The sequence below is a fragment of the Modicisalibacter sp. 'Wilcox' genome, assembly GCF_010993675.1.
GTDB classification, from domain to species: Bacteria; Pseudomonadota; Gammaproteobacteria; order Pseudomonadales; family Halomonadaceae; genus Modicisalibacter; species Modicisalibacter tunisiensis.
In genome coordinates, this window is the sequence record NZ_WNXF01000013.1 from 1 (window position 1) to 56709 (window position 56709).

The 56709-nt window shown below is 68.2% G+C and carries 53 protein-coding genes (1 of these 53 only partly in view); 36 read left to right on the forward strand and 17 right to left on the reverse strand.

Going from position 1 to position 56709, the window contains the following annotated elements; translation table 11 throughout:
* The 4 genes from ftsY to rpoH form a co-directional block, all read left to right on the forward strand.
* On the forward strand, window positions 1-1062 hold a 1062-nt coding region (gene ftsY / locus G7A98_RS12270; protein WP_163649969.1), incomplete at its 5' end, for a signal recognition particle-docking protein FtsY.
* A 4-nt stretch (window positions 1063-1066) separates the two neighbouring features.
* Complete coding sequence (ftsE, locus tag G7A98_RS12275; protein ID WP_163649970.1) at window positions 1067-1750, forward strand: cell division ATP-binding protein FtsE; 684 nt, start codon at window positions 1067-1069, stop codon at window positions 1748-1750.
* Window positions 1747-2733, forward strand: a complete 987-nt coding sequence (gene ftsX / locus G7A98_RS12280) for a permease-like cell division protein FtsX (protein WP_163649971.1) — start codon at window positions 1747-1749, stop codon at window positions 2731-2733. The genes ftsE and ftsX overlap by 4 nt, the downstream gene beginning before the upstream one ends.
* A 168-nt stretch (window positions 2734-2901) precedes the next feature.
* Window positions 2902-3768, forward strand: a complete 867-nt coding sequence (gene rpoH / locus G7A98_RS12285) for an RNA polymerase sigma factor RpoH (protein WP_163649972.1) — start codon at window positions 2902-2904, stop codon at window positions 3766-3768.
* Between the two features lie 77 nt (window positions 3769-3845).
* Here rpoH and slmA read toward each other — a convergent pair whose 3' ends face one another.
* The 6 genes from slmA to G7A98_RS12315 all read right to left on the reverse strand — a co-directional run bounded on the left by slmA (window position 3846) and on the right by G7A98_RS12315 (window position 10546).
* A complete protein-coding gene (gene slmA, locus G7A98_RS12290; RefSeq protein ID WP_163649973.1) occupies window positions 3846-4463 on the reverse strand; it encodes a nucleoid occlusion factor SlmA in 618 nt (205 codons plus the stop codon).
* Window positions 4464-4531: 68 nt separating this feature from the next.
* Window positions 4532-5494 (reverse strand): acetylglutamate kinase, encoded by a 963-nt coding sequence (gene argB, locus G7A98_RS12295; RefSeq protein WP_240464744.1) that lies wholly within the window; start codon window positions 5492-5494, stop codon window positions 4532-4534.
* 61 nt (window positions 5495-5555) lie between these two features.
* Window positions 5556-6938 carry a phosphomannomutase/phosphoglucomutase gene (locus tag G7A98_RS12300; RefSeq protein ID WP_163649974.1) on the reverse strand — a complete coding sequence of 461 codons (1383 nt, stop codon included), beginning with the start codon at window positions 6936-6938 and terminating at the stop codon, window positions 5556-5558.
* Window positions 6939-7218: 280 nt separating this feature from the next.
* Entirely contained in the window at window positions 7219-7707 is a 489-nt protein-coding gene (gene dut, locus G7A98_RS12305) for a dUTP diphosphatase (RefSeq protein WP_163649975.1), read from the reverse strand.
* Window positions 7704-9032 (reverse strand): bifunctional phosphopantothenoylcysteine decarboxylase/phosphopantothenate--cysteine ligase CoaBC, encoded by a 1329-nt coding sequence (coaBC, locus tag G7A98_RS12310; protein WP_163649976.1) that lies wholly within the window; start codon window positions 9030-9032, stop codon window positions 7704-7706. The genes dut and coaBC overlap by 4 nt, the downstream gene beginning before the upstream one ends.
* Before the next feature lie 68 nt (window positions 9033-9100).
* Window positions 9101-10546 (reverse strand): mannitol dehydrogenase family protein, encoded by a 1446-nt coding sequence (locus tag G7A98_RS12315; RefSeq protein WP_163649977.1) that lies wholly within the window; start codon window positions 10544-10546, stop codon window positions 9101-9103.
* A gap of 212 nt (window positions 10547-10758) precedes the next feature.
* Here G7A98_RS12315 and radC point away from each other — a divergent pair, with 212 nt between their 5' ends.
* The 9 genes from radC to G7A98_RS12360 all read left to right on the forward strand — a co-directional run bounded on the left by radC (window position 10759) and on the right by G7A98_RS12360 (window position 18598).
* On the forward strand, window positions 10759-11433 hold the full coding sequence (radC, locus tag G7A98_RS12320) for a DNA repair protein RadC (RefSeq protein ID WP_163649978.1): 675 nt from the start codon (window positions 10759-10761) through the stop codon (window positions 11431-11433).
* A gap of 192 nt (window positions 11434-11625) precedes the next feature.
* Window positions 11626-11862 carry a 50S ribosomal protein L28 gene (gene rpmB, locus G7A98_RS12325; protein WP_163649979.1) on the forward strand — a complete coding sequence of 79 codons (237 nt, stop codon included), beginning with the start codon at window positions 11626-11628 and terminating at the stop codon, window positions 11860-11862.
* A gap of 15 nt (window positions 11863-11877) precedes the next feature.
* On the forward strand, window positions 11878-12033 hold the full coding sequence (gene rpmG, locus G7A98_RS12330) for a 50S ribosomal protein L33 (protein WP_016417370.1): 156 nt from the start codon (window positions 11878-11880) through the stop codon (window positions 12031-12033).
* 168 nt (window positions 12034-12201) lie between these two features.
* Window positions 12202-13017 carry a bifunctional DNA-formamidopyrimidine glycosylase/DNA-(apurinic or apyrimidinic site) lyase gene (gene mutM, locus G7A98_RS12335; RefSeq protein ID WP_163649980.1) on the forward strand — a complete coding sequence of 272 codons (816 nt, stop codon included), beginning with the start codon at window positions 12202-12204 and terminating at the stop codon, window positions 13015-13017.
* Between the two features lie 114 nt (window positions 13018-13131).
* Window positions 13132-14322 (forward strand): class I SAM-dependent rRNA methyltransferase, encoded by a 1191-nt coding sequence (locus tag G7A98_RS12340; RefSeq protein ID WP_163649981.1) that lies wholly within the window; start codon window positions 13132-13134, stop codon window positions 14320-14322.
* 23 nt (window positions 14323-14345) lie between these two features.
* A complete protein-coding gene (locus G7A98_RS12345; protein WP_163649982.1) occupies window positions 14346-14786 on the forward strand; it encodes a thioesterase family protein in 441 nt (146 codons plus the stop codon).
* A 181-nt stretch (window positions 14787-14967) separates the two neighbouring features.
* Window positions 14968-16086 (forward strand): alanine dehydrogenase, encoded by a 1119-nt coding sequence (gene ald / locus G7A98_RS12350; protein ID WP_163649983.1) that lies wholly within the window; start codon window positions 14968-14970, stop codon window positions 16084-16086.
* A gap of 111 nt (window positions 16087-16197) precedes the next feature.
* Window positions 16198-17223: a tryptophan--tRNA ligase gene (locus tag G7A98_RS12355; protein WP_163649984.1), complete on the forward strand. Its 1026-nt coding sequence runs from the start codon at window positions 16198-16200 to the stop codon at window positions 17221-17223.
* Between the two features lie 190 nt (window positions 17224-17413).
* Window positions 17414-18598, forward strand: a complete 1185-nt coding sequence (locus G7A98_RS12360) for a YeeE/YedE family protein (RefSeq protein ID WP_163649985.1) — start codon at window positions 17414-17416, stop codon at window positions 18596-18598.
* On the opposite strand, the gene G7A98_RS12365 is transcribed toward G7A98_RS12360, so the two are convergent.
* Window positions 18587-19768, reverse strand: a complete 1182-nt coding sequence (locus G7A98_RS12365; RefSeq protein WP_163649986.1) for a putative sulfate/molybdate transporter — start codon at window positions 19766-19768, stop codon at window positions 18587-18589. The two genes, G7A98_RS12360 and G7A98_RS12365, sit on opposite strands and share 12 nt — an antisense overlap.
* Window positions 19769-19986: 218 nt before the next feature.
* Between G7A98_RS12365 and G7A98_RS12370 the strand changes: the two genes are divergently transcribed.
* Window positions 19987-21666 carry an NAD-dependent malic enzyme gene (locus G7A98_RS12370; RefSeq protein ID WP_163649987.1) on the forward strand — a complete coding sequence of 560 codons (1680 nt, stop codon included), beginning with the start codon at window positions 19987-19989 and terminating at the stop codon, window positions 21664-21666.
* Between the two features lie 104 nt (window positions 21667-21770).
* Here G7A98_RS12370 and acnA read toward each other — a convergent pair whose 3' ends face one another.
* The gene (gene acnA / locus G7A98_RS12375) at window positions 21771-24524 is read right to left on the reverse strand and encodes an aconitate hydratase AcnA (RefSeq protein ID WP_163649988.1); all 2754 of its coding nucleotides are present in this window, start codon (window positions 24522-24524) and stop codon (window positions 21771-21773) included.
* 349 nt (window positions 24525-24873) lie between these two features.
* Here acnA and G7A98_RS12380 point away from each other — a divergent pair, with 349 nt between their 5' ends.
* The 3 genes from G7A98_RS12380 to trxB all read left to right on the forward strand — a co-directional run bounded on the left by G7A98_RS12380 (window position 24874) and on the right by trxB (window position 26965).
* The gene (locus tag G7A98_RS12380) at window positions 24874-25083 is read left to right on the forward strand and encodes a CPXCG motif-containing cysteine-rich protein (protein WP_163649989.1); all 210 of its coding nucleotides are present in this window, start codon (window positions 24874-24876) and stop codon (window positions 25081-25083) included.
* Between the two features lie 128 nt (window positions 25084-25211).
* Complete coding sequence (locus G7A98_RS12385) at window positions 25212-25814, forward strand: peroxiredoxin (protein ID WP_163649990.1); 603 nt, start codon at window positions 25212-25214, stop codon at window positions 25812-25814.
* A gap of 197 nt (window positions 25815-26011) precedes the next feature.
* Window positions 26012-26965 carry a thioredoxin-disulfide reductase gene (gene trxB / locus G7A98_RS12390; RefSeq protein ID WP_163649991.1) on the forward strand — a complete coding sequence of 318 codons (954 nt, stop codon included), beginning with the start codon at window positions 26012-26014 and terminating at the stop codon, window positions 26963-26965.
* 148 nt (window positions 26966-27113) lie between these two features.
* Here trxB and G7A98_RS12395 read toward each other — a convergent pair whose 3' ends face one another.
* Window positions 27114-27359 (reverse strand): SlyX family protein, encoded by a 246-nt coding sequence (locus G7A98_RS12395; protein ID WP_224416803.1) that lies wholly within the window; start codon window positions 27357-27359, stop codon window positions 27114-27116.
* A 117-nt stretch (window positions 27360-27476) separates the two neighbouring features.
* Here G7A98_RS12395 and G7A98_RS16820 point away from each other — a divergent pair, with 117 nt between their 5' ends.
* On the forward strand, window positions 27477-27941 hold the full coding sequence (locus G7A98_RS16820; RefSeq protein ID WP_163649993.1) for a cold-shock protein: 465 nt from the start codon (window positions 27477-27479) through the stop codon (window positions 27939-27941).
* Window positions 27942-27999: 58 nt separating this feature from the next.
* Here G7A98_RS16820 and G7A98_RS12405 read toward each other — a convergent pair whose 3' ends face one another.
* The 8 genes from G7A98_RS12405 to map all read right to left on the reverse strand — a co-directional run bounded on the left by G7A98_RS12405 (window position 28000) and on the right by map (window position 36872).
* On the reverse strand, window positions 28000-28953 hold the full coding sequence (locus tag G7A98_RS12405) for a cation diffusion facilitator family transporter (protein ID WP_163649994.1): 954 nt from the start codon (window positions 28951-28953) through the stop codon (window positions 28000-28002).
* 61 nt (window positions 28954-29014) lie between these two features.
* On the reverse strand, window positions 29015-29401 hold the full coding sequence (locus G7A98_RS12410) for a hypothetical protein (protein ID WP_163649995.1): 387 nt from the start codon (window positions 29399-29401) through the stop codon (window positions 29015-29017).
* A 7-nt stretch (window positions 29402-29408) separates the two neighbouring features.
* The gene (dapE, locus tag G7A98_RS12415) at window positions 29409-30566 is read right to left on the reverse strand and encodes a succinyl-diaminopimelate desuccinylase (protein WP_163649996.1); all 1158 of its coding nucleotides are present in this window, start codon (window positions 30564-30566) and stop codon (window positions 29409-29411) included.
* Between the two features lie 53 nt (window positions 30567-30619).
* Entirely contained in the window at window positions 30620-31645 is a 1026-nt protein-coding gene (gene dapD / locus G7A98_RS12420; protein WP_163649997.1) for a 2,3,4,5-tetrahydropyridine-2,6-dicarboxylate N-succinyltransferase, read from the reverse strand.
* 34 nt (window positions 31646-31679) lie between these two features.
* Window positions 31680-32027: an arsenate reductase gene (locus tag G7A98_RS12425; RefSeq protein WP_163649998.1), complete on the reverse strand. Its 348-nt coding sequence runs from the start codon at window positions 32025-32027 to the stop codon at window positions 31680-31682.
* A 16-nt stretch (window positions 32028-32043) separates the two neighbouring features.
* A complete protein-coding gene (dapC, locus tag G7A98_RS12430) occupies window positions 32044-33243 on the reverse strand; it encodes a succinyldiaminopimelate transaminase (protein ID WP_163649999.1) in 1200 nt (399 codons plus the stop codon).
* Window positions 33244-33360: 117 nt separating this feature from the next.
* The gene (locus G7A98_RS12435; protein WP_163650000.1) at window positions 33361-36036 is read right to left on the reverse strand and encodes a [protein-PII] uridylyltransferase; all 2676 of its coding nucleotides are present in this window, start codon (window positions 36034-36036) and stop codon (window positions 33361-33363) included.
* Between the two features lie 44 nt (window positions 36037-36080).
* Complete coding sequence (map, locus tag G7A98_RS12440) at window positions 36081-36872, reverse strand: type I methionyl aminopeptidase (RefSeq protein WP_163650001.1); 792 nt, start codon at window positions 36870-36872, stop codon at window positions 36081-36083.
* Between the two features lie 260 nt (window positions 36873-37132).
* Here map and rpsB point away from each other — a divergent pair, with 260 nt between their 5' ends.
* From rpsB to tilS, 18 genes are all read left to right on the forward strand, one after another.
* Entirely contained in the window at window positions 37133-37864 is a 732-nt protein-coding gene (rpsB, locus tag G7A98_RS12445) for a 30S ribosomal protein S2 (protein WP_163650002.1), read from the forward strand.
* 176 nt (window positions 37865-38040) lie between these two features.
* Window positions 38041-38910 (forward strand): translation elongation factor Ts, encoded by an 870-nt coding sequence (gene tsf, locus G7A98_RS12450; RefSeq protein ID WP_163650003.1) that lies wholly within the window; start codon window positions 38041-38043, stop codon window positions 38908-38910.
* Between the two features lie 111 nt (window positions 38911-39021).
* A complete protein-coding gene (pyrH, locus tag G7A98_RS12455; protein WP_163650004.1) occupies window positions 39022-39783 on the forward strand; it encodes a UMP kinase in 762 nt (253 codons plus the stop codon).
* A 4-nt stretch (window positions 39784-39787) separates the two neighbouring features.
* A complete protein-coding gene (gene frr, locus G7A98_RS12460; protein WP_163650005.1) occupies window positions 39788-40345 on the forward strand; it encodes a ribosome recycling factor in 558 nt (185 codons plus the stop codon).
* Window positions 40346-40400: 55 nt separating this feature from the next.
* A complete protein-coding gene (gene uppS / locus G7A98_RS12465; RefSeq protein ID WP_163650006.1) occupies window positions 40401-41144 on the forward strand; it encodes a polyprenyl diphosphate synthase in 744 nt (247 codons plus the stop codon).
* Window positions 41137-41934 (forward strand): phosphatidate cytidylyltransferase, encoded by a 798-nt coding sequence (locus G7A98_RS12470; RefSeq protein ID WP_163650007.1) that lies wholly within the window; start codon window positions 41137-41139, stop codon window positions 41932-41934. The genes uppS and G7A98_RS12470 overlap by 8 nt, the downstream gene beginning before the upstream one ends.
* A gap of 10 nt (window positions 41935-41944) precedes the next feature.
* The gene (ispC, locus tag G7A98_RS12475; RefSeq protein ID WP_163650008.1) at window positions 41945-43150 is read left to right on the forward strand and encodes a 1-deoxy-D-xylulose-5-phosphate reductoisomerase; all 1206 of its coding nucleotides are present in this window, start codon (window positions 41945-41947) and stop codon (window positions 43148-43150) included.
* Window positions 43151-43165: 15 nt separating this feature from the next.
* Window positions 43166-44521: an RIP metalloprotease RseP gene (rseP, locus tag G7A98_RS12480; protein ID WP_163650009.1), complete on the forward strand. Its 1356-nt coding sequence runs from the start codon at window positions 43166-43168 to the stop codon at window positions 44519-44521.
* A gap of 108 nt (window positions 44522-44629) precedes the next feature.
* Window positions 44630-46963, forward strand: coding sequence for an outer membrane protein assembly factor BamA (gene bamA, locus G7A98_RS12485; RefSeq protein WP_205596266.1), 2334 nt, complete (start codon window positions 44630-44632; stop codon window positions 46961-46963).
* Window positions 46964-46991: 28 nt separating this feature from the next.
* Entirely contained in the window at window positions 46992-47489 is a 498-nt protein-coding gene (locus tag G7A98_RS12490; protein ID WP_163650010.1) for an OmpH family outer membrane protein, read from the forward strand.
* Between the two features lie 35 nt (window positions 47490-47524).
* Window positions 47525-48562, forward strand: coding sequence for a UDP-3-O-(3-hydroxymyristoyl)glucosamine N-acyltransferase (gene lpxD / locus G7A98_RS12495; RefSeq protein WP_163650011.1), 1038 nt, complete (start codon window positions 47525-47527; stop codon window positions 48560-48562).
* 125 nt (window positions 48563-48687) lie between these two features.
* Window positions 48688-49131 (forward strand): 3-hydroxyacyl-ACP dehydratase FabZ, encoded by a 444-nt coding sequence (fabZ, locus tag G7A98_RS12500; RefSeq protein ID WP_163650012.1) that lies wholly within the window; start codon window positions 48688-48690, stop codon window positions 49129-49131.
* On the forward strand, window positions 49128-49898 hold the full coding sequence (gene lpxA / locus G7A98_RS12505) for an acyl-ACP--UDP-N-acetylglucosamine O-acyltransferase (protein WP_163650013.1): 771 nt from the start codon (window positions 49128-49130) through the stop codon (window positions 49896-49898). The genes fabZ and lpxA overlap by 4 nt, the downstream gene beginning before the upstream one ends.
* 4 nt (window positions 49899-49902) lie before the next feature.
* Window positions 49903-51084: a lipid-A-disaccharide synthase gene (lpxB, locus tag G7A98_RS12510; protein ID WP_163650014.1), complete on the forward strand. Its 1182-nt coding sequence runs from the start codon at window positions 49903-49905 to the stop codon at window positions 51082-51084.
* Window positions 51081-51722, forward strand: a complete 642-nt coding sequence (rnhB, locus tag G7A98_RS12515; protein WP_163650015.1) for a ribonuclease HII — start codon at window positions 51081-51083, stop codon at window positions 51720-51722. Before lpxB ends, rnhB begins: the two co-directional genes overlap by 4 nt.
* A 41-nt stretch (window positions 51723-51763) precedes the next feature.
* The gene (gene dnaE / locus G7A98_RS12520; RefSeq protein WP_163650016.1) at window positions 51764-55267 is read left to right on the forward strand and encodes a DNA polymerase III subunit alpha; all 3504 of its coding nucleotides are present in this window, start codon (window positions 51764-51766) and stop codon (window positions 55265-55267) included.
* A 219-nt stretch (window positions 55268-55486) separates the two neighbouring features.
* On the forward strand, window positions 55487-56440 hold the full coding sequence (gene accA, locus G7A98_RS12525) for an acetyl-CoA carboxylase carboxyl transferase subunit alpha (RefSeq protein ID WP_163650017.1): 954 nt from the start codon (window positions 55487-55489) through the stop codon (window positions 56438-56440).
* Window positions 56441-56447: 7 nt separating this feature from the next.
* A protein-coding gene (gene tilS, locus G7A98_RS12530; protein ID WP_240464746.1) for a tRNA lysidine(34) synthetase TilS crosses the window boundary here: on the forward strand, window positions 56448-56709 show its beginning. The gene runs 1013 nt beyond the window's last position; the window shows 262 of its 1275 coding nt (coding positions 1-262); it begins with the start codon at window positions 56448-56450; its stop codon lies beyond the right edge, outside the window.

The window sequence follows — 56709 nt, forward strand, 5'->3', positions numbered from 1 at the left end:
CCCGAGCCCGAGCCCGAGCCCGAGCCCGAGCCCGAGCCCGAGCCCGAGCCCGAGCCCGAGCCCGAGCCCGAGCCGCGGGCGGACAGTGCCACCGCCGGCCGCGAGAAGCCGCGCGGCGAGAAGCGGGGCTGGCTGGCGCGCATCCGCGCCGGGCTCGGCAAGACCCGCGCCAACCTGACCGAGGGGCTGGCCGATCTGTTCCTGGGCAAGAAGCAGATCGACGACGATCTGATGGAGGAGATCGAGACCCAGCTGCTGATGGCGGACGTGGGCATCGAGGCCACCACCGAGATCATCGACAACCTGACCGAGCGCGTCTCGCGCAAGGAGCTCAATGATCCCCAGGCGCTGTATCGCGCCCTGCAGGAAGAGCTCGGCGCGCTGCTGGCGCCGGTGACCACGCCGCTGACCCTGCCGCCCAGGGGCGAGGGGCCGTTCGTCATCCTGATGGTCGGCGTCAACGGCGTGGGCAAGACCACCACCATCGGCAAGCTGACCCAGCGCTTCCAGAACGAGGGGCGCAGCGTGATGCTCGCCGCCGGCGATACCTTCCGCGCCGCGGCGGTGGAGCAGCTCAAGGTCTGGGGCGAGCGCAATTCGGTACCGGTGGTCGCCCAGCACACCGGCGCCGACAGCGCCTCGGTGATCTACGATGCGCTGGCCGCCGCCCGGGCGCGTGGCGTCGACGTGCTGATCGCCGATACCGCCGGTCGCCTGCACAACAAGAGCCACCTGATGGAGGAGCTCAAGAAGGTGCAGCGGGTGATGGCCAAACTCGACGCCGAGGCGCCGCACGAGGTGATGCTGGTGCTGGATGCCGGCACCGGCCAGAACGCCCTGGCCCAGGCCCAGACCTTCAACGAGGCGATCCCGGTCACCGGCATCACCCTGACCAAGCTTGACGGCACCGCCAAGGGCGGCATCATCTTCGCGCTGGCCAAGCAGCTGGCCACGCCGATCCGCTTCATCGGCGTCGGCGAGTCGCTCGACGATCTGCGGCCCTTCGCCGCCGACGACTTCGTGACGGCCCTGTTCGATCGCGACGCGCCGGCGGATTCGTGAACGCATGATCGCCTTCGAGCACGTCGGCAAGCGTTACGGCGGGCGCTACGAGGCGCTCGCCGACATCAACTTCCGCATCGCCCGCGGCGAAATGCTGTTCCTGACCGGTCACTCCGGGGCCGGCAAGAGCTCGCTGCTGCGGCTGATCATGCGCCTCGAGCGGCCGTCGCGGGGGCGGCTGCTGGTGGCCGGGCACGACATCGACCGCCTGCACGCCAGCCAGATCCCCTACTACCGGCGCCAGATCGGCGTGGTCTTCCAGGATCACCAGCTGCTGTTCGATCGCGATGTCTTTGCCAATGTCGCCCTGCCGCTGGCGATCCAGGGGGTCGAGCCGCACGAGTCGGCCCGGCGGGTCCGGGCGGCGCTCGACAAGGTGGGCCTGCTGCACCGCGAGCGGGCCCTGCCCATCGAACTCTCCACGGGCGAGCAGCAGCGCGTGGGCATCGCCCGGGCGGTGGTCAACAAGCCGCCGCTGCTGCTCGCCGACGAGCCCACCGGCAATCTCGATCCCCAGCTGTCCGCCGATATCATGCGCCTGTTCGAGGAATTCAATCGCATCGGCACCACGGTGCTGGTGGCCAGTCACGACCTGGCGCTGATCGCGCGGTTGCGGCATCGCGTGCTGCGCCTGCGGGAAGGGCGCCTGGTCAGCGATGAGCAGGTCGGCGACGGGGAGGGCGCATGAAGAAGGCATCGGGGTCTCGTCAGTCGCCGCCGCGGCGCGGGGCGCGCAGCCGGCGAGCGGGTATCGACAGTCGCGCTCGTGCCTGGCTGCGCCATCATCGGGCCGTGGGTCTCGACAGCGCCCGGCGTCTGCTGCGCCGTCCGCTGAGCAGCCTGCTGACCATGCTCGCCATCGGCATCGCCCTGGTGCTGCCGGCCGGGCTGTGGCTGGCGCTGTCCGGGGCCGACGACATCGGCCGGCGGCTGCAGGACAGCGCCACCTTGACCGTCTACCTGTCGCCCGCGGTCAGCGAGAGCCGGTCCATGACGATCGCCGACACCCTGAGACGCCACCCCGACGTGGCGAGCGCCCGGCTGATCACCGCCGCCGAGGGAGCGGCCGAGTTCCAGCAGGCGCTGGGGCTCGAGGATGCCCTGGCCGAGCTCGATGACAACCCGCTGCCGGCCAGCGTGGTGATCGCGCCGGTCGACACGTCCCCCGCGGCGGTGCGCGATCTCGGCGATCAGCTCGAACGCGTCGACGGGGTCGACGAGGTGCGCGTCGACCTGGCCTGGCTGGAACGCCTGCGGCGGCTGGCGGCGTTCGGCCGGCGGCTGACGCTGGCCCTGGGCGGGCTGTTCGGGCTCGGCGCCCTGCTGGTGGTGGGCAACACCATTCGTCTATCGGTGGAGAGCCGCCGCCGGGAGATCGAGGTGGTGACGCTGATCGGTGCCACCCATGCCTTCGTGCGGCGGCCCTTCCTCTACAGCGGTGCCTGGTACGGCCTGGGGGGCGGGGTGGTCGCCTGGCTGCTGCTGGCGCTGGGCGGGCGCTGGCTGGCGGCACCGCTGCACGAGCTGGCCGAGAGCTACGGGGCGCATTTCGGCATGCCGGCGCTGGGCTGGCAGGGCTCGGCAATGCTGCTGCTTTCGAGTACACTGGTGGGCTGGCTGGGCGGCTGGATCGCCGTGCATCGTCATCTTGCCGACGCGCGCCCACGCTAGACTCGGATCAAGAAACACCCTGTACAGGCGCCTCGGCGGCTTGCACGAAAGTTGAACTTCTTTCTACGCTGAGGGTCCGAGGTCAGGGAATCAAGGTTGGATAACGAAGAGTTACCGGATCGACGCATGCGGCACCGATCCTTCAAGGGCAACATGGAGACATCTTGCATGAGCACCAGTCTTCAGCCTATTGGCCAGCTTTCACCCGGCCATGACCTGAACGGCTACATTCAGGCAGTCAACAGCATTTCGGTCCTGACCGCCGACGAGGAGCGCGAACTCGCCTTCCGCCTACATGACGAGAACGATCTCGAGGCGGCACGTCGACTGGTCATGTCCCATCTGCGCTTCGTCGTGCACATCGCCCGCAGCTATTCCGGCTACGGTCTGCCGCAGGCCGACCTGATCCAGGAAGGCAACGTGGGGCTGATGAAGGCCGTCAAGCGCTTCGACCCCAACCAGGGCGTACGGCTGGTGTCGTTTGCCGTGCACTGGATCAAGGCCGAGATTCACGAGTTCGTGCTGCGCAACTGGCGCATCGTCAAGGTGGCGACCACCAAGGCGCAGCGCAAGCTGTTCTTCAACCTGCGCAGCGCCAAGAAGCGCCTGGCCTGGCTGAACAGCGACGAGGTCGATGCCATCGCCAAGGACCTCGACGTCAAGCCCGAGGTGGTGCGCGAGATGGAAGGCCGTCTGTCCGCGTTCGACGCCGGCTTCGATGCCTCGCCCAGCGAGGAGGAAGAGCAGGGCTATCAGGCGCCGGCCCACTACCTCGACGACGCCAGCTACGACCCGGCGACCCAGCTCGAGGACAGCGACTGGGAGGCCGATTCGACACGTCGTCTGCAGGGCGCGCTGGCCGGGCTCGACGAGCGCTCCCGCGACATCCTCCAGCGCCGCTGGCTGGCCGAGAACAAGGCGACGCTGCACGAGCTGGCGGATGTCTACGGCGTGTCGGCGGAGCGTATCCGCCAGCTGGAGAAGAACGCCATGAAGAAGATTCGCCAGCAGCTGGGCGAGAGAATGGTGGCCTGATTCCCTGCGCGCCCCTCGCGCATGTTGCCCTGAACTGAATGACACGACGCCCGGCTCGATGCCGGGCGTCGTCGTCTTCAGCAGGCCTGGGTCTGGGCGACCCCGCTCAGCAGTTCGCGGGACAGGTGGGCCCACTGGGTGTCCCACTGCTCGGTGGGGCGGCGCCGGAAGTCGCTGCGCACGTACTGGCCGATACGCCCTTCGGCATAGGCCAGCAGCAGGTTGGCGGCGGCCGGAACCGGCAGCGAGGGGCGCAGCCCCTCGCGCAGTTCGGCTTCGCGCAGCACCTGCTTGAGCTGGGTTTCCAGGCGCTCGAACAGCTGACCCATGCGCACCCGCAGCCGGGCGGTCTCGCCGGTCAGGGCGTCGCCGTTGAGCAGTCGACACAGCCCCGGGTTCTTCTCGGCGAACCCCAGCAACAGCATCAGGATATGCTGACAGCGAGGCAGGGCCTCCTGGGTCTCGTCGAGGATCAGCCGGATGCGCTCGAACAGGGTCGACTCGATGAACTCGATCAGCCCCTCGAACATCCGCGCCTTGCTGGGGAAATGGCGGTACAGCGCGGCTTCGCTGACGCCGACCTGACGGGCCAGCGAGGCCGTGGTGATGCGCTTGCCGCTGTCCTCCTCGAGCATCAGCGCCAGCGCCTGGAGGATCTGCTCGCGGCGGTTCTGCTTGGTGGTTACCTGCGTCATGAGGATTCTTCTAATATTTTATGATGTCCCCAATCGTACTGTCGGGCCTGCCTGGTAGCAAACCGCGCTCATTCTATTTCGGCAGGCGAGACCGTCCTGTCGCCGGCCGGAGTCAGGCCGGGTCCTGGGGGGGCCGGCTGATTCGAGATCAGCGTGCCGACCCCGGCGTTGGTGAAGATCTCCAGCAGGGTCGCGTGCGGCACGCGGCCGTCGATGATGTGCGAGCTGGCCACGCCGCCCTTCACCGCCTCCAGGGCGCAGCGGATCTTGGGCAGCATGCCGCCGTGGATGGTGCCGTCGGCGATCAGGGCGTCGACCTGCTCGGTGGTGAGCCCGGTGAGCACCTCGCCTCCGGCGTCCATCAGGCCGGCGACGTTGGTCAGCAGCATCAGCTTCTCGGCCTGGAGCGCCTCGGCGACCTTGCCGGCCACCAGGTCGGCGTTGATGTTGTAGCTGCGGCCCGCGGCGTCGACGCCGATCGGCGCGATGACCGGGATGAAGTCGCGGGCGGCGAGCATCTCGATCAGGTCCGTGGACACGTGCTCGACCTCGCCGACGTGGCCGATGTCGATGATTTCCGAGGCGGCCATCTCGGGTGTCTTGTGCTCGACCTTGAGCTGGCGGGCGCGGATCTGGGCGCCGTCCTTGCCGGTCAGGCCGATGGCCTTGCCGCCGCACTGGTTGATCAGGTTGACGATGCTCTTGTTGACCAGCCCGCCGAGCACCATCTCCACCACGTCCATGGTCTCGGCATCGGTGACCCGCATGCCGTTGACGAAGCGTGACTCGATCCGGAGCTTGGCGAGCAGCTCGCCGATCTGCGGGCCGCCGCCGTGGACCACCACCGGATTGATGCCGACCTCCTTCATCAGCACCATGTCGCGGGCGAAGGAGTCGATCAGGGTGTCCTCGGTCATGGCGTTGCCGCCGTACTTGACGACCACGGTCTTGCCGGAGAAGCGCTGGATGTAGGGCAGCGCCTCGGAGAGCACCTCGACGACGAGGCGGGGATCGCGGGGTTGTTCGCTCATGGGCGATCGGTCTCCTCAGGATGGAACGCCGCCGGCGCGAGTGCCGGCGGCGGGGGTGGGGTCAGAACGGCAGTTCGGCGTCCGGGGCGACCTGCTTCAGGGCATCGCGGAAGCGCGCCTGGACGCGCTCGAGCGCCTCCTGGCTCTTGCCCTCGAAGCGCAGCACCAGCACCGGCGTGGTGTTGGAGGCACGGCACAGGCCCCAGCCGTCGGGATAGTCGACGCGGATGCCGTCGAGGGTGGTCTTGACGCCCTCGTCGCCGAAGTCGCCCTCGCGGGCCAGCTTGTCGACGATCGCGAACTTGTTGTCGTCGGTGACCTTGACGTTGAGTTCCGGGGTGCCGAGATCCTGCGGGAAGTGGGCGAAGAAGGCGTCGGCGTCGTCGGCCTGCCTGGAGAGGATCTCCAGCAGCCGTGCGGCGCCGTAGAGGCCATCGTCGAAGCCGTACCAGCGCTCCTTGAAGAAGATGTGGCCGCTCATCTCGCCGGCGAGCTGCGCGCCGGTCTCCTTCATGCGCGCCTTGATCAGCGAGTGACCGGTGCGCCACATCTCCGGCTCGCCGCCGGCGTCATCGATCACCTTGGCGAGATTGCCGGTGCACTTGACGTCGAAGATGACACGGGCGCCGGGGTTGCGGGTGAGCATGTCCTCGGCGAAGGCCATCATCAGCCGGTCGGGATAGATCACTTCCCCCTTGGGGGTGACCACGCCGAGGCGGTCGCCGTCGCCGTCGAAGGCCAGGCCGATGTCGGCGCCGGTTTCCTTGACCGTGCGGATCAGGTCCTCGAGGTTCTCGAGCTTGCCCGGGTCCGGATGGTGGTTGGGGAAGTCGCCGTCGATCTCGTCGAATAGCGTCACGGTCTCGGCGCCGAGCCGCGCGACCAGCTGGGGCCCCAGTTCGCCGGCCACGCCGTTGCCGCAGTCGACCACCGCCTTGATCGGGCCGCCCAGCTTGACGTCGCTGAGGATGCGCTCGAGATAGGCGTCGCGCACGTCATGTTCACTGACCTTGCCCTCGCCGTGGGTCAGGTTATCGTCGACGATGCGCTGGTACAGGGCGGTGATGGCGTCACCGGAGAGCGTCTCGCCGCCCAGCACGATCTTGAAGCCGTTGTACTCGGGCGGGTTGTGGCTGCCGGTGACCATCACCCCGGAGGTGCTGCCCTCGAGGGTATGCGTGGCGAAATAGAGCACCGGCGTGGGCACCATGCCGATGTCGATGACATCGCGGCCGGCGGCGGTCAGTCCCTTGATCAGTGCGGCCTGCAGGCGCGGCCCCGAGTGGCGGCCGTCGCGGGCGACGATGACGGTCCGCTCGCCGCGTTCGGCGGCCTCGCTGCCGATGGCCCGGCCGATCAGCTCGACATTGGCCTCGGTCAGGGTGTCATCGACGGTGCCGCGGATGTCGTAGGCCCGGAAGATGGATGGGGTGATATCGCTCATGGGTCCCTCCTTGGTCATGGGATGCAAAACGAACGGGGCGGGTGGTCATCCGCCGGTTGTCGGCCGCCGTCGGCGGCCCGTGCTGCTTTCTCAGGCTCGTCCGAAAAGCCGGCAGGCGCGGTCAGTTTTCGGTCGAGCCTGAGTGCTGCCTGAAAAGCCGACGAGCGAAGTCAGGACAAGGCAAAAATCGGTGAAAGAGCGGAGCTTACGGGGTGTAAATGAGCATCTTGAACCGATTTTCAACGTCGTATTGCCGAGCGTAGTCCTTTTCAGGCAGTGCTTAGTGGCGGCCGGAGTGGCCGAAGCCCCCTTCTCCGCGCTGGCTGGCGGCGAAGTCGTCGACGACCTCGATGTCGGCCTGCACCACCGGTACCAGCACGAACTGGGCCAGGCGTTCGCCGGGCTCGAGCACGAAGGGCTCGCGGCCGCGGTTCCAGACCGAGATCATCAGCTCGCCCTGGTAGTCGGAATCGATCAGCCCGACCAGGTTGCCCAGCACGATGCCGTGCCTGTGGCCCAGGCCCGAGCGGGGCAGGATCATGCCGGCGAGCCCGGGGTCGGCGATGTGCACGGCCAGGCCGGTGCGCACCAGCTCGCAGTCGCCCGGCGCCAACTCGAGCGGCGCGTCGAGCAGGGCGCGCAGGTCCATGCCGGCGCTGCCGGTGGTGGCGTAGTGCGGCAGCGGGTAGGCGTGGACGCGCTCGTCGAGCACCTTCACGGCCAGCGGCGGTCGGGTGGCTTGCGGGGTCGGGGAAAGGGTGTCGTTCATCGGCAGTCCTGTCGGGACACGGAAGCGTTCGTGGAAGCGCGCTCGCGAAAGCGCGCGATGACCTGGTCGATCACGGCCTCGGCCAGCGCGCTCTTGGACTGGGCCGGCAGCTCGCGGCGTCCCTCGCCGCCGAGGCCATCCCGCCACAGTACCAGCGCGGCGTTGTCGTCGGCGCCGAAACCCAGCCCGGGGCGCGAGACATCATTGGCGACGATCATGTCGAGGTTCTTGCGGGCGAGCTTGTCGCGGGCATAGGCCTCGAGATCGCGGGTCTCGGCCGCAAAGCCCACCACGAAGGGGCGCGGGGTCTCGGCGGCGATCGTGGCGATGATGTCGGGATTCTTGACCAGCTCCAGGGTCAGGGTGTCGGTCTCGTCGGTCTTCTTGATCTTGTGCTCGGCGGGGCGGGCGACACGGTAGTCGGCGACCGCCGCGCAGCCGATGAAGACGTCGCTGTCGGCGACGGCCTCGCGGACGGCGGCGAGCATCTCGTCGGCCGAGGTGACGTCGACGCGCTCGACCCCGGCGGGCGTCCCCAGCGCCACCGGGCCGCTGATCAGGCGCACCCGGGCGCCGCGGGCGGCGGCGGCGGCGGCCAGCGCATAGCCCATCTTGCCCGAACTGTGGTTCGAGAGATAGCGCACCGGGTCGAGCGCCTCGCGGGTCGGGCCGGCGGTCAGGGTCAGGGTCAGGCCCGCGGCATCGCCGGTGACCGGCTCGTGAGTCGCGGCAGGCGGCGCGGCTTCGGGCGCCCTGTCGGACGCGGCATTGGGTGCCATGAGAAGCTGCTCGACGATCGCCTCGGGCTCGAGCATGCGCCCGGCGCCGATGTCGCCGCAGGCCTGGTCGCCGCTGTCGGGACCCAGCAGGCGCCAGCCGTGGCCCTCGAGGCGGCGGGTATTGTCGCGGGTCGCCGGGTGTGCCCACATCGCCTGGTTCATCGCCGGAGCCAGCACGCACTCGGCGGTGGTGGCCAGGCACAGGGTGGTCAGGAGGTCATCGGCGTGGCCGTGGGCCAGGCGGGCCATCAGGTCGGCGGTGGCCGGGGCGATCAGCACCAGCTCGGCCCAGCGGGCCAGCTCGATGTGGCCCATGCCGGCTTCCGCCTCGGGGTCGAGCAGCGAGGTGCGCACGGCCTCGCCGGTCAGCGCCTGGAGGGTCAGCGGCGTGATGAAGGCCTGCGCGCCCTCGGTCATCACCACGCGCACCTCGGCGCCCGCCTTCTTGAGCAGGCGGGCGAGCATGGCGCTCTTGTAGGCGGCGATGCCGCCGCTGATGCCCAGCAGGATGCGCTTTCCGGCCAGGGGCGGCCCGAAACCCGACATGACGGTTCACCTTCGAGAATGAAAGGGCAACTTTACCATTTCGCGGGGCGCGGTGCGTAATGCCGGCGTCAGCCCGCCCGGCGGATCGCGGCTTCCACGCCGCTCTCGTTCAGTGCGCGGTAGGCATCGAGCACCGCCCCGGAAAAGCGGGCGTCCCCGGCCAGTTCGCGCGGGACGATGGCATCGAGGGCGAGAAAGGCCGCGATCAGTCCGGCCGGCTCCTGATGGGCCTCGTGCAGGGCGGCGAAGGTCTCGGCCATGGGGTCGTCCACCGGGTGGCTCTCGCCCGCCAGGTTGCTGCCGGCAGTGTAGCGAATCCAGGCCGCCACGCCGAGCGCCGTGCAGACGAGGTCGCCGCCGGCGTCGAGCCGTGTGCGGGCGCCGGCGAGCCAGCGCTGGGGCAGCTTCTGCGAGCCGTCCATGGCGATCTGCTGCAGGCGGTGGCGCAGGCTGTCGTTGGCGAAGCGCGCGAGCAGGCTCGTGGCGTAGGCGTCGAGGTCGGTGCCCGTGGGCATGGTCAGTGTCGGCGCGGCTTCGTTGCCCATGTAGCGGCACAGCAGCGTGACGAATTCCGGGCGGCCGACGGCTTCTTCGACCGTCTCGATGCCTGCCAGCGCGCCGAGATAGGCGAGCAGCGAGTGGCTGCCGTTGAGCAGACGCAGCTTCATGGCTTCGAAGGGCGCGACGTCGGCGACCATCTGCACGCCCTCGTGCTCCCAGTCGGGGCGGCCCTGGGGGAAGTCATCCTCGACCACCCACTGGCTGAAGGCCTCGCAGACCACCGCCGCCGGGTCGTCGATGCCCAGCGCCGCGAGGCCCGTGACGTCGTCGTCGGTCATCGCCGGGACGATGCGGTCGACCATGCTGCAGGGAAAGGCGACGTGCTCGGCGATCCACCCGGCAAGGTGCGCGTCGCGGTGGCACGCCAGCTCGATCACCGCGCGGCGAACGCGTTTGCCGTTGTCCGGCATGTTGTCGCAGCTGAGTACCGTGAAGGGCGGCGTGCCGGCGGCACGGCGGCGGGCCAGCGCCTCGACGAGCATCCCCGGGGCGCTGTGCGGTGTGGCGGGGTCGGCGATGTCGTGGGCGATCGACGGGGCGTCGATGAGCAGGCGACCATCGGCGGGATTCAGATGATAGCCCTTCTCGGTGACGGTCAGGGTGACGATGCGCACCCCGGGCTCGCTCATGCGCGCCAGCAGCGCCTCGCGGTCGGCGCCGTCGGGGCCGGCGTAGAGCGTCTCGCGGATCGCGCCGATCTCGCGCAGCGTGACATGCTCGCGGTCGGTGTATTCGACGACATGGTAGCGCCGGCCGCGCTCGCGCAGGCACTCGACGAGGCGGTGGTTGGAGCGGATGTTGGCGCTGACGATGCCCCAGTCGCCGCCGCCGTGGCGCGCCAGGTTGCGCTCCAGATAGACGGCCTGGTGGGCGCGGTGGAAGGCACCCAGGCCGAGGTGGACAATGCCCGGCCTGGCGTCTGCATACTGGCTGCCCACCCTGTGAAGTGCCATCTCCTGACTCCTTGTCGCGTTGGTCGCCGCGTATCCCATGCCAGGCGATGGCCGTGGGCGGCCTCAGTATAGTCGGCCCGGGCGCCGGAGCAGGCCTGTCGAGCCGCAAAGCCGATACCGTCACCGCGGCGAGGCTGCCACTCCATGCGAAATTGCTGATATTGTGTGCGCGGATGCCGTGAAGAGACCCGAAGCGGGAGTGGGGGGAGCCGATGGGAATTCGTGACTGGCCGGAGGGCGAGCGCCCTCGCGAGAAGCTGCTGAGCCTGGGGTCGGAGGCGCTCAGCGATGCGGAACTGCTGGCCATCTTTCTGCGGGTGGGGGTGAAGGGACGCTCGGCGGTGGATCTGGCACGGGATCTGCTCGGCGCCTTCGGCGGGCTGCGGCCGCTGCTGGAAGCCGATCGTGCGCGCTTCTGCGCCGAGCACGGCCTGGGCGAGGCCAAGTACGTCCAGCTGCAGGCGGTGCTCGAGCTGTCGCGCCGGCATCTGGCCAGCCAGCTCGAGCGTGGCGGGGCGCTGACCTCGCCGTCGCTGGTGCGGGCCTATCTCGCCTCGCGATTGCGTCATCTCGGTCACGAGGAGTTCGCCGCGCTGTTCCTGGATACCCAGCATCGGGTGATCCGCTTCGAGTCGCTGTTCCGCGGCACGCTGGACAGCGCCTCGGTCTATCCCCGCGAGGTCGCCAGACGCGCCCTGGCGCTGGGCGCCGGGGCGATCATCTTCGCCCACAATCATCCCTCGGGCGTGGCCGAGCCCAGCGACGCCGACCGGCGCATCACCGATCGGCTCAAGGAAGCGCTGGCGCTGTTCGAGATCCGCGTGCTCGACCATTTCGTGGTCGGCGACGGCGAGGTGGTGTCGTTCGCCGAGCGCGGCTGGCTGTAACCCTCGCGGCGAGGGGGGCCGTCAGGCATTTTCGTCGCCATTTCCGGTTGCCGGGAGACGGGGGGTCTGGTATAAAGTACGCCCTTTGACTTCCTTGGGTTAATTAAGGGGCGGAAGGCGGTTACCTGCCATTCTCTCTTCCCGGTTTGCCCGACAGGTTTTGAACAACTCGCCCAGCGGTTGGAGGCTCTCATGTCCAAAGTATGTCAGGTTACCGGCAAGCGTCCGGTGACTGGTAACAACGTATCCCACTCCCAGCGCAAGACGCGTCGTCGTTTCGTGCCGAACCTGCACACCCATCGCTTCTGGGTGGAAGCCGAGAAGCGCTTCGTCAAGCTGCGTGTTTCCTCCAAGGGCATGCGCATCATCGACAAGAAGGGCATCGAGGCGGTGCTGACCGATATTCGCAAGCGCGGCGAGCGCATCTAAGGGGAGACGAGACTCATGCGTGACAAGATCAAGTTGGTGTCCAGCGCCGGTACCGGCCACTTCTACACCACCGACAAGAACAAGCGGAACACCCCGGACAAGCTCGAGTTCAAGAAGTACGATCCGGTGGTCCGCAAGCACGTGATGTACAAGGAAGCCAAGATCAAGTAAGCGTAGCCGTCGAACGCGCCACCGGCTGCGGTGACGCGATCCGGAACGTGAAGCTGTGCTTCCGCCGCAGGCGTGCCGCCTGCCTCAAAAGACCCGGCCTCGCCGGGTCTTTTCGTCTCTGCACCCCATGAGGCTTGCCCACGCCTCGGTTCGTGATGGAGTCGCTCCATGCCCGAGTTGCCCGAAGTCGAGACCACCCGCCGCGGCATCGCGCCGTATCTCGAGGGGCGCGAGATCCGCGAGGTGATCGTGCGCGAGCGCCGCCTGCGCACGCCAGTGCCGGCGGATCTGGAGGACGCGCTCGTCGGCCGCCGGATCGGCGAGCCGGGCCGGCGCGCCAAGTATCTGACGATTCCCGTGGGCACCCGCACCCTGCTGTGGCATCTGGGCATGTCGGGCAGCCTGCGCATCGCCCGGCTGGGCGATGCGCCGAAGAAGCACGATCATGTCGACCTGGTGGTCGACGATGGCGCCATCCTGCGCTATCACGACCCGCGGCGCTTCGGGTTCGTCGACTGGCTGCGCGGCGATGTGGGCGACGACCCGCGCCTGACGCGGCTGGGCCCGGAGCCGCTGTCGCCGGACTTCGACGGCGAGCGCCTGCATCGGCTGTCCCGCGGGCGGCGTCTGGCGGTCAAGCCGTTTCTGATGGACAACGCCGTGGTGGTGGGCGTGGGCAACATCTATGCCGCCGAGGCGCTGTTCCTCGCCGGCATCGACCCGCGTCGCTCGGCGGGGCGCATCGCGCGGGAGCGCTACGATCGGCTGGCCGAGGCCGTCCGCGAGGTGCTCGCCGCGGCCATCACCCAGGGCGGCACCACGCTGCGGGACTTCGTCAGCGGCGTGGGCGAGCCCGGCTACTTCGCCCAGCGCCTCAATGTCTACGGGCGCGCGGGCGAACCCTGCCGCCGCTGTGGCGGTGAGCTGCGCGGCGTCACCCTGGGCCAGCGGGCGAGCGTGTTCTGTCCGCGCTGCCAGACCTGATCCCCCGCCTCGTCGCTCCCTTTCGAGACGCTGCACCACGTGTCCGGGCTTTTCCCCGGGGCGCGCGAGCGCGTTAAAATGCCCGCATTCCCGATAATCTGAACCGGAGTTACCGTGACCGAACGCCTGCGCCTGAAGAAGAACGCCGATCGCCGCCTCAAGGCCGGTCATCTCTGGCTCTATTCCAACGAGATCGATATCCAGGCCACGCCGCTCAAGACGGTGGAGCCGGGCAGCCAGGCGATCATCGAGGCCGCCAATGGCAAGCCGCTGGGCATCGCCTACGTCAATCCGCATTCGCTGATCTGCGCCCGCGTGGTGTCCCGCGACGTCAACGTGAGGCTCGACCGCTCGCTGCTGGTGCACCGCTTCAATCAGGCGCTGGCGCTGCGCGAGCGGCTGTTCGACAAGCCGTTCTATCGCCTGGTGCACGGCGAGGGCGACCTGCTGCCGGGGCTGGTGGTCGACCGTTTCGGCGACGTGCTGGTGGTCCAGCTCAACACCCTGGGCATGGAGCGGCTGGCCGAGGAGGTGATCGCGGCGCTGGACAAGGTGCTCGCGCCGCGGGCGATCGTGTTCAAGAACGACACCTCGGGGCGTCGCCAGGAGCAGCTCGAGAGCGAGGTCTCGGTGGTCCACGGCGAGCTGCCCGATGCGGTGCTGCTCGAGGAGAACGGCGTGCGCTTCGTCGCGCCGGTGCTCGACGGCCAGAAGACCGGCTGGTTCTATGACCACCGTGCCAACCGCGCCTGGCTCAACGCCCTGGTGGAGGGCAAGCGGGTGCTGGACCTGTTCAGCTACATCGGTGGCTGGGGCGTCCAGGCGGCGGCGCACGGCGCCAGCGAGGTACTGTGCGTGGACCGTTCCGCCGAGGCCCTGGAACGCGTGGCCGAGAACGCCACGCTCAACGGGGTCGACGACCGGGTGGCGGTGGGCGAGGCCGACGCCTTCGAGGCCCTGGCCGCGCTCAAGGCCGACGGCGAACAGTTCGACGTGGTGGTCCTCGATCCGCCGGCCTTCATCAAGCGGCGCAAGGACATCGCCAACGGCGAGCGCGCCTACGCCCGTCTCAACCGCGAGGCGATGCGCCTGCTGGGGCGCGACGGCCTGCTGCTCTCGGCCTCCTGCTCGATGCACCTGACCACCGAACGGCTGGTGGAATGCGTGCGCGGCGCGGTGCGCCACCAGGACCGCCACGGCCAGATCCTCTATCAGGGCGGTCAGGGGCCGGATCATCCGGTGCACCCGTCGATTCCCGAGACGGCCTATCTCAAGGCGCTGGGCGTGCGCGTGTTCCGCGACTAGCCGAGGTGGCCGGGAGGCAAGGCATGGACTGGGATCTGTCGACCCCCTTCACGATCACGATCGTCGTCGACGCGGCGGCGATCGACCATTACGGTCACGTCAACAATGCCGAATACCTGCGCTGGGTCGAGCAGGCCAGCTGGGCGCACTCCCGCTCGCTGGGCCTGAGCCTCGATGACTATCGGGCGCTGGATCGGGGCATGGTGGTGCATCGCCACGAGCTGGACTACCTGGCACCGGCCTTCGCCGGTGACGACCTGCGCCTGGCGACCTGGATCGTGGCCTGCGACGGCCGCCTGACGCTGACGCGTCGCTTCCAGCTGATCCGCCCGAGCGACGGGGCGACGCTGCTGCGGGCGCGCACCCGCTTCGCCTGCGTGGCGCTGTCCAGCGGTCGCCCCCGTCGCCTGCCGGAGGCCTTTCGCGACCTCTATGGCGGCGCCCTGGTAACGGAGCCTGCCTAGGTCGCGAAAGTTTTTCGTGTGATGGGCTCCTGCCGCGGTTTTTTCTGGCGGCAAAGGCTCGTCCGGGCGAAGTTTTTGTTTTGCGCCGGCTGTCTATCGTGATCCCCCGGAGCTGCTGTACTAATGGCGTGTGAATCCACGGGCTCGCCCCTGTCCAACACGTCCATCGCAGGAGGGTGTCATGAAGATTGCCGTTCCCAAGGAAATCAAGAACCACGAGTATCGCGTCGCGCTGACCCCGACCGGAGTGCGCGAGCTGGTCGAGCGCGGCCATCAGGTCATCGTGCAGACCGGGGCCGGCGATGGCTCCGGTTTCGCCGACAGCGCCTTCGAGGCGGCCGGGGCGAGCCTGGAGTCCGACGTCGAGGCGCTGTGGAGCGCCGCCGAGCTGATCCTCAAGGTCAAGGAGCCGCAGCGCGAGGAAGTCGCGCGTCTCTCGTCGGGCCAGACCCTGTTCACCTACCTGCACCTGGCGGCCGAGGAGTCGCTGACCAAGGGGCTGATGGCCTCCGGGGCGACCTGTATCGCCTACGAGACCATCACCGATGCCCAGGGCGGCCTGCCGCTGCTGGCACCGATGAGCCGGGTCGCCGGTCGCATGGCGGTGCAGGCCGGGGCGCACAGCCTCGAGAAGGCGCAGGGCGGTTCCGGCGTGCTGCTGCCGGGGGTGCCCGGCGTGGCGCCGGCCAAGGTCACGGTGATCGGCGGCGGCGTGGTCGGCGAGAACGCCGCACGCATGGCGCTGGGGCTGGGCGCTGAGGTGACCGTGCTCGACCGGTCGCTGCCGCGCCTGGAGGTGCTCGATCATCGCTACCAGGGACGGCTGCGCACCGTCTATTCCACCGCGGATTCCCTGGAAGAGGCGATTCGCGAATCCGACCTGATCATTGGCGCGGTGCTGGTACCGGGCGCCGCCGCGCCCAAGCTGATCACCCGTGCGCAGCTGGCCGACATGAAGCCGGGCAGCGTGCTGGTCGACGTCGCCATCGATCAGGGCGGCTGCTTCGAGACCAGCAAGGCGACCACCCATGCCGAGCCCACCTACGTGGTCGACGGCGTGGTGCACTACTGCGTGGCCAACATGCCCGGCGCCGTGGCGCGCACCTCCACCCAGGCGCTGACCAACGCCACCCTGCCGTTCATCATCGCCCTGGCGGACAAGGGCTGGAAGCAGGCACTGGCCGATGACCCGCACTTCCTGCCCGGCCTCAACGTCCACGACGGCAAGATCACCTACCGTGCCGTGGCCCAGGCCTTCGGCCTCGACAGCGTCGACCCGGCCAGCCTGGTCGCGAGCTGACGGGCCGGGGTCTTCCCGCCGCACGCCCGGCGTTACCGCCGGGCGTCGGTCGCCTTGGCCGGGGGGGCGCGTTACCATAGCGGGCATTTCCGACAGCAGAGTCCGCTTTCCATGAGTACAGCCGCCAAGACGACCCGCGTGCTCACCGGCATCACCACGACCGGCACGCCCCACCTCGGCAACTACGTCGGCGCGATCAAGCCGGCGATCGCCGAGAGCCAGAACCCCGACGTCCAGTCCTTCTACTTCCTCGCCGACCTGCATGCCCTGATCAAGTGCCAGGACCCCGGGCGCGTCGAGCAGTCGCGTCTGGAGATCGCCGCCACCTGGCTGGCGCTGGGGCTGGATACCGACAACGCCATCTTCTATCGCCAGTCGGATATCCCGGAAATCCCCGAGCTGACCTGGATGCTGTCCTGCGTCTGCGCCAAGGGGCTGATGAACCGCGCGCATGCCTACAAGGCGGCGGTCGCCGAGAACGAGGCGGCCGGCAGCCCGGACCTCGATCGCGGCATCACCATGGGGCTGTTCGGCTACCCGGTGCTGATGGCCGCCGACATCCTGATGTTCAACGCCAACAAGGTGCCGGTGGGGCGCGACCAGATCCAGCACATCGAGATGGCCCGCGACATGGCCGGGCGCTTCAATCACCTCTACAAGAGCCAGTACTTCACGTTGCCCGAGGCCGTGGTCGACGAGAAGGTCGAGGTGCTCGGCGGGCTCGACGGGCGCAAGATGTCCAAGAGCTACAACAACACCATCCCGCTGTTCGTCTCCGAGAAGAAGCTGCTCAAGCTGGTGCGCAAGATCAAGACCAACTCCCTGGAGCCGGGCGAGCCCAAGGACCCGGATACCTGCACCCTGTTCCAGATCTACTCGGCCTTCGCCAGCGCCGAGGAAAGCGCGGCGATGCGCCGGCGCTACGCCGAGGGCATCGGCTGGGGCGAGGCCAAGAACGAGCTGTTCGAGTACCTCAACGCCCACCTGCGCGAGCCCCGCGAGCGCTATCAGGCGCTGATGGAGGACCCGGGGCATATCGAGGCCGTGCTGCGCAAGGGCGCCGAGCGGGCGCGCGAGGAAGCCGCGCCGCTGATGGACAGGCTGCGTCACGCCGTCGGGCTGGGACGCTTCATCTAGTTCATCGCGTAGTTAGTCGTGAATGGCCGGTGCTGAACCGGCTTCGGCACGGGGCGCCTTCGGGCGCCCCGTGTCGTTGCATTCGCTTATAATTATAAAGGATGGTCGCGATCTCCTTTATGCATTTCACAACTTTCGAGCCTGACGATAGCCTGTTAACAGTTCACATTGCCATGTCATGGAGGCTCGAATGTCGCAAGCGATGACAGTCACTCGTCCACCGCTGTCGGCCTGGCTGGCCGGCGTGCTGCTGCTGGCCGGCATCGTCGGCCTGGGGGCGGCCTACGGCGCCCGGCTGGCCGCCCTGCTGGTGGTCGGCGGCGCCTTCGGGGTGGCGCTCTACCATGCCGCCTTCGGCTTCACCGGCGCCTGGCGAGTCTTCATCACCGAGCGGCGCGGCCGCGGCCTGCGGGCGCAGATGCTGATGCTGGCGCTGGCCGTGGTGCTGTTCTTCCCCGCGCTGGGGGCGGGCACGCTGTTCGGCAATCCGGTCAGCGGGTTCGTGGCGCCGATCGGCACTTCCGTGCTGGTGGGGGCCTTCCTGTTCGGTCTGGGCATGCAGCTGGGCAGTGGCTGCGCGTCCGGCACGCTGTACACGGTGGGTGGCGGCAACGCCCGCATGCTGATCACCCTGGCGTTCTTCGTCGTCGGCTCGTTGATCGGCACCGCGCACTTCAGCTGGTGGCAGAGCCTGCCGGCCTTTCAGCCGGTCTCGCTGGTCGACACCCTGGGCGCCGGCGGCGGCATCGCGGTCAGCCTGGTGCTGTTCGCGCTGATCGCCGGCATCACGGTGGTGCTGGAGAAGCGGCGTCACGGCCGGCTCGAGACGCCACCGCAACCCGAGGCGCGACCGGGCTCCCGCTGGCTGCGCGGCCCCTGGCCGCTGCTGGGTGGCGGCGTGGCGCTGGCGCTGCTGAACTTCATCACCCTGGCGCTGGCCGGGCGCCCCTGGGGGGTGACCTCGGCGTTCGCGCTGTGGGGCGCCAAGGGCTATCAGGCGCTGGGCGGCGACGTCGGCCAGTGGGGCTACTGGCAGGCCCCGGGCCATGCCGAGGCGCTGGCCGGCAGTGTCTGGAGCCATGTCACCTCGGTCATGGACATCGGCATCATCCTCGGCGCCATGGTCGCCGCCTCGCTGGCGGGGCGCTTCGCGCCGAACTTCCGGATTCCGCGGCGCTCGGCGCTGGCGGCGGTGCTCGGCGGTCTGCTGCTGGGCTACGGGGCCCGGCTGGCCTTCGGCTGCAACATCGGCGCCTATTTCGGCGGCATCGTCTCCGGCAGCCTGCACGGCTGGCTGTGGCTGGTGGCCGCCTTCGCCGGCAACATGCTGGGCGTCAGACTGCGGCCGTGGTTCTTCGCCCCGTCATCGCGCTGAGGCGTCGCGGGCACGACGATACCTGGCCCATCCGACCCGCCCCCATTCGGCGGCGGCACCGGCGACCAGCCCCCAGAAGGGGCTCAGTGCGACCGTCACCGCGGCGGTCGCGGCGATCACCGGCCAGCAGTCGGGCCGGCTGTCGAACAGCCGCCGGGTGACACCCAGCTGCCAGGCGGCCACCAGCAGCAGGGCGCCCAGCCCGGCGGCGGGAATGGCGGCCAGCAGGGCCAGGCTCCACGGCATCGGCAGGCAGGCCATGATGAGCATGGCCAGGCCCATCAGCAGCGGTGCCGTGCCGGTGCGTGCGCCGAAGCGGTAGTGCGCCGCCAGCCCGCCCGCGCCATGGCACATCGGCAGGGCACCGAACGGCGCGAGCACCAGGTTGGCGAGGCCGGTGGAGATCGACAGGCGTGCGGGCGTGACATGGGCCGCGCGTTCACCGAAGTAGTCGCCGGCCACCAGGGCGGTCAGCACGATGGCATTGGTCACCGTCAACGCCAGCTGGGGCAGCACCAGGGTCGTCAGGGAATGCTCGATGGTGCCGATGTCCGGCCAGGCGGCCAGCGCCAGCAGGGAATGAGAGTCGGGCGCGGCGATCGCGCCCCCGTCCCCCCGCAGCAGGCCCAGCCCCGCCGCGACCAGCAGGGTGACCAGCACCGAGGGGCAGCGGGGCAGCCGCATCGTCACCAGCAGCACCGCCAGCGTCACGCCGCCCAGCCAGGGTGCCTCGCCCATGAGTGCCAGGCTGGCCTGAGCCAGCATCACGCCCAGTCCCAGCTGCAGCCCGGCGAGCACGGACTGCGGTATCGGGCGGCTCAGGCGATTGATCCAGCCCGTCAGCCCGAGCCCCAGCATCACTCCCCCGATCATCACGCCGCTCAGGGCCACCGCCTGGGGCGTCATGCCCGTGGCCAGCAGCATCGCCGCCACGGCCTTCATGGGCTGTACGGGGATCGGCAGTCGGTAGCAGCAGGCGGTGGCGAGATAGAACGCCGCGAAGCCGAACAGCACCGGCCCGGGGGGCAGGACGCCCAGGGCCAGGATGCCCAGCGTCAGCGGCAGCAGGGTGCCCAGATCCCCCAGGGCGCCGTTGATCTCCTGCCCGTTGATGGCGAATCCGGCGGTCGGCGCTCCGGGGCTCCGACGACGCCTGGGAAGGGCTGGCATGCCGTGTCGTGTCCTGTAATCGCGAGCGTCAAGTGGAGCAAAGCCCTCCCTTCCGGTCAATACGCTTGCTGTCGAAACGCAGGAAAGCACCGCGCTTTCGAGGCGGCCGAGCGGGTGGCTGTGTTATTGTATCCCGTAACATTCCGTGTTCGCCGTGCCGTTTGCCCAACGGCATCCCAGCCCGCGCGAACGTCGTCACACCAACCTCGAGTCGAGAGATGAGCGAGAACGCCAAGCGCCCCCTGTATACCCCCTATGCCGGTCCGTCGCTGCTGGAAATGCCGCTGCTCAACAAGGGCAGTGCCTTCACCCTGAAGGAGCGCATCGACTTCAACCTGATCGGGCTGCTGCCCCAGAACGTCGAGACCATCGAGGAGCAGGCGGAGCGCGCCTATCGCCAGTACCGTCTGTGCAAGACCGATCTGGACAAGCACATCTATCTACGCTCGATCCAGGACGACAACGAGACGCTGTTCTTCCGCCTGCTGGAAGAACACCTCGAGGAGATGATGCCGATCATCTACACGCCGACGGTGGGCGAGGCGTGCGAGGAATTCTCCAACATCTATCGCAATCACCGCGGGATCTTCGTCGCCTATCCCGACCGGGAGCACATGGACGATATCCTGCGCAGTGCCACCAAGGATCGGGTCAAGGTGATCGTGGTCACCGACGGCGAGCGGATCCTGGGGCTCGGCGACCAGGGCATCGGCGGCATGGGCATCCCCATCGGCAAGCTCTCGCTGTACACCGCCTGCGGCGGCATCAGCCCGGCCTACACGCTGCCGATCATGCTCGACGTGGGCACCAACAACCAGCAGCTGCTCGACGACCCGATGTACATGGGCTGGCGCCACAAGCGCATCGGCGACGAGGAGTATGCCGAGTTCATCGACATGTTCGTGCAGGCGGTCAAGCGTCGCTGGCCCAACGCCCTGGTGCAGTTCGAGGACTTCGCCCAGACCAACGCCATGCCGCTGCTCGAGCGTTACCGCGACGAGCTGTGCTGCTTCAACGACGACATCCAGGGCACCGCCGCGGTCTGCGTGGGCACGCTGCTGGCCGCCTGCAAGTCACGCGATGTCGGGCTCGGCGACCAGCGGGTGGCCTTCGTCGGCGCCGGGTCCGCCGGCTGCGGCATCGCCGAGCAGATCATCGTCGCCATGCAGGCCGAGGGGCTCAGCGAGGCCGAGGCGCGCCGGCGGGTCTACATGGTGGACCGTCATGGCCTGCTGACCACCGACATGGACGGGCTGTACGACTTCCAGCAGCGCCTGGCCCACGACCCGCAGGATCTCGAGGGCTGGTCGGACAGCCAGCTGATGGACGTCATCACCCAGGCCCGCCCGACGATCCTGATCGGCGTCTCCGGGCAGAAGGGGCTGTTCAGCGAGGCGGTGATCCGTGCGCTGCACGAGAACTGCCCCAACCCGGTGGTGATGCCGCTGTCCAACCCCACCTCGCGGGTCGAGGCAACCCCCCAGGACATCGCCGACTGGACCGATGGTCAGGCCCTGGTGGCCACCGGCAGCCCCTTCCCGCCGGCCAAGGTCGGCGATCGCGAGATCGCCATCGCCCAGTGCAACAATGCCTACATCTTCCCCGGCGTGGGGCTGGGCGTGGTCGCCGCCAATGCCTCGCGAGTCACCGACGGCATGCTGATGGCGGCCTCCAACGCCCTGGCCAACGGCGCGCCAATCGTCAGGAAGGGCGAGGGCGCGCTGCTGCCTTCCCTCAGGGACATCCGCGAGCTCAGCAAGTCGATCGCCTTCGATGTCGCCAAGCAGGCCCAGGAGGAGGGCGTGGCGCTGTCGTCCAGCGACGAGGTGCTGTGGGAGGCGATCGAGCGCCACTTCTGGTATCCGCGCTATCGCCGCTATCGGCGCCGCGCTTTCTGAGCCGCTCTCCACTCGAAGCTTGCCTGCAAGAAAACGCCCTGCCAGCAAGGCAGGGCGTTTTCATTGGTGCCGAGTGACGGCCGGGGGCGTGCCCCGGCACGGCGTCACTTGAGCATGTTGCGCAGCACGAAGTGCAGGATGCCGCCGTGGCGGTAGTATTCCAGCTCGTTGACGGTGTCGATGCGGCACTTGGCGTCGAGGGTCTTCTCGCCCTTGTCGGTACCGATGGTCACCTTGACGGTGCCGCCCGGCTCGAGATCCTTGAGCCCCTCGATGGAGAAGGTCTCGTCGCCGGTCAGCCCCAGCGACTGGCGGCCCTCGCCCTCGGGGAACTGCAGCGGCAGCACGCCCATGCCGATCAGGTTGGAGCGGTGGATGCGCTCGTAGGATTCGGCGATCACCGCGCGCACGCCCAGCAGCCGCGTGCCCTTGGCCGCCCAGTCGCGTGACGAGCCGGTGCCGTACTCCTTGCCGGCGACCACCACCAGCGGCGTATCGTCCTCGACATACTTCATCGCCGCGTCGTAGATCGACAGCTGCTCGCCGGAGGGCACATGCCGGGTGTAGCCGCCCTCGACGTCGTCGAGCATCTCGTTTCTGATGCGCACGTTGGCGAAGGTGCCGCGCATCATCACCTCGTGATTGCCGCGCCGCGAGCCGTAGGAGTTGAAGTCCTTCACCGCCACGCCGTGTTCCTGCAGGTAGCGCCCGGCGGGGCTGTCCGGCTTGATCGCGCCGGCCGGCGAGATGTGGTCGGTGGTCACCGAGTCACCGAGCATCGCCAGCACGCGCGCCCCCTTGACGTCCTCGACCGGCTCGGGCTCCTTGCCCATGCCCTCGAAGAACGGCGGGTGCTGGATGTAGGTGGAATCCTTCGACCACTCGTAGACCTTGCTTTCCGGCACCTTGATCGAGCGCCAGGTCTCGTCGCCGTCGAAGACCTCGGCGTACTCCTTGCGGAACATGTCGGTCTTGACCTGCTCCACGGCGGCGGCGATCTCGGCCTGGCTGGGCCAGATATCCTTGAGATAGACCGGCTGGCCGTCCTTGCCGGTGCCCAGCGGCTCCCTGGAGAGATCGACACGCACGTTGCCGGCCAGGGCGTAGGCCACCACCAGGGGCGGCGAGGCCAGCCAGTTGGTGCGGACCAGCGGATGCACGCGGCCCTCGAAGTTGCGGTTGCCGGAGAGCACCGAGGCCACGGTCAGGTCGCCGGCGTCCACCGCCTTCTCGATCGGCTCGGGCAGCGGGCCGGAGTTGCCGATGCAGGTGGTGCAGCCGTAGCCGACCAGATTGAAACCCAGTTCGTTCAGGTCGTCCTGCACGCCGCCGGCGGCGAGGTAGTCGGTCACCACCTTGGAACCCGGTGCCAGCGAGGTCTTGACCCACGGCTTGGTGACGAGCCCCTTCTCCACCGCCTTGCGGGCCAGCAGGCCGGCGGCCAGCATCACGCTGGGGTTGGAGGTGTTGGTGCAGGAGGTGATGGCGGCGATCACCACGGCCCCCGGGTTGAGCTTGAAGGACTCGCCATCGAGCTCGACGTCCTGGCTGTCGGTGTGCTCGTAGTGGCGATGACGATCATGCAGCTCGACGTCGTCCACCGCATGGCCGCCCTCGGAGTTCCACTTGGCCTGCTCCTCGGCCGGGGCGTCGGGGGCGTCGCCGTTCATCAGCTTCTCGAAGGTGGCCTTCATGTCGGTCAGCGCCACCCGGTCCTGCGGGCGCTTGGGCCCGGCCAGGCTGGCGACGACATCGCCCATGTCGAGCTCCAGGGTGTCCGAGTAGATCGGCTCGTGCCCCGGCTCGCGCCACAGGCCCTGCTCCCTGGCGTAGGCCTCGACCAGCGCGATCTGGGCGTCGTCACGACCGGAGAGGCGCAGGTAGTCCAGCGTCTGCTCGTCGATCGGGAAGAAGCCGCAGGTGGCACCGTACTCGGGGGCCATGTTGGCGATGGTGGCGCGATCCGCCACCGGCATGTCCTTGAGACCGTCGCCGTAGAATTCGACGAACTTGCCGACCACGCCCTTCTGACGCAGCATCTGGGTCACCGTCAGCACCAGGTCGGTGGCGGTGATGCCTTCGCGCAGCTTGCCGGTGATCTTGAAGCCGATCACCTCGGGAATCAGCATCGACACCGGCTGACCGAGCATGGCAGCTTCCGCCTCGATGCCGCCGACGCCCCAGCCGAGCACGCCCAGGCCGTTGATCATGGTGGTGTGGGAATCGGTGCCCACCAGGGTGTCGGGGTAGGCGAAGGTCTTGCCGTCCTGCTCCTTGGTCCAGACCGCCTTGCCCAGGTACTCCAGGTTGACCTGGTGGCAGATGCCGGTGCCCGGCGGCACCACGCGGAAGTTGTCGAAGGCCTGCTGGCCCCAGCGCAGGAACTCGTAGCGTTCGCGGTTGCGCTCCATCTCGATGGCGACATTGTCCTTGAACGCCGAGGCGTCGCCGAAGTGGTCGACCATCACCGAGTGGTCGATGACCAGGTCGACCGGCGACAGCGGGTTGATGCGCGCCGGATCGTCGCCGAGCCGGGCCACGGCATCACGCATCGAGGCCAGGTCCACCACGCCGGGGACGCCGGTGAAGTCCTGCATCAGCACGCGTGCCGGTCGATAGCCAATCTCGCGGTTCGAGCGGCCTGCCTTTTGCCAGTCCACCAGCGCCTGCATGTCCTCGCGCGAGACTGCCTCGTCGTCGGCGAAGCGCAGCTGATTCTCGAGCAGCACCTTGAGGGTGAAGGGCAGCCGATCGATATTGCCCAGTGCCTCGGCAGCCCTGGGCAGGCTGTAGTAGTGGTAGGTCGAGCCCCCGGCCTCGAGAGTGCTCAGGGTGGTCGGCGTTTCGTCAGCGCTCATGGACTCCTCCTCATGCCTTGCTTGGGCGTCGACTCGGGCGGCGGAACTGCCGGCTTCAACGGCCTGCCGGTGGTGCCGGTCACCGTCTCCCGAGTGGTCAGGTTCCTGATTGACTAGGGCTACGATACTACGCCCAGGGGCGGGATTGTCGACACTTGGCCCGCATTACCTTTATCCATCACATGGCAATGATAGGTCGAGAATTCAAGCGGGCCCAATCGGCGATGGGTGTTCGGCGCCGGCTCGACTATCCTGAACAGGACCGTCAATTCGCCCCTTGAAAGCTGGCGCCGATGCCCCCAAATCCTGATCTCAGACATGGCATCGACGCGCAGGGTGGGAGCCGATCATGAATGAAGAAATGCTCACCTCGCATGCGACCCACTGCCCCTATTGCGGGGCTGCCTTCGACCTGCTGGTCGATGCCAGCCAGGGCAGTCACGTGACCTGGGAGGATTGTCCGCGCTGCTGTGCCCCGATGCAGGTCGGCGTGGAGGTTTCTTGCGTGCTCGGCGACATCGAACGAGTGACGGTGGCGCGCGACGACGACATCGTGTAGGGCACGGCCGATAGGCATGCCCTATATCGATCATTGGGGTTATCAAATTGGCAGATCGCGGGGGCGATCGTAACCTCGTCCTCGTCATCATTCACAAGCGACCACACTCAACTCTCAAGGAGCGTTACATGAGCGTACTGGTTGGACGTCAGGCACCGGATTTCGAAGCGGCCGCCGTTCTGGGCGATGGCACCATCGTCGACAACTTCAAGCTGTCCGACAGCAACGGCAAGCTGCGCGTGCTGTTCTTCTGGCCGCTGGACTTCACCTTCGTCTGCCCCTCCGAGATCATCGCCCACGACAACCGTCTGGCGCAGTTCAAGGAGCTGGGTGTGGAGGTCATCGGCGCTTCCATCGACTCCCAGTTCACCCACTACGCCTGGCGCAAGACCTCGCCGGACAACGGTGGCATCGGTGAAGTCGGCTTCCCGGTCGTGGCGGACGTCAAGCACGAGATCGTCCAGGCCTACGGCATCGAGCATCCGGAAGCGGGTGTCGCCCTGCGCGCCTCCTTCCTGATCGACGAGGACGGCGTGGTCCAGCACCAGACCGTCAACAACCTGCCGCTGGGCCGCAACGTCGACGAGATGCTGCGCATGGTCAAGGCGCTCAAGCATCACCAGACGCACGGCGAAGTCTGCCCGGCCGGCTGGGACGAAGGCCAGGAAGGCATGAAGGACACCGCCGAGGGTGTCGCCAAGTACCTCGGCGAGCACTCCAAGGAACTGTAACGGTTTCCGGGTGTCATGGGGCGGCCTGCGGGCCGCCCCTTGTCGTCTACGGGAGGTTGTACCCGCGGGCGGCTGTGACCTGGCCTTGGCAGCAACCGGGCCGAGCCCAGCTCACAGCCAACCCGGCCACTTCATCAGGCAATGTCAACGGAGGGCGCCGTCCCGGGACGGTGCCCGCTGCGCGAGAGGATTCTTTCATGAGTGAAGCGCGTCATCAGCGACTGATCATTCTGGGCTCCGGTCCGGCGGGCTACACGGCGGCGGTCTACGCGGCCCGGGCCAACCTCAGCCCGCTGTTGATCACCGGTATGCAGGCCGGCGGCCAGCTGACCACCACCACCGATGTCGACAACTGGCCCGGCGACGATACCGGCGTGCAGGGCCCCGAGCTGATGGAGCGCATGAAGCGTCACGCCGAGCGCTTCAACACCGAGGTCCTCTTCGACCACATCGACGAGGTGGAGCTGGGCCGCCGGCCCTTCACCCTCAAGGGCAGCAACGGCCTCTACACCTGCGATGCCCTGATCATCGCCACCGGCGCCAGCGCCCGCTACCTGGGCCTGCCCTCCGAGCAGCAGTTCATGGGGCAGGGGGTGTCGGCCTGCGCGACCTGCGACGGCTTCTTCTACCGCAATCAGGAGGTCGTGGTGGTCGGCGGGGGCAACACCGCCGTCGAGGAGGCACTGTACCTGTCCAACATCGCCTCGCGGGTGACCCTGGTGCACCGCCGCGACAGCCTGCGCGCCGAGAAGATCCTGCAGGACAAGTTCTTCGAGAAGGTCGACAACGGCAACATCGCCGTCGAGTGGAACCAGACCGTCGACGAGGTGCTCGGCGACGGCTCCGGCGTCACCGGCGTGCGGCTGCGCTCCATGCTGGATGACAGTACCCGCGAGCTGGCGGCCCCGGGCGTGTTCATCGCCATCGGCCACACGCCCAATACCGGTCTGTTCGCGGGCCAGCTGGAGATGAGCGGCGGCTACATCACGGTGCGCTCCGGGCTCGACGGCAACGCCACCGCCACCAGCGTGCCGGGCGTGTTCGCCGCCGGCGACGTCATGGATCACGTCTATCGCCAGGCCATCACTTCCGCCGGCAGCGGCTGCATGGCCGCGCTCGACGCCGAGCGCTACCTCGACGGCCTGGAGTGAACGCCGGCCGGGCTTCGGTCTGACAGCCCTTCGGTCGACTCGGGGAGCGCCGCCTGGCGCTCCCCGTTCTTTTTGCGACTTCCCGTCTTGGCCCCCCTTGCCGGGTCTCCCCGCCGTCCAGCGGTGCGTCTGCCGTCTGGCGGCGGCCTCAGTAGTGGGGCGGGCGCTCGTCCGGCGCCCCGAGATCCGGAGCCAGGCTTTCCAGGGCCTGGTGCTGATCGCGCAGGCGCTGCTGCATCAGCGCGTTGATGCGCTCGAGCTGGCTCAGGCGCTGTTCCCGGCGCACGGCGGCGCGATCCAGCGTGTCCAGCCAGTGTTCCTGATAGGCCAGCCGGCTCTCCAGGGCCTCGATTCGCGCCTCCAGGCGGCTGATAAGCGGGTCGTTTTCGATCATGCTAGAATCGCTGCGCTGTGTGTTGCCGTTCATCGCGACACCTTGATTTTTCCTGACATCGCCCGTCGCCTCGGCGACCGGGCCGTTATTGGTTGACAACAAGAGAACCCGAGGTCCATGAATCGAAAGGTATTACTGCGTTGCAGTATCATCAGTCTCCTGCTGGCCGCTCCCGCCCCGCTGCTGATCGCCCTTTTTGCCTCGCTGGCCGACGGCGCCTTGACCGGCGAACTGGAAAAGGCCCTGGAGCTCGATGGTATCGAGCGTATCTACGTGGCCAGCGCCGTGGCGATCTTCGTGATTCTACTGGTGGCGACACTGGCCGTTAACATTCTCACCCCACAGCTGGCCAACCTGGCGGACATCGAGAGCGATGATCGCGAGACCGGGGAGGTCAAGTGGTTCAACGTCAACAAGGGCTACGGCTTCATCACTCGCGAGAACGGCGAGGATGTGTTCGTGCACTTTCGCGCCATCCGCGGCAAGGGGCACCGTACCCTGGCCGAGGGGCAGAAGGTGCGCTATCACGTGGTCCAGAACGAGCGCGGGCTGCAGGCCGACGACGTCACCGTCATCACCTGAAGCCGGTCCGCCGCTTCCCGAAACGCCATCGCCCCGGCCCTTGCCGGGGCGATGGCGTTCAGGCCGGGGCGCTGGCCGGCTCCTCGCCGTGATCCGGGCGTTCGTCCACGTCGGCGCGGGCCTCGGCCTCGACGAACACCCGCTTGACCGTGGGCACCTCGGCCTTGATGTCCCGGTCCAGCGTGGCGATGGCGCGCTCGATGCGCTCGGCGGGCGTGCCGCGCCGGAAACGGATGCTGAGCGTGGCGAGGACGAAGTCCGGCCCCATGTGCATGGTCAGCACCTCGTTGACCGATTCCACGGCATCGGTGTTGCCGGCCAGGTGGCGAATGGCATCGACCACACCGCGATTGGCACTTTCACCGATCAGCAACCCCTTGGTCTCGACCGCCAGCCAGATCGCCGTGCCGCCGAGGATCAGGCCGATAATCACCGAGGCGATGCCATCGAAGATTGGGTTGTGGGTCCACTCGCTCAGCCAGATGCCGCCGAGCGCCACCAGGAGACCGAGCAGGGCGGCGGAGTCCTCGAACACCACCATGAACATGGTCGGGTCCTTGCCACGGCGCACCGCCTGCACATAGCCCCACTTGCCCTTGGTCTTGCGAAAGGCGTTCAGTGCGAAGGCCCAGGACGCCCCCTCGAAGAGAATCCCCAGTCCCAGCACGATGTAGTTGATCAGCGGCGACTGCATCGGCTCGGGGTGAAGGATGTGGTTGATGCCCTCGTAGATCGAGACGCCGGCGCCCACGGCGAAGATCAGCAGCGCGACCACGAAGCTCCAGAAATAGACCTCCTTGCCGTGGCCGAAGGGAAACTGCGCGCTGGGTGGTCGACTGGCGCGCTTCAGGCCCAGCAGCAGCAGGCCCTGGTTGCCGGTGTCGACCACCGAGTGAATGCCTTCGGAGAGCATCGCCGAGCTTCCGGTGAAAGCGGCGGCGACGAACTTGGTGATCGCGATCAGCAGGTTGCCGCCCATGGCGGCATAGATGACCGGCTTGGATTCCGCCATGGCATCGCATCCTTGTCGTCATGGGGAGAGTGGAGAACGGGCAATGTGCCCGCAGCATGGCCTATTGTCCCGAGTCCGGCCAGTCGATGGGGCCCTCGTGGCCGCTCGGGCAGACCTGCCAGAAGCGGTCGGGGTCGTCGCCGGGCTGCCAGCCGCCCAGCGAGCAGCGCACCTCGCAGCCCAGCCGCTGCACGGCCTCCCGGGCGAGATCGATGTCCCGCGGCCAGGGCGTGGCGGCGCTGTCGAGCCACAGGCTGGCGAAGCCGTCGGCCACGCCCTCGACCAGCAGCACCGGGACCGTCTCGCCCGCGCAGTAGCCGCGGCCGCGCCACTTGCGCTTGCCGGCCGGCTGCAGCGGGGCGGCGTCGAGGCGCTCGCCCAGCCAGGCATTGAGGGCCTCGAGGTCGGCACCCGCCAGATAGATTTCGATATCGGGATAGCGTTCCATGGCAGCCTCAGGTGAACAGCCGGACGAGGATCGTCTCGTAGACCCGGCTCAGTGTATCGAGATCCGCCGCGCGCACGCGCTCGTTCACCTTGTGGATGGTGGCGTTGAGCGGGCCGAGTTCCACCACCTGGCAGCCGAGGGTGGCGATGAAGCGCCCGTCCGAGGTGCCGCCGGCGGTGGACAGGGTCGGTGTCAGGCCGGTCACCGACTCGACCCCGGCCACGGTGGCCTCGATGAGCGGGCCGTGGTCGGTGAGGAAGGGCTCGCCGTTGAGCGTCCAGTCGAGGCGGTAGTCGAGCCCGTGGGCGTCGAGGATCGCCTCGGTGCGCTGACGCAGTGTCTCGTGGCTGAGCTCGGTGGAGTAGCGGAAGTTGAACACCACCTCCAGCTCGCCGGGAATCACGTTGGTGGCGCCGGTGCCCGAGCGGATGTTGGAGATCTGGAAGCTGGTCGCCGGGAAGAAGGCATTGCCGTCGTCCCAGTGCTCGCGGCACAGGGCATCGAGCGCCGGGGCCGCCTCGTGGATGGGGTTGCGCGCCATGTGGGGGTAGGCCACGTGCCCCTGCACGCCGTGCACGTGCAGCACGCCGCCCAGCGAGCCCCGCCGGCCGTTCTTGATGGTGTCGCCCAGGCGCTCGCTCGACGAGGGCTCGCCGACGATGCAGTAGTCGAGTCGCTCGTGGGCCTCGCGCAGGTGCTCGACCACCGCGCGGGTGCCGTCGACCGCGGGCCCTTCCTCGTCGGCGGTGATCAGGAAGGCGAGCTGGCCGGGATGATCCGGATGCACCGCGACGAAGCGCTCCACGGCGGTGACCATCGCCGCCAGGCTGCCCTTCATGTCGGCGGCGCCGCGCCCGCACAGCTCGCCGGCGGCATTGATGCACGGCTCGAAGGGCGGGGCGTCCCACTGCGCCGCGGGACCGCTGGGCACCACGTCGGTGTGGCCGGCGAAGGCCAGCACCGGGCCATGATGGCCGCGCACCGCCCAGAAGTTCTCGACCTCGCCGAACGGCAGGCGCTGGACGCGAAAGCCCAGACGCTCGAGGCGCTCGATCATCAGGTCCTGACAGCCGGCGTCGTCGGGGGTGACCGACGGGCGGCGCATCAGTGCCATGGCCAGGTCGAGCGTCGGCGACAGCGACGCGGGGGAGTCGGACGAAGACATGCGGATTCCTGGTAGTCGGCCGGTGGGGCGCCCGCGTGGCGGGCGCCGTCAGCTCAGTTGTGGGCGTGCAGCGCTTCGTTCAGCGCGACGGCACTCTTGTTGGTCAGGCACTCGATGCGCCCGTTGAGCGAGTTGCGACGCAGCAGCAGGTCGTTCTGGTTGGCCAGCTCGCGGGCCGCCACGGTACGCACTTCCTGGCCCTGGTCGTCGAGCACCACGACCTTGGCGCCGGCGGTGAGGTAGAGGCCGGCCTCGACGGTGCAGCGATCCCCCAGCGGGATGCCGATCCCGGCATTGGCGCCGATCAGGCAGCCCTCGCCGACCTTGATCACGATGTTGCCGCCGCCGGAGAGGGTGCCCATGGTCGAGCAGCCGCCGCCCAGGTCCGAGCCCTTGCCGATCATCACCCCGGCGGAGATGCGGCCCTCGACCATGCCCGGGCCTTCGGTGCCGGCGTTGAAGTTGACGAAGCCCTCGTGCATGACCGTGGTGCCCTCGCCGAGGTGGGCGCCGAGGCGCACGCGGGCGGTGTCGCCGATGCGCACGCCCCGGGGCACCACGTAGTCGGTCATCTTGGGGAACTTGTCGACGCAGTCCACCGACAGCACGCGGCCTTCGAGACGGGCCTGGAGACGACGCTCCGGCAGCTCCTCGACGTCGATCGGGCCTTCGCTGGTCCAGGCGGTGTTGCGCAGCAGGCCGAACATGCCGGTGAGGTCGACGCCGTGGGGCTTGACCAGGCGGTGCGAGAGCAGGTGCAGCTTGAGATAGACCTCCGGGACGCTCTGCGGCGGCTGGTCCACCTCCAGGAAGGTGGCGACCAGCGGGCGCCGGCTGGCGGCGAGGCTGGCGGCCAGCTCGGCCTGGTCGGCATGGCCGGCGGCCTTGAGCGCCTCGGCCAGTGCCGCGCAGTGCTCGGGCAGGAAGCTCACTGCGGCGTTGCCGGCCGGGGCGTCGAGCGCCTGGCGGGCGGCCTCGACCAGCGCGGCGTCGGGCTTGAGCAGCGGCGCCGGATAGTAGACGTCCAGCCAGTCGCCTTGGGTGTTCTGATGGCCGATTCCGAGGGCGAAACTCAGCATGTGCAGTCTCCTGAAACGTGGGTGTAGAACAGGTTCAAGTCAGATCGGCGTAGTCGTCGCGTGCTCGGCCGACGATCAGCGTCTCGCCGGTGTCGAGCAGCGGGCGCTTGAGCAGGGTCGGCTGCGCCAGGATCAGGGTGCGGGCGTGGGCGTCGTCGCTGCGTGCGGCCTGGCGGTCGGTGTCATCGAGCCCGCGCCAGGTGGTGCTGCGGGTGTTGAGCAGCGCCTCCAGACCGGCCAGCGCGATGAAGCGGTCCAGTGTGGCGGCGTCGAGCCCATCCTCGCGCAGGTCATGGTAGCCATGGGCGATGCCGCGGGCGTCGAGCGCCTTGCGGGCCTTGCGGCAGGTGTCGCAGCTCTTGATGCCGTAGAGCGTCATCATCGGGCGTGGTGTCCTCTCACTGGCGGCGTTCGATGAAGGCACGCAGGCGCCGGGCGGCCTCGGCCGTGGCGTCGGCCTCGGCGACCAGCGCCAGGCGCAGGCGCCCGGCGCCGGGGTTGCCGCTCACGCCGTCGCGGGACATGTAGCGGCCGGGCAGCACGCTGACGTGTTCCTCGGCGAACAGCTCGCGGGTGAAGGCCTCGTCGTCGCCGCCCGGGACCGCCGGCCACAGGTAGAAGCTCGCCTGTGGCGCGGGGAAGTCCAGCACCGGCGCGAGGATCTCGGTGACGGCAGCGAACGTCTCGCGGTAGGCATCGCGGTTGGCGCGCACGTGGCTCTCGTCGTTCCAGGCGACGATCGAGGCCTTCTGCACCTGCAGCGGCATGGCGCAGCCGTGATAGGTGCGGTAGCGCTTGAAGGGCGCGATCAGCTCGGCGTCGCCGGCGACGAAGCCGGAGCGCAGCCCCGGCAGGTTGGAACGCTTGGACAGCGAATGGAAGACGATGCAGCGCCGGTAGTCGTCGCGGCCCAGCGTCCGGCAGGCCTCGAGCAGCCCCGGCGGTGGTGCGGTCTCGTCCAGGTAGAGCTCCGAGTAGCACTCGTCGGAGGCGATCAGGAAGTCGTGTTCATCGGCCAGCGCGATCAGCCGCTGGAAGTCGGCCAGCGGCGTCACCGCGCCGGTGGGGTTGCCCGGTGAGCAGACGAAGACCAGCTGCACCTCGCGCCAGACCTCGGCCGGCACGGCGTCGAGTTCGGGACGAAAGTCATTGGCGGCGGTGCAGTCGAGATACAGCGGCTCGCCGCCGGCCAGCAGGGTGGCGCCCTCGTAGATCTGGTAGAAGGGGTTGGGCATCGCCACCTTCGCCGGGCGCGAGCGATCGAGGGCGGCCTGGACGAAGGCGAAGATCGCCTCGCGAGTGCCGTTGACCGGCAGCACGTGGCGCTCGGGGTCGAGGCTGCCCGGCGCGAGGCCGAAGCGCCGCGTCGCCCAGCCGGCGAGGGTCTCGCGCAGCTCGGGCAGCCCGGCGGTGGCCGGGTAGCGGGCGACGTCGCCCTCGTGGCGGCGCAGCGCCTCGAGCACCGCCGCGGGCGGCGCGTGCTGGGGTTCGCCGATGGTCAGCGGAATGGGCGACCGATCGGGAGGCGTCACGCCGGCTTTCAGCGCGGCGAGCTTCTCGAAGGGGTAGGGCTTGAGCGCGTCGAGATTGGGGTTCATGGGGTGCCAGCGGCCCGTCGAGCGGGCGAATGTCGTTATGAGTGCCGTGCGGCGCGAAGCCACCGATTATAGGGAAGCCGGGAGACCCCCTCAAATGCTTGGGATTGGCCCGACGCGTCACACGTCGAGGGTCTCGCACAGCCGGCGGCGCAGCTCGGCCTGACGCTCGGGATCGGTGAGCGGCTCGCCGTTCTTGTCGGTGATGAAGAACACGTCCTCGACGCGCTCGCCGAGGGTGGCGATCTTGGCCGCCGACAGCGCGATGTGCTGCTCCATGAAGATCCGCCCCACGCGGGCCAGCAGCCCCGGGCGGTCGGGGGCGATCAGTTCCAGCATGGTCCGGGCGTTGGCGCCGTCGGGCTCGATCAGCACCTGGGTGGGCACACGGAAGTGCTTGAGCTGGCGCGGCGTGTGGCGGTTGACGATCTGCGGGTAGTCGTCCGGGTCGTCGAGTTCCTCGATCAGGTGCTCGCGGATGCGCTCGAGACGGGCGGGCTCACGGATCGGCTCGTTGTTGTCGTCGAGCACGATGAAGGTGTTGAGCGTGCGGTTGTTGCTCGAGGTGGCGATGCGCGCGTCGTGGATCGACAGGTCGAGCTGGTCGAGCGCCGCGGCGGTGGCGGCGAACAGGTCGTCCACCGAGGGGGTGTGGATGAATACCTTGGTGCCGCCCTCGCTGGTGCCCTCGGCCGGCGCGCTGACCAGCACCATGGGCAGCTCGGAGCCGCCGTGGGCGAGGATGCCCTGGGTGTGCCAGGCGATCTCGCTGGGGGCGTACTGCACGAAGTAGTCGTCGCCGAGGGTGTCCCAGAGCGCCTCGACGCGGTCCGCGTCGACGCCCAGGGTGCGCAGCAGGGCCAGGGCCTCGGTGCGCGTCTCGCGGATCCAGTCGTCGCGGTCGATGGGGTTTTCCAGGCCGCGCCGCAGGGCGCGCTTGGTCTCGCTGTGCAGCTGACGCAGCAGGGCGGCGCGCCAACCGTTCCACAGCGAGGGGTTGGTGGCGGTGATGTCGGCGACGGTAAGCACGTAGAGGTAGTCGAGGTGCACCTCGTCGCGCATCTGGCCGGCGAACTCGCGGATCACGTCCGGGTCGGAGATGTCGCGCTTCTGCGCGGTCTTCGACATCAGCAGGTGGTGTTCGACCAGCCAGGCGACCAGGCGGGTGTCGCGGGGCGACAGGCCGTGGCGCTCGGCGAAGTCGGTGACCAGGCCGGCGCCGATGTGCGAATGATCGCCGCCCTGGCCCTTGCCGATGTCGTGGAAGAGCCCGGCGATCCACAGCAGTTCCAGCTTGGGCAGCTGGTGGACCAGGGTGGCCGCGACCGGAAAGTCCTGGCGGCCCTCGGGCTCGCGGAAGCGCTGGATGAAGGTCAGCAGGCGCAGGGTGTGGGCGTCCACCGTGTAGAGGTGGAAGAGGTCGTGCTGCATCAGCCCTACCGCTTGGCCGAACTCGGGCAGGTACTTGCCGAGAATGCCGTAGCGGTTCATGCGCCGCAGCTGGCGGGCCACGTTACCGCCGCTGCGCAGCAGCTCCATGAACAGGCTCTGGTGGCGCAGGTCGTCGCGGAAGCCCTCGTCGATCAGGTGACGGTGATCGCGGATCAGGCGGATGGTCGTGGCGCGCACGCCCTCGATCTCGGGATGCTGGGCCATCAGCAGGAACAGCTCGAGCAGCGCCCCGGGGCGGCGCAGGAAGACGCGGGGATGGCGCGCCTGGATATAGCCGCCCTTGACCTCGAAGCGGGCATTGAGCGGCCGGGTCTCGAGCACCTCGTCGGCGCGCAGGATCATCTCGTCGAAATGCTGCAGCAGCATGTCGTTGAGACCGGCCAGGGCGGTGACGTGACGGTAGTAGCGCTTCATGAACTGCTCGACGCCCAGCCGCCCCGGCGAGTCGTGGTAGCCGAACAGCTCGGCGATGGCCCGCTGGTGGTCGAACAGCAGGCGGTCCTCGGCGCGCCCGGTAAGCATGTGCAACGCGTAGCGAACCTGCCACAGGAAGGCCTGGCCCTGGCTGAGGATGCGCAGCTCGGCATCGTTCATGAAGCCCTGGGCGACCACCTCCTCGTAGCGCAGCGGGCCGAAGTAGCGCTTGGCAACCCAGCCGATCATCTGGATGTCGCGGAGCCCGCCGGGCGAGCTCTTGAGGTTGGGCTCGAGCTGGTATTCGGAGTTGTTGTGCTTGTAGTGACGGGCGATCTGCTCCTGCCACTTGGCCTCGAAGAACTGATCCGGCGGCCACATGTGCGCGCTCGACAGGCGTTCGCCCATTGCCGTGCGCAGCCGCTCGGGGCCGGCCAGGGTGCGCGTCTCGAGCAGGTTGGTGATCACCGTGACATCGTTGCGGGCCTCGCGTTCGCAGTCAGCCAGCGAGCGCACGCTGTGCCCGATCTCCAGGCCGATGTCCCAGAGGAAGGTGATGAAGGCGGTCAGCGGTTCACGGTAGGGGGTGTCGTCGTCGCGCTCGAGCAGCAGCAGCAGGTCGATGTCGGAGTGTGGATGCAGCTCGCCGCGGCCGTAGCCGCCCACCGCCAGCAGGGCCACGCCGTCGTCGGGCCAGGCGTGGCGCTCCCAGGCGATGGCCAGCAGCCGGTCCAGGCACCAGGCGCGCCCGTGGACCAGATCGCGGATGTCGGCGCCGGCCCGGAAGCGGGCGTCCAGGCGCTCCTGGATCTCGCGCAGCGCCTGCTTGTAGACCGGAATCGGCGAGCGGCTGGTGTCGAGCGCGGCGCAGAACGCCGTGGCGTCGAACAGCGTCTCGTCCGGAACGAAGCGGTAGTGGTGCAGCAGCATGCGCGATGGCTCTCCGAAGCTGGCGGCGCGGCGCGTGTGGCGGGTCAGCCCTGAAGGAAGGAGAGGTCTTCCTCGGGGCGGGCGGTCAGCACCTCGACGCCGGTGGCGGTGACCGCCAGGGTATGCTCCCACTGCGCGGAGAGGCTCTTGTCGCGGGTCACCGCCGTCCAGCCGTCGCGCAGCACCTTGGTGCGGTAGCCGCCGGCGTTGATCATCGGCTCGATGGTGAAGCACATGCCCTCGGCCAGCGCGATGTCGGCCTCGGGGGCATAGCCGTCGTAGTGCAGCACCTGCGGTTCCTCGTGGAAGACATCGCCGATGCCGTGGCCGCAGAAGTCGCGGACCACCGAGTAGCCATTGGCCTCGGCATGCTGCTGGATGACGCGACCGATCTCGGAGAGCCGGGTACCGGGGCGCACCAGTGCCATGGCCTTGTAAAGGCATTCCTGGGTGACGCGGCACAGCCGCTCGCCCTGGATGCTCTCGCCGATCACGTACATCTTGCTGGAATCGCCGTGGTAGCCGTCGGCGGTCTTGACGGTGATGTCGACATTCATGATGTCGCCCTTCTTGAGGGTCTTGCCGTCGTCGGGGATGCCGTGGCACACCACATGGTTGATCGAGGTGCAGATCGACTTGGGAAAGCCGTGGTAGTTGAGCGGGGCGGGCACCGAGCCCAGCTCGTTGACGATGAAGTCGTGGCACAGGCGGTCGAGCTCGCCGGTGCTGACGCCGGCACGCACGTGCTGGTCGAGCAGCGCGAAGACGGCGACGGCCTGCCGGCCGGCCTCGCGCATCTTGATGATTTCGTCGGGAGTCTTGATGGGAGCGTTCATGGGGTCTCGAATCGGGAGCGTGGGAAGCCCGCGCGGCGCGGGGCATCGGCTTCATTCTGGCATCATTCTATGGTATAAAGCCGCGCGCTTGACTGCAATCCGCCCGCCGGCGGGCGGCGGCAAGCGGCAAGTCCATCAACTGCCTGAAAACACACATGTACCGTCACATGGTCCCGGGTGCCGAGGTCGACGCCGATGCGTGCCGCGGTCGGATCCATGGGGTACATGGAGGCCTAACCCGATTCATCAGGAGACATCCCATGGCGCAAGTCAACATGCGCGACCTGCTCAAGGCGGGCGCCCACTTCGGCCACCAGACCAAGTACTGGAACCCGAAGATGAGCAAGTTCATCTTCGGTGCGCGCAACAAGATCCACATCATCAACCTCGAGCACACCCTGCCGGCGCTGAACGATGCCATCGGCGTGGTCGAGAAGATGGCGGCCGCCAACAACAAGATCCTGTTCGTCGGCACCAAGCGTGCCGCCAGCAAGATCATCAAGGAAGAGGCCACCCGCGCCGGTCAGCCGTTCGTCAACCACCGCTGGCTCGGCGGCATGCTGACCAACTACAAGACCATCCGGGTCTCGATCAAGCGCCTGCGCGAGCTCGAGTCGATGCGCGAGGACGGCACCTTCGAGAAGCTGACCAAGAAGGAAGTCCTGATGGCCACCCGCGAGCAGGACAAGCTCGAGCGGTCCATCGGCGGCATCAAGGACATGGGCGGCCTGCCGGATGCGCTGTTCGTGGTCGACGTCGACCATGAGCGGATTGCCATCAACGAAGCCAACAAGCTGGGCATCCCGGTCATCGGTGTGGTCGACACCAACTCCGACCCGGACGGCGTCGACTACGTCATCCCGGGCAACGACGACTCCATCCGCGCCATCCAGATCTATGTCCAGGCGATCGCCGACGCCTGCGCCAAGGCGAAGGAAGGCCGTCCCGACGAGTTCGTCGAGGTGACCGAGAACAACGAAGTCGCCGAGTGATCGCGACGCGCCTATTCTGACTGTCATGTCGGCCGGCCAGACTGGCCATGCGGGCAGTCAGGGCGCGCGAAGGGGGCCTCGGCCCCCTTCGTTGCGCCGCAGCCAGGCGTTTCGTTCCCGGCAGAGCTTCTGCCTTTCGTATTATCCGACGTCGAATTTTTCAGAGGTTTACCACCATGGCAGCTATCAGCGCATCTCTGGTCAAGGAACTGCGTGAGCGCACCGGGCTCGGCATGATGGAGTGCAAGAAGGCACTCTCCGAGGCGGACGGTGACATCGAGCAGGCCATCGAGAACCTGCGCAAGAACTCCGGTCTCAAGGCCGCCAAGAAGGCCGGCCGCACCGCCGCCGAAGGCGCGGTCATCACCCGTGTCGCCGAGGACGGCAGCTACGGCGTGATGCTCGAGGTCAACTCCGAGACCGACTTCGTGGCCCGTGACGACAACTTCCGCGCCTTCGCCGAGCGCGTGGTCGGCAAGGTCTTCGAGAGCAAGAGCGAAGACGTCGCCGCCCTGATGGAAGGCGAGCTCGAGGAAGCCCGCGAGCAGCTGGTCCAGAAGATCGGCGAGAACATCAGCGTGCGTCGTGCGGTGGTCGTCGAGGCCCCGGCCGACGGCGTGGTCGGTGCCTACGTCCACGGCAGCCGCATCGGCGTGCTGACCGTCCTCAAGGGCGGCAACGCCGAGGCGGCCAAGGACGTCGCGATGCACGTCGCGGCGATCAACCCGGTCGTGGCCCATCCCGAGGACATGCCGCAGGAAGAGCTCGACAAGGAAAAGGCGATCATCCTGGCCCAGCCGGACATGGCCGGCAAGCCGGAGAACATCGCCGAGAAGATGGTCCAGGGCCGTCTCAAGAAGTACCTGGCCGAGAACAGCCTGACCGAGCAGCCCTTCGTCAAGGACCCCAACGTCACCGTGGCCGACTATGCCAAGTCGCAGGGTGGCGAGGTGGTCGGCTTCACCCGTTTCGAGGTGGGCGAGGGCATCGAGAAGGAAGAAGTCGACTTCGCCAAGGAAGTGATGGAACAGGCTCGCCGTAGCTGAGGTCCTAGCTTCTGGTTGTCGCATGGCGTGCGCCCAGGCGCACGCCATCGTGTATCCGGCCGGTGGATGTCACCGGCAAGCCACATCCCGCCGTTACCAGGAGATTCCCGCATGCCTGTCATTTCCGACCGCAATACGCCGTCACCGGAACGCAACAAGAAGTCGAAGTACAAGCGTATCCTGCTCAAGCTCTCCGGCGAGGCACTGATGGGCGACGGCGAGTTCGGCATCGACCCCAAGGTGCTCGACCGCATGGCGCTGGAGATCGGCCAGCTGGTCGGCATCGGCGTTCAGGTCGGCATGGTGATCGGCGGCGGCAACCTGTTCCGCGGCGCGGCCCTGCACGCCGCCGGCATGGAGCGCGTGACCGGTGACCACATGGGCATGCTCGCCACGGTGATGAACGCCCTGGCGATGCGCGACGCCCTGGAACGCTCCAACATCCGTTCGCGGGTGATGTCGGCGATTCCCATGAGCGGCGTGGTCGAGCATTATGATCGGCGTACGGCGATCCGTTATCTGACCTCGGGCGACGTGGTGATCTTCTCCGCCGGTACCGGGAACCCGTTCTTCACCACCGATTCCGCGGCCTGCCTGCGCGGTATCGAGATCGATGCCGACGTGGTGGTCAAGGCCACCAAGGTCGACGGGGTCTACGACAAGGACCCGGTGCTGCATCCCGATGCCGTCAAGTACGAGCGCCTGGGTTATGACGAGGCCCTCGACCGCAAGCTGGGCGTGATGGATTTGACCGCCATCTGCCTGGTACGGGACCATGACATGCCGGTCCGCGTGTTCGACATGACCAAGCCCGGAGCGTTGCTCAACCTGGTCGTGGGTGGTAAGGAAGGAACGCTGATAGACAGAGGTTGAAACCGTGATCAACGAGATCAAGCAGGATGCGGAAACCCGCATGAAGAAGAGCCTGGAATCGCTGCAGGCCCACTTCCACAAGATTCGTACCGGGCGCGCCCACCCGAGCATCCTGGACGCGGTGACCGTGGAGTACTACGGCTCGCAGATGCCGATCAATCAGGTGGCCAACGTCAACGTCGAGGATGCCCGGACACTCGCCGTGGTGCCCTGGGAAAAGAGCATGGTGCCCAAGGTCGAGAAGGCGATCATGACCGCCGACCTGGGCCTCAATCCGGCCACGGCCGGCACGGTGATCCGCGTGCCGATGCCGCCGCTGACCGAGGAGACGCGCCGCAACTACATCAAGCAGGCGCGCGGCGAGGCCGAAACCGCCCGCGTGGCGGTGCGCAACGTGCGGCGCGATGCCAATGCCGACATCAAGGCGCTGCTCAAGGAAAAGGAAATCACCGAGGATGAAGAGCACCAGGGCGAGGACGCCATCCAGAAGCTGACCGACAAGTACGTCGCCGAGATCGACAAGCTGCTGGAAACCAAGGAACACGACCTGCTGCAGGTGTGAGCCGTGCCCGGGCGGCGTGCCGCCCGGGAGCCCCTTTCCTCCCGCGTGAGAGACCATGAGTTCACCGCAGTCATCCAACCTGCCGCGCCACGTGGCGATCATCATGGACGGCAACAACCGCTGGGCACGCGCGCGGGGCCTGTCCGGCGTGCGCGGGCACCGGGCCGGTGTCGAGTCGGTCCGGGCGGTGATCCGGCGCGCGGCCGAGCGCGGCGTCGAGACGCTGACCCTGTTTGCCTTCTCCAGCGAGAACTGGAAGCGTCCGCCCGCCGAGGTGCGGGCGCTGATGGAGCTGTTCCTGCGGGTACTCAAGCGCGAGGTCGGCAAGCTGCACGAGCATGGCATCCGGTTGAGCGTGATCGGCGAGCGGGAGCGCTTCTCGAACACCATCCAGCAGTACATCGCCCGGGCCGAGTCGCTGACCCGCGACAATCAGGGGTTGCACCTGATCATCGCCGCCAACTACGGCGGGCAGCGCGACATCGCCCTGGCCGCGCGACGGCTGGCCGAACGCGTCGAGGCCGGCGAGCTCAAGGCCGAGGCGATCGACGAGCACGCGCTCGACGAGGAGATCGGCCGGGTCAGTGCACCGCCGGTCGACCTGTGCATTCGCACCAGCGGCGAGCAGCGCATCTCCAACTTCCTGCTCTGGCAGCTGGCCTACGCCGAGCTTTTCTTCTCGCCGTGTCTGTGGCCCGACTTCGGGGGTGATGCCTTCGACGAGGCGCTCGATGATTTCGCGCATCGCCAGCGGCGCTTCGGCATGACCCAGGAACAGATCGAGGCACAGGGTGCTTAAGCAACGGATCCTTACCGCCGTCATTCTCGCGCCGCTGATGCTGGCCGGCCTGTTCGGCCTCTCCGGCACGCCCTTCGCGCTGTTCACCGGCGCCGTCGTGCTGCTCGCCGGCTGGGAATGGGCCAACCTCTCCGGCCTCGCCGCCCCGCTGGGGCGGCTGGTTTATCTGGTGGTGATCGCCGTGCTGATGCTGGCCGGCTGGCAGACCGGTGCGGTGGCGGCGGCCTGGCCGCTGTGGCTGGCGCTCGGCGGCTGGCTGCTGAGCTTCTACTGGGTGGCCGGCTACCCCGAGCGGGGCTGGCAGTGGCGCTCGTCGCCGGCCCGGCTGCTGACCGGGCTCTGGGTGCTGGTGCCCTGCTGGGCGGGGCTCGTGCAGCTGCGCGCCAGCGGTGCCGAGTGGCTGCTCTACGTGCTGCTGCTGGTGTGGCTGGCGGACATCGGTGCCTACTTCGCCGGACGGCGCTTCGGTCGCCACAAGCTGGCGCCGCGGGTCAGCCCCGGCAAGTCGTGGGAGGGCGTCTACGGCGGCATGGCGGTGACCGTGCTGCTGGCGCTGGGCTACGCGCTGGGTCTGGGGCTGCCGTTCGGCGAGAGCCTGTGGCTGCTGCTGATCACCCTGGTGGTGACCCTGGCCTCGGTGCTTGGCGACCTGCTCGAGAGCCTGTTCAAGCGCTGGCGGGGCATCAAGGATTCCGGACGGCTGCTGCCGGGCCATGGCGGCATTCTTGATCGCATCGACAGCCTCACCGCGGCGGTGCCGCTGTTCGCGCTGCTCAAGCTCTGGCAGTGAGGAGGCCCTGATGACTGCACCTTCCCCCGGCCGCACCGCGCAGCGCGTCACCGTGCTGGGCGCCACGGGCTCCATCGGTACCAGCACCCTGGACGTCATCGCCCGGCATCCCGAACGCTATCGCATTCACGCCCTGACTGCCGGCACCCGGCGCGAGGCACTCTACGCGCAGTGCCGGGTGCATCGCCCGGACGTGGCGGTCCTCTCGCGCGAGACCGATGCAGCCTGGCTGCGCGAGCGCCTGGCTGCGGCGGATATCGCCACCGAGGTGCGTGCCGGCGAGGCGGCGCTGGTCGAGGTGGCCGAGGCCGGCGAGGTCGATGTGGTGATGGCGGCCATCGTCGGCGCCGCGGGCCTGCTGCCGACCCTGGCGGCGGTGCGCGCCGGCAAGCGCGTGCTGCTGGCCAACAAGGAAGCGCTGGTGATGTCCGGGGCGCTGTTCATGGACGCGGTGGCGCGCCACCAGGCCGTGCTGTTGCCCATCGACTCCGAGCACAATGCCATCTATCAGTGCCTGCCTCCCGCGCGCGCCGGCGGCCTGGCCGCATCCGGCGTGACCCAGCTGCTGCTGACCGCCTCGGGCGGGCCGTTCCGTGGCTGGACGCCGGAGGCGCTGGCCGGTGTCACGCCCGAGCAGGCCTGTGCCCACCCCAACTGGTCGATGGGCCGCAAGATTTCCGTGGACAGTGCCACACTGATGAACAAGGGGCTCGAGCTGATCGAGGCGTGCTGGCTGTTCGCCGCGCGTCCCGAGCAGGTTCAGGTGGTGGTGCATCCGCAGAGCGTGGTGCACTCCATGGCCGCCTACAGCGACGGTTCGGTGATCGCCCAGCTGGGCAACCCCGACATGCGCACGCCGATCGCCTACGGCCTCGCCTGGCCGGAGCGCATCGCGGCCGGTGTCGAGCCGCTCGACCTGTTCCAGGTGGCCCGGCTCGACTTCGAGCCGGCCGACGAGCGGGCCTTCCCCTGCCTGCGCCTGGCGCGCGAGGCGATGCGCGCGGGCGGTACGGCGCCGGCGGTGCTCAACGCTGCCAACGAGGTGGCGGTGGCCGCGTTTCTGGAAGGGCAGCTGGGCTTCACGGCCATCGCCGAGGTGGTCGAGACGGTGCTCGAGGCTTGCCCGGCGGTGCCCGCTGATAGCCTGGAGCAGGTTCTCGCCGAGGACGCCCGTGCCCGGCGGCTGGCCGACCAGCGATTGTCGCTGTTGCGTTGATCGAGGAGGGACGAGATGGACGCGATTCAGAACATCCTGGCGGCCGTCGTGGTGCTGGGGCTGTTGATCACCTTCCACGAATTCGGCCATTTCTGGGTCGCGCGTCGTTGCGGCGTCAAGGTGCTGCGCTTCTCGGTGGGCTTCGGCAAGCCGCTGTGGTCGCGTTTCGACCGCCACGGCACCGAGTACGCCATCGCCGCGATCCCGCTGGGCGGCTACGTCAAGATGCTCGACGAGCGCGAGGGCGAGGTGCCCTCCGAGGAGTTGCCGCGTGCCTTCAATCGGCAGTCGGTCGGCAAGCGCATCGCCATCGTCGCCGCCGGGCCGCTGGCCAACTTCCTGCTCGCCCTGGTGGTCTACTGGGCCCTGTTTGTGGCCGGCACCACCGCGGTGGCGCCGGTGGTCGGCACGGTGGCGCCCGACTCGCCGGCGGCGCGAGGCGGGCTGGCGGCGGGTCAGGAGATCGTCGCCGTGCAAGGCGAGGACACGCCGACCTGGGAGGCCGTCAACCTGCGCCTGCTGTCGGCCATCGGCACTCGCCAGCCGCTGCACATCGAGACCCGCGACGCCGATCAGGGCGGTTCCGCCCAGCGCCATTCGGTGCCGGTCGATCGCTGGCTGGTCGGGCAGGATCCGCCGCAGCCGCTGGAAACCCTGGGGGTCACTCCCTGGCGGCCGGCGACGCCCGCGGTGCTGGGCAAGGTGCTCGATGACGGGGCGGCGGCCGGCGCCGGGCTGGCCTCCGGGGATCGCATCGTCGCGGTCGACGGACGCGCCATCGACGGCTGGACGGCCTTCGTCGAGGCGGTGCGGGCGCATCCCGGGCAGGCCATGACCCTGACGGTGGCCCGCGACGGGCAGACACGGGAGGTATCGCTGACCCCGGCGGTCCACGAGCAGGACGGGGAGCGCATCGGCTACATCGGCGCCGGTGTGGCACCGGTGTCCTGGCCCGACGCCTATCGTCGCGAGATTCGCTACGGGCCGCTGGCGGCGGTGGGGCAGGCCGTGTCGCGCACCACGGAAATGACCGTGCTGACCCTGGACTCGATCCGCAAGATGCTGCTGGGGCTGATCTCGCCGAGCAACCTGTCGGGGCCGATCACCATCGCCCGCATCGCCGGCGACACGGCCCGCAGCGGTCTGGAGAGCTTCGTGTCCTTCATGGCCTACCTGTCGATCAGTCTCGGGGTGCTCAACCTGCTGCCGATCCCGGTCCTCGACGGCGGCCATCTGCTCTATTACCTCATCGAGGCGGCGCGCGGCCGCCCGGTCTCGGAAGCCGCCCAGGCGGCGGGGCTGCGAATCGGCATGGCGCTGGTCGGCACCCTGATGCTGATGGCGCTGTACTTCGATCTGATGCGGCTGTAGCGTTGGCCGGCGCTGGCGCGCGGCGCGCCAGCCTTGTCAGTGGGCCGAGTAAATGTATAAGGTGCCTGTTCAGCGAGCTGGCGGAAACAACTCGAGCGAAGCGACTGCATGAAACTCAAGACCCTTGGATTGGCGGCACTGCTGCTGTGCGGCACCCCGACGGCCTTCGCGGCCCCCTTCACGGTTTCCGACATTCGCGTGGAGGGCCTGCAGCGCGTCTCCGCCGCGTCGGTCTTCAACGCCTTTCCGGTTTCCGCCAGCGAGCGCGTCGACGACCGGGAGCTGGCCGACGCCGCCAAGAAGCTGTTCGACACCGGTCTGTTCGAGGACGTGCGCCTGGCACGCGACGGTGATGTGCTGGTCATCCACGTCGTCGAGCGGCCGTCGATCGCCGGCATCGACATCGAGGGCAACTCGCAGATTTCCGACGACGATCTCCGCAAGGGGATGAAGGATGCCGGCCTGGCCGAGGGCCAGGTGCTGCAGCGGGCCACCCTCGAGGACGTGCAGCGCCAGCTCGAGCAGCTCTATCATGCCCAGGGGCGTTACAGCGCCCGCATCGAGACCTCGGTGGAGCCCATGGAGCGCAACCGGGTCAAGGTGAACATCAAGGTCAACGAGGGCGCCGTCGCCAAGATCCGCCAGATCAACATCGTCGGCAACCAGGCCTTTTCCGACGACACCCTGCGCGGCCTGCTGCAGCTCGAGGACCGCCCCGGCTGGTTCTTCGGCTGGTTCTCCGACGACGAGTATTCCCGCGAGAAGCTGTCCGGGGACCTCGAGACCCTGCGCTCCTGGTATCTCGATCGCGGCTACGTGAACTTCGCCATCGACTCCACGCAGGTGGCGATCAGCCCCGACAAGTCGAAGATCTTCGTGACCATCAACGTCAACGAAGGCAAGCGCTATCGCATCGACCGGATCAAGTTCGCCGGCGATCTCAAGATCAGCGAGTCGCAGGCCCGCAAGCTCATCACCGCCAGGTCCGGGGAAATCTATTCGCGCAGCACCCTGACCGATTCCGCCGAGGCGCTGCGCCAGAAGCTCGGTGCCGAGGGCTTCGCCTTCGCCAATGTGGAGAGCGTGCCCGAGGTCGACGAGAACGGCGACACCGTCGACGTGACCTTCATGGTCGAGCCGGGGCGGCGTGCCTATGTGCGGCGCATCAACTTCGAGGGCAACACCACCACCCAGGACGAGGTGCTGCGCCGCGAGATGACCCAGATGGAGGGCGCGCCGGCCTCCACCGACAAGATCAGCCAGTCCAAGCAGCGCCTCGAGCGGCTGGGCTTCTTCAAGCAGGTCGACGTCGAGACACGCCCGGTGCCGGGCGAGCCCGATCAGGTCGATGTCACCTACAACGTCGAGGAGCAGCCTTCCGGCTCGATCTCGGCGAGCGTCGGCTTCTCGCAGACCGCCGGGGTGATCTACGGTGCCTCGCTGTCGCAGAAGAACTTCCTGGGCACCGGTAACCGGGTGAACATCGGCGCCCAGCGCAGCGACACCTACACCAAGCTCAACTTCGGCTATACCGACCCCTACTGGACGCTGGACGGCATCTCCCGCGGCTTCAACGTCTTCTATCGCAAGACCGACTACAAGAATTCCGACATCTCGACCTACTCGACCGATGCCTACGGCGGCAACATCAACTTCGGCTATCCGGTCAACGACATCACGCGGCTGAACTTCGGCGTGGGTCTCGAGAACCTGAGCATCAATACCTACAGCGACACGCCGGCCGAGATCATCGAGTACGTCGATGGCCAGGGCAAGGATGCGATTGCCTACAAGCTGACCGCCAGCTGGACGCGCAACAACCTCGACCGTGGCATCCTGCCCACCGACGGCAGCTACCAGCGCCTGTCGCTGGAAACCGCCGTGCCCGGCTCCGACGCCCAGTACTACAAGCTGCGCTATCGCGGCCAGAAGCTCTTCGAGCTCTCGACCGACTGGTCGCTCAAGTTCTCGTCGACGTTCGGCTATGCGGATACCGTCGGCAACGACCCCTACCCGTTCTACGAGAACTTCTACGCCGGCGGGCTGGGCTCGGTGCGCGGCTTCTCCGGCAACACCCTGGGGCCGAAGACCACGCGGCGGGGCACCGGCAACAACGACACCCTGGGCGGCAACGTGCTGGTCGAGGGCTCGGCCGAGCTGATCTACCCGTTCCCGTTCGTCGAGGACCATCGCACCCTGCAGACCAGCGTGTTCCTTGATGCCGGCAACACCTACCTCACCGACTGCTACGATGTGCCGTCCGGCTACAGCTCCAGCTGCGAAAGCGGCGTGCAGCTCGACCAGCTGCGCTACAGCGCCGGTCTGGGGCTGTCGTGGCTGACCCCGGTGGGGCCGCTGACCTTCAGCATCGCCCAGCCGCTCAACGACAAGTCGGGCGACGACACTCAGGTCTTCCAATTCTCCCTCGGCCAGACCTTCTGAGGCACCGAGATCGGCAAAGGAGTCATTCATGCGCAAACTGACCGGAGCGCTGTGCCTGCTGGGCGCACTCGCCGCCGCCCCCGCCTACGCCACGGACGTCGTGGTGCTCGACTGGCGCGCCGCCCTGATGCAGTCCGACGCCGCCCAGCGGTCGATGAACGAGCTGCGCAACCAGACCAGCGAGCAGCGCCAGCAGGCGAAGTCCCTGAGCGAAGAGCTGCAGAAACTGCAGCAGCGCCTGCAGAAGGATGGCGCGGTGATGTCCGATGCCGAGCGCAAGAAGCTCCAGCAGGAATTGCGCCAGAAGGGCGGCCGGTTCCAGCAGCTGCGTGCCCAGCTCCAGCAGGAGCAGCAGAAGAAGCAGCAGGCCTTCCTCAAGTCCGCCAAGCCGCGACTGGACAAGGCCATCCAGCAGGCGGCCGAGCGCCACGGGGCCGATCTGGTCGTCGACCGCGATGCGGTCGTGCACATGAATGACGGCCTGGACATCACCCAGGAAGTCACCAAGATTCTCAACGCCAAGTGAGGGATCGGGCGCCGGCCGCCCGTCTCGTCGATGACATGAAACGATCCGAGCCCTTTTCCTGCTCCCTGGCCGAGCTGGCCGACCGACTGGGGGCCACTCTCGTCGGCGACGGCGAGCGCCGGGTCAGCGGCCTGGCGACCCTCAGCGACGCCGGCCCGGACGACATCAGCTTCCTGGCCAACAAGGCCTATCTGAAATACCTGACGCAGACCCGGGCCGCCGCCGTGCTGATTCATCCCGCCCATGGCGGCGAGTGCCCGGTGGCGCGCCTCGAGCTGGACAATCCCTATCTGGCCTATGCCGAGCTGTCGCGCCTGTTCGACCCCATGGCGGCGCCTGACGCCGGTGGCGTGCATCCTTCCGCGGTGGTGGCCGGGGACGCCGTGCTGGGGCGCGACGTGACCATCGCGGCGAACGCGGTGATCGAGAGCGGTGTCGAGCTGGGTGACGGCGTGAGCGTCGGCCCCGGCTGCGTGATCGGCGCGGATTCGGTCGTCGGCGACGGCTCGCGGCTGCATGCCAACGTGACGCTCTACCACGGGGTGGTGGTCGGCAAGCGGGCGATCCTGCACAGTGGCTGCGTGATCGGTGCCGACGGCTTCGGCTTCGCCCATGATGGCCGCGGCTGGCACAAGATCGCCCAGCTCGGCGGCGTCGTGCTGGGCGACGACGTCGAGGTGGGCAGCTGCTCGAGCATCGATCGCGGCGCGCTCGGCGACACCGTGATCGGCGACGACGTCAAGATCGATAGCCAGGTGCAGATCGCCCACAATGTGCAGGTGGGCGATCACAGCGCGCTGGCCGGCTGCGTGGGCATCGCCGGCTCCACCAAGGTGGGGCGTCACTGCCTGCTCGGCGGTGGCGTGGGCCTGTCCGGCCATCTGACGATCTGTGACGGCGTGCAGGTGACCGGCATGAGCCTGGTGACCAACTCGATCACCGAACCGGGTGTCTACTCGTCGGGAACCGGCGCCATGAGCAACGCGCTGTGGCGCAAGAACGCGGTGCGCTTCAAGCAGCTCGACGACATCGCCAAGCGCCTGTCACGCCTCGAGCGGGGTTCGACCGGCTGAGGCGCGACTGACGGCGTGCAGGAACGCTATAATCCCGCGCCAACATCAACGCGGCGGGGCGCCCGACGTCCCGCCTGAGATGCCTGCCTTCCGTGCAGGCATATGTACTTCCAGAGGTCGCATCGATGGTAATGGACATCAACGAAATTCGAGAGTATCTGCCCCACCGCTATCCCTTCCTGCTGGTCGATCGGGTGGTGGAGCTCGAGCTCGGCGAATCCATCGTTGCCCGCAAGAACGTCAGCATCAACGAGCCGTTCTTCAACGGCCATTTTCCCCATCATCCGATCATGCCGGGCGTGCTGATCGTCGAGGCCATGGCCCAGGCCTGTGGCATTCTCGGCTTCAAGACGGTCAACAAGCTGCCGGCCGACGGCTATGTCTACTACCTGGTGGGCAGCGACAACGTGCGCTTCAAGCGTCCGGTGATGCCCGGCGACCAGCTGCGCCTGGAAGCGCGGGTGATCCGCGCCCGGCGCGGCATCTGGAAGTTCCAGTGTTCCGCCACCGTCGACGGTGAAGTGGCCTGCGAGGCCGAGATCACCTGTGCCGAGAGGAAGGTCGCTTGATTCATCCAACCGCCATCGTCGACCCCAGCGCGCGTCTCGCCGATGATGTCGAGGTGGGGCCGTTCAGTGTCATCGGCGCCGACGTCGAGATCGGCGAGGGGTGCCGTATCGGCCCGCACGTCGTGGTGAACGGGCCGACGCGGCTGGGGCGACGCAATCGCATCTTCCAGTTCGCCTCGGTGGGCGAGGCCTGCCAGGACAAGAAGTACGCCGGCGAGCCGACCCGGCTGGAAATGGGCGACGACAACGTGGTGCGCGAGGGCGTGACCCTGCACCGCGGCACCGTCCAGGATCGCGGCGAGACCACCATCGGCAGCCGCAACCTGTTCATGGCCTATTCCCATGTCGGCCATGACTGCGTGATCGGCGACGACTGCATCCTCGCCAACCAGGCGACCCTCGGCGGCCACGTCACCCTGGGCAACTTCGCGATCCTCGGCGGGCTGGCCGCCATCCACCAGTTCTGTCATGTCGGCGAGCATGCCATGTGCGGCGGTGGCTCGATCGTCACCAAGGACATTCCCGCCTACCTGATGGTCAACGGCAATCCGGGCGAGGCGCATGGCCTCAACCTGGTGGGGCTCAAGCGGCGCGGCTTCTCCCGCGAGGCGATCAAGGCCTTGAGCGAGGCCTACCGCATCGTCTATCGCCAGGGGCTGACCGTCGAGCAGGCGCTCGAGAACCTGCACGAGCGCTACGGCGAGATGCCCGAGGTGGCGGTGTTCATCGCCTCCCTCGAGGCTTCCACCCGCGGCATCATCCGTTGAGCCGATGCGCGTCTACCTGATCGCCGGCGAACTCTCCGGGGACCTGCTCGGCGCCGGGCTGATGCGCGCGCTCAAGGCCCGCCATCCCGAGGCCGAGTTCCGCGGCATCGGCGGCCCTCGCATGATCGCCGAGGGCCTGGAGAGCCTCTACCCGCTGGAGACGTTGTCGGTGATGGGGCTGGTCGAGGTGCTCAGGCACCTGCCCGGGCTGGTGAAGGTCCGTCGCCACCTGCGCCACGACGCCCTGGCCTGGCGACCCGACGTGATGGTCGGCATCGACGCCCCCGACTTCAACCTGGGCCTCGAGCGTCAGCTGCGCGAGGCGGGGGTGCCCACCGTGCATTACGTCAGCCCCTCGGTGTGGGCCTGGCGGCAGGGGCGGATCAAGGGTATCGCCCGGGCGGTGGACGCCATGCTCACCTTCCTGCCGTTCGAGGCGAGCTTCTACCGCCAGCATCGGGTGCCGGTGGCCTTCGTCGGTCATCCGCTGGCCGACGAGCTGCCGCTGGTCAACGACCGGGCCGCGGCCCGTGCGGCGCTGGAGCTGCCCACCGAGACGCCGGTGCTGGCCATTCTTCCCGGCTCGCGCGGCAACGAGATCCGCTTCATGGGCCCGACCTTCCTGGCGGCCGCCGAACGGCTGCTGGCCACGGTCGATGGGCTCGAACTGGTGATTCCCGCGGCCTCGCCGGAACGCCGGCGCGAGCTCGAGGCGCTGCTCGCGGCCCATCCCGGCCTGCAGGCACGAACCCGGCTGCTCGACGGCCGCTCGCGGGAGGCGATGGTGGCCAGCGATGCGGTACTGCTGACCTCGGGGACCGCGGCCCTGGAGGCGATGCTCTGTCACCGGCCGATGGTGGTCGCCTACCGCATGGCGCCGACCACCCACTGGCTGGCCCGTCGGCTGGTCAGGACGACGTGGATCTCGCTGCCCAACCTGATCGCCCGCGAGACGCTGGTGCCCGAGCTGATCCAGGAGGCCGCCACGCCGACGGCGATCGGCGAGCACCTGCGTCCCTGGCTGTGCGAGCCGGCCTCGCGCGCGGCGCTGGAGCAGCGCTTTGCCACCCTGCACGCCGGGCTGCAGCGCGGCGCCAGCGAGCGCGCCGCCGAGGCGGTACTGGCGGTGGCCGAGCGCCGGCCGCTGCCCGAGGCGCCGGCGGCGCTGCCCGGGGAGACCTCATGAGCACGGTCGCAGGACGCCATGTCATCGCCGGTTATCGGGGCAGTGCCGAGATCGTCCTCGACTACACCGGCGAGCGGCTGGCCGGGGTCGACGAAGTGGGTCGCGGCCCGCTGGCGGGCGCGGTGGTCGCCGCCGCGGTGATCCTCGACCCGCAGCGGCCGATCGACGGGCTGGGCGACTCCAAGGCGCTCAGCGAGACGCGTCGCCGGGCGCTGGACGCGACGATCCGCGAGCGGGCGCTGGCCTTCGCCGTGGCCGAGGCCACGCCGGCCGAGGTCGACGAGTTCAACATCTACCATGCCACCCACCTGGCGATGCGCCGGGCGATCGACGCCCTGACGCCGGCGGCCGAATACCTGCTGGTGGACGGCAATCGCCTGCCCGGGCATCATGTTCCCGGCCAGGCGGTGGTCAAGGGCGACGCCCGTCATCCGGCCATCGGTGCCGCATCGATCCTCGCCAAGGTGGCTCGCGATGCGCAGATGGTCGCCCTCGATGCGCGCTTCCCCGAGTACGGTTTCGCCCGCCACAAGGGCTACCCGACCCCGGAACACCTGGCGGCGCTGGAGCGCCTCGGGCCGCTGCCCGAGCACCGCCGCTCCTTCGCTCCGGTGAAACGCCAGCTGGATCTCTTCTGACGCGGCGGCCGCTGCCGCCCGACAACCATCACGAGAGCGACATGACGACTCCCTTCGTTCATCTGCGCGTGCACAGCGAATACTCCCTCGTCGATGGCCTGGTGCGCCTCAAGCCGTTGGTGAGCGCGACCGCCGAGGCGGGCATGCCGGCCCTGGCGGTGACCGACGAGGCCAACCTGTTCGGCCTGGTCAAGAGCTACAAGGCGGCGCTGGGCGCCGGTCTCAAGCCGGTCATCGGCGCCGACCTGTGGCTCGAGAACCCGTTCGACGAGAGCCATCCCTACCGGCTGACGCTGCTGGCGATGAACGACGTCGGCTACCGCAACCTTACCGAACTGATCTCGCGGGGCTGGCAGGAAGGCCAGCGCCAGGGCAGCGCGCTGCTCAAGAAGGCCTGGATCTTCGCCCAGAGCGACGGGCTGATCGCGCTGTCCGGCGCCCGGGAAGGGGAGGTCGGCCGCTTCCTGCTCGCCGAGCACGGCGACGAGGCCCGCGAACTGCTCGCCGAGTGGCAGCGCCACTTCCCCGGGCGCTTCTATCTCGAGCTGCAGCGCACCGGTCGCCAGTACGACGAGGAATGTGTTCACCTGTCGGTCGACCTCGCCGCCGAGACCGGCACGCCGGTGGTGGCGACCAACGACGTGCGCTTTCTGACCCGCGAGGACTTCTGGGCCCACGAGACCCGGGTGTCGATCGGCGAGGGCAAGGCGCTCGACGACCCGCGCCGCGAGCGCAAGTACAGCGAGGAGCAGTACCTCAAGAGCCCCCAGGAGATGGCCGAGCTGTTCGCCGACATCCCCGAGGCGCTCGAGAACACGGTGATGATCGCCGCGCGCTGCAGCGTCGACGTGCGCCTCGGCGAGATCTTCCTGCCCGAGTTCCCGGTACCCGAGGGCATGACCCTCGACGAGTTCTTCCGTCAGCTCTCCCACGACGGCCTCGGCGAGCGCCTGACCCAGCTGTTCGACGGCGACGACGCCATCTATCCGGATCGCCGCCGCGCCGATCACGAGGCGGCCTACCGCGAGCGCCTCGACTTCGAGCTCGACATCATCATCAAGATGGGCTTTCCCGGCTACTTCCTGATCGTGATGGACTTCATCCAGTGGGCCAAGGACAACGACATCCCGGTGGGGCCGGGGCGTGGTTCCGGGGCCGGCTCGCTGGTCGCCTATGCGCTCAAGATCACCGATCTGGACCCGCTGGAATACGACCTGCTGTTCGAGCGCTTCCTCAACCCCGAGCGCGTGTCGATGCCCGACTTCGACGTCGACTTCTGCATGGAGAAGCGCGACCGGGTGATCGACTACGTCGCCGAGCGCTACGGCCGCGATGCCGTCTCGCAGATCGTCACCTTCGGCACCATGGCCGCCAAGGCGGTGGTGCGCGACGTGGCGCGTGCCCAGGGCAAGCCCTACTCGCTGGGCGACAAGCTCTCCAAGCTGATTCCCTTCGAGGTCGGCATGACGCTGGCCAAGGCCCACGAGCAGGAGGAGGCGCTACGCGACTTCCTCGCGGGTGACGAGGAAGCCCAGGAGATCTGGGACATGGCGCTCAAGCTCGAGGGCATCACCCGCGGCACCGGCAAGCACGCCGGCGGGGTGGTGATCGCCCCGACCCGGCTCACCGACTTCTCGCCGCTGCTCTGCGAGCCGGACGGCAGCGGCCTGGTGGTGCAGTTCGACAAGAACGACATCGAGGATGCCGGGCTGGTCAAGTTCGACTTCCTCGGTCTGCGCACCCTGACCATCATCGACTGGGCGCTGGAGATGGTCGATGCGGTGCGCGCGCGCCAGGGGCAGGGCCCGCTCGACATCAACACCATCCCGCTCGACGACGTGCCGACCTTCGACATGCTCAAGAAGGCCGAGACCACGGCGGTGTTCCAGCTCGAATCCCGCGGCATGAAGGAGCTGATCAAGCGCCTGCAGCCCGACTCGCTGGAGGACATGATCGCCCTGGTGGCGCTGTTCCGTCCGGGGCCGCTGCAGTCGGGGATGGTCGATGACTTCATCAACCGCAAGCACGGCCGCGCCGAGCTGGCCTTCCCGCATCCCGACTACCAGCATGAGCTGCTCAAGCCGGTCCTCGAGCCCACCTACGGCGTGATCCTCTACCAGGAGCAGGTCATGCAGATCGCCCAGGTGCTGGCCGGCTACAGCCTGGGGCAGGCCGACATGCTGCGCCGCGCGATGGGCAAGAAGAAGCCCGAGGAGATGGCCAAGCAGCGCGTCGGTTTCATGGAGGGCTGCGCGGCCAACGGCATCGACAAGGATCTGGCGGGCAACCTCTTCGACCTGGTGGAGAAGTTTGCCGGCTACGGCTTCAACAAGTCGCACTCGGCGGCCTACGGCCTGGTCTCGTACCAGACCGCCTGGCTCAAGGCGCATTACCCCGGGCCCTTCATGGCCGCGGTGCTGTCCACCGACATGGACAACCTCGACAAGGTGGTGCCGCTGATCGAGGAATGCCGCAACCTGGGCCTGACGGTGACCCCGCCCGACGTCAACGTCGGTGGCTACAAGTTCACCGTCGACGAACAGGGGCGCGTGGTCTATGGCCTGGGGGCGATCCGCGGCGTCGGCGAGGGGCCGATCGAGGCGATCGTCGAGGCGCGCACCGCGGGCGGCGCCTTCGCCGACCTGTTCGACTTCTGCCGTCGGGTCGACGCCAAGCGCATGAACAAGCGTACCCTGGAGGCACTGATCCGGTCCGGCGCCGTGGACACCCTGGGGCCGAGCCGGGCGGTGCTGGCCGCCGCGCTGGACGACGCCATCAAGGCGGCGCAGCAGAGCACCACCAACGCCAACCTGGGCATGATGGACATGTTCGGCGAGGCGTTCAGCGAACCCGAGGCCGGCGATGTCTATGCCGACTACCATCGGGTCCGCGACTGGAGCGACAAGGAGCGCCTGGCCGGCGAGAAGGACACCCTGGGGCTCTACCTGACCGGGCATCCGATCGACGAGTACGAGCAGGAACTGGCGCGCTTCGTGTCGACACGGGTCCGCGACCTCAAGCCGTCACGTGAGCCGCAGCGGGTCGCCGGGCTGGTGGTGGCCATGCGCACCATGAAGTCCAAGCGCGGCGACACCATGGCCTTCGTCACCCTGGATGATCGCACCGGGCGCATCGAGGCCTCGCTGTTCGGCGAGCTGTTCGACCAGGTCCGCGGCCGTCTGGATACCGACCAGGTGCTGATCGTCGAGGGCGAGGTGCAGAGCGACGACTACTCCGGCGGCCTGCGCCTGCGCGGCAAGGAGGTGACCGCCATGGTCGACGCGCGCAGCCGCTACGGCGAGGCCGTGGAGCTGTCGGTCGACGGCTCGAGCTGCAACGGCCGCTTCATCGCCACCCTGCGCGACAGTCTCACGCCGTGGCGCAACGAGGCCGGCCTGCCGGTGCGCGTGCGTTATCGCAACGCCGCCGCCAGCGGCTGGCTGGAGCTGGGCAGCGAGTGGAAGGTGGCGCCCGCCGACGAGCTGCTCGCCGCGCTGCGCGATGTCGAGGGGCAGGATGGCATCCGGCTCAAGTACCGTGGCTGAGAGGGTATTTACACCATGCCTGCGCTCCCCGAATTGGCAAACACCCTCCGAGCAGGGTGTTTGCCTTCTGGTCACTATTCATCCTTAGCCGGGTCCGGCCGAGCGGTTGTCTTGCGTGCGCTCGTCAAGCTGCGATAATGCCCGGTCATTGCACGCCCATCGTCGCATGACAGCCGTGCCGCCAGGCTGGCCGTGCCTACTTCAAGAAGCTGAAGCGCTATGAATCCCAACTATCTGGACTTCGAACAGCCGATTGCCGAACTGCAGGCCAAGATCGAGGAGCTGCGGCTGGTCGGCAACGACAGCAAGATCAACATCAGCGACGAGATCGCCAAGCTCGAGGAGAAGAGCAAGAAGCTCACCGAGTCGATCTTCCGCGACCTGTCCGCCTGGCAGGTCTCGCAGCTTTCCCGTCACCCGCAGCGCCCTTACACCCTCGACTACCTCGAGATGATCTTCAGCGACTTCGACGAGCTGCACGGCGATCGCCACTTCGCCGACGACGCGGCGATCGTCGGCGGTGTCGCCCGGCTCGACGACAAGCCGGTGATGATCATCGGTCACCAGAAGGGCCGCGACGTCAAGGAAAAGGTGCGTCGCAACTTCGGCATGCCGCGCCCCGAAGGCTACCGCAAGGCCTGTCGCCTGATGGAGATGGCCGAGCGTTTCAGGATGCCGGTGCTGACCTTCATCGACACCCCGGGAGCCTATCCGGGCATCGACGCCGAGGAACGCGGCCAGAGCGAGGCGATCGCCTACAACCTGGCGGTGATGTCGCGCCTGAAGACACCGATCGTTGCCACCGTGGTCGGCGAGGGTGGCTCCGGCGGCGCGCTGGCGATCGGCGTGTGCGACGAGCTGACCATGCTGCAGTATTCCACCTACTCGGTGATCTCGCCCGAGGGTTGTGCCTCGATTCTGTGGAAGAGCGCCGAGAAGGCCTCCGAGGCAGCCCAGGCCATGGGCATCACCGCCGAGCGTCTCAAGGAACTGGGCTTCGTCGACAACCTGGTCGGGGAACCGCTGGGCGGGGCGCATCGCCATCCGCAGACCACCGCCGACCGGCTCAAGGAATCGTTGCTCGGGAGTCTCGACCGGCTGGGCAGCATGGACACCGAGGCGCTGCTGGCGCGGCGGTATGAAAGGCTCATGAGCTATGGGGCGCCAGCATAAGGGCCTCATGTCGCTGCAAGCCGTGATCGATGACGCCCTGGCGGAGACCCCGCCGGGGCGTGTCGTCTGGGTGGCGCTGTCCGGCGGTCTCGATTCCTGCCTGCTGCTGGCGCTCGTCGCCGATGCCGCGCGGCGTCATCCGCGCCCCATCCATGCCCTGCACGTCGACCACGGGCTGCAGTCCGCCGCCGCCGATTTCGTGCGTCACTGCCGGTGGTCCTGCTCGCGCCACGGCATCCCGCTGTTCGTCGAGTCGGTCGCGGTCGAAT

Bases quoted from the DNA above. Each gene is read 5' to 3' on its own strand.
- rpmG (WP_016417370.1), top strand. From the start codon at position 11,878: ATGCGTGACAAGATCAAGTTGGTGTCCAGCGCCGGTACCGGCCACTTC.
- rpsB (WP_163650002.1), top strand. From the start codon at position 37,133: ATGGCGCAAGTCAACATGCGCGACCTGCTCAAGGCGGGCGCCCACTTC.
- ftsE (WP_163649970.1), top strand. From the start codon at position 1,067: ATGATCGCCTTCGAGCACGTCGGCAAGCGTTACGGCGGGCGCTACGAG.
- slmA (WP_163649973.1), bottom strand. From the start codon at position 4,463: ATGACGCAGGTAACCACCAAGCAGAACCGCCGCGAGCAGATCCTCCAG.
- dnaE (WP_163650016.1), top strand. From the start codon at position 51,764: ATGACGACTCCCTTCGTTCATCTGCGCGTGCACAGCGAATACTCCCTC.
- dut (WP_163649975.1), bottom strand. From the start codon at position 7,707: ATGAACGACACCCTTTCCCCGACCCCGCAAGCCACCCGACCGCCGCTG.
- G7A98_RS12355 (WP_163649984.1), top strand. From the start codon at position 16,198: ATGAGTACAGCCGCCAAGACGACCCGCGTGCTCACCGGCATCACCACG.
- G7A98_RS12315 (WP_163649977.1), bottom strand. From the start codon at position 10,546: ATGGCACTTCACAGGGTGGGCAGCCAGTATGCAGACGCCAGGCCGGGC.
- lpxD (WP_163650011.1), top strand. From the start codon at position 47,525: ATGAAACGATCCGAGCCCTTTTCCTGCTCCCTGGCCGAGCTGGCCGAC.
- dapD (WP_163649997.1), bottom strand. From the start codon at position 31,645: ATGCTGAGTTTCGCCCTCGGAATCGGCCATCAGAACACCCAAGGCGAC.
- pyrH (WP_163650004.1), top strand. From the start codon at position 39,022: ATGCCTGTCATTTCCGACCGCAATACGCCGTCACCGGAACGCAACAAG.
- G7A98_RS12395 (WP_224416803.1), bottom strand. From the start codon at position 27,359: ATGATCGAAAACGACCCGCTTATCAGCCGCCTGGAGGCGCGAATCGAG.
- uppS (WP_163650006.1), top strand. From the start codon at position 40,401: ATGAGTTCACCGCAGTCATCCAACCTGCCGCGCCACGTGGCGATCATC.
- ald (WP_163649983.1), top strand. From the start codon at position 14,968: ATGAAGATTGCCGTTCCCAAGGAAATCAAGAACCACGAGTATCGCGTC.
- G7A98_RS12410 (WP_163649995.1), bottom strand. From the start codon at position 29,401: ATGGAACGCTATCCCGATATCGAAATCTATCTGGCGGGTGCCGACCTC.
- G7A98_RS12365 (WP_163649986.1), bottom strand. From the start codon at position 19,768: ATGCCAGCCCTTCCCAGGCGTCGTCGGAGCCCCGGAGCGCCGACCGCC.
- G7A98_RS12345 (WP_163649982.1), top strand. From the start codon at position 14,346: ATGGACTGGGATCTGTCGACCCCCTTCACGATCACGATCGTCGTCGAC.
- G7A98_RS12435 (WP_163650000.1), bottom strand. From the start codon at position 36,036: ATGCTGCTGCACCACTACCGCTTCGTTCCGGACGAGACGCTGTTCGAC.
- accA (WP_163650017.1), top strand. From the start codon at position 55,487: ATGAATCCCAACTATCTGGACTTCGAACAGCCGATTGCCGAACTGCAG.
- tsf (WP_163650003.1), top strand. From the start codon at position 38,041: ATGGCAGCTATCAGCGCATCTCTGGTCAAGGAACTGCGTGAGCGCACC.
- ftsX (WP_163649971.1), top strand. From the start codon at position 1,747: ATGAAGAAGGCATCGGGGTCTCGTCAGTCGCCGCCGCGGCGCGGGGCG.
- argB (WP_240464744.1), bottom strand. From the start codon at position 5,494: ATGAGCGAACAACCCCGCGATCCCCGCCTCGTCGTCGAGGTGCTCTCC.
- G7A98_RS12385 (WP_163649990.1), top strand. From the start codon at position 25,212: ATGAGCGTACTGGTTGGACGTCAGGCACCGGATTTCGAAGCGGCCGCC.
- coaBC (WP_163649976.1), bottom strand. From the start codon at position 9,032: ATGTCGGGTTTCGGGCCGCCCCTGGCCGGAAAGCGCATCCTGCTGGGC.
- G7A98_RS12300 (WP_163649974.1), bottom strand. From the start codon at position 6,938: ATGAGCGATATCACCCCATCCATCTTCCGGGCCTACGACATCCGCGGC.
- dapC (WP_163649999.1), bottom strand. From the start codon at position 33,243: ATGAACCCCAATCTCGACGCGCTCAAGCCCTACCCCTTCGAGAAGCTC.
- rpoH (WP_163649972.1), top strand. From the start codon at position 2,902: ATGAGCACCAGTCTTCAGCCTATTGGCCAGCTTTCACCCGGCCATGAC.
- G7A98_RS12380 (WP_163649989.1), top strand. From the start codon at position 24,874: ATGAATGAAGAAATGCTCACCTCGCATGCGACCCACTGCCCCTATTGC.
- acnA (WP_163649988.1), bottom strand. From the start codon at position 24,524: ATGAGCGCTGACGAAACGCCGACCACCCTGAGCACTCTCGAGGCCGGG.
- G7A98_RS12405 (WP_163649994.1), bottom strand. From the start codon at position 28,953: ATGGCGGAATCCAAGCCGGTCATCTATGCCGCCATGGGCGGCAACCTG.
- G7A98_RS12425 (WP_163649998.1), bottom strand. From the start codon at position 32,027: ATGATGACGCTCTACGGCATCAAGAGCTGCGACACCTGCCGCAAGGCC.
- bamA (WP_205596266.1), top strand. From the start codon at position 44,630: ATGAAACTCAAGACCCTTGGATTGGCGGCACTGCTGCTGTGCGGCACC.
- rseP (WP_163650009.1), top strand. From the start codon at position 43,166: ATGGACGCGATTCAGAACATCCTGGCGGCCGTCGTGGTGCTGGGGCTG.
- lpxB (WP_163650014.1), top strand. From the start codon at position 49,903: ATGCGCGTCTACCTGATCGCCGGCGAACTCTCCGGGGACCTGCTCGGC.
- G7A98_RS12370 (WP_163649987.1), top strand. From the start codon at position 19,987: ATGAGCGAGAACGCCAAGCGCCCCCTGTATACCCCCTATGCCGGTCCG.
- G7A98_RS12360 (WP_163649985.1), top strand. From the start codon at position 17,414: ATGTCGCAAGCGATGACAGTCACTCGTCCACCGCTGTCGGCCTGGCTG.
- mutM (WP_163649980.1), top strand. From the start codon at position 12,202: ATGCCCGAGTTGCCCGAAGTCGAGACCACCCGCCGCGGCATCGCGCCG.
- G7A98_RS12490 (WP_163650010.1), top strand. From the start codon at position 46,992: ATGCGCAAACTGACCGGAGCGCTGTGCCTGCTGGGCGCACTCGCCGCC.
- fabZ (WP_163650012.1), top strand. From the start codon at position 48,688: ATGGTAATGGACATCAACGAAATTCGAGAGTATCTGCCCCACCGCTAT.
- map (WP_163650001.1), bottom strand. From the start codon at position 36,872: ATGAACGCTCCCATCAAGACTCCCGACGAAATCATCAAGATGCGCGAG.
- ispC (WP_163650008.1), top strand. From the start codon at position 41,945: ATGACTGCACCTTCCCCCGGCCGCACCGCGCAGCGCGTCACCGTGCTG.
- dapE (WP_163649996.1), bottom strand. From the start codon at position 30,566: ATGTCTTCGTCCGACTCCCCCGCGTCGCTGTCGCCGACGCTCGACCTG.
- trxB (WP_163649991.1), top strand. From the start codon at position 26,012: ATGAGTGAAGCGCGTCATCAGCGACTGATCATTCTGGGCTCCGGTCCG.
- rpmB (WP_163649979.1), top strand. From the start codon at position 11,626: ATGTCCAAAGTATGTCAGGTTACCGGCAAGCGTCCGGTGACTGGTAAC.
- rnhB (WP_163650015.1), top strand. From the start codon at position 51,081: ATGAGCACGGTCGCAGGACGCCATGTCATCGCCGGTTATCGGGGCAGT.
- radC (WP_163649978.1), top strand. From the start codon at position 10,759: ATGGGAATTCGTGACTGGCCGGAGGGCGAGCGCCCTCGCGAGAAGCTG.
- G7A98_RS16820 (WP_163649993.1), top strand. From the start codon at position 27,477: ATGAATCGAAAGGTATTACTGCGTTGCAGTATCATCAGTCTCCTGCTG.